Origin of the sequence: Hydrogenophaga sp. 2FB (assembly GCF_005503365.1) — a bacterium.
GTDB lineage: Bacteria > Pseudomonadota > Gammaproteobacteria > Burkholderiales > Burkholderiaceae_C > Hydrogenophaga.
The window spans coordinates 1-54664 of the sequence record NZ_SCML01000025.1; the positions used below are offsets into that span (position 1 = coordinate 1).

At 66.8% G+C, this 54664-nt stretch carries 54 protein-coding genes (1 of these 54 cut by a window edge); 26 read left to right on the forward strand and 28 right to left on the reverse strand.

Features of this window, described 5'->3' with window-relative positions; genetic code table 11:
- Positions 1 to 32 precede the first annotated feature (32 nt).
- The 4 genes from boxA (at position 33) to FFS09_RS15745 (ending at position 5468) form a co-directional block, all read left to right on the forward strand.
- Positions 33 to 1334 (forward strand): benzoyl-CoA 2,3-epoxidase subunit BoxA, encoded by a 1302-nt coding sequence (boxA, locus tag FFS09_RS15730; protein WP_137919841.1) that lies wholly within the window; start codon positions 33 to 35, stop codon positions 1332 to 1334.
- Between the two features lie 288 nt (positions 1335 to 1622).
- Entirely contained in the window at positions 1623 to 2255 is a 633-nt protein-coding gene (gene upp / locus FFS09_RS15735) for a uracil phosphoribosyltransferase (protein WP_137919842.1), read from the forward strand.
- A 211-nt stretch (positions 2256 to 2466) separates the two neighbouring features.
- Entirely contained in the window at positions 2467 to 5034 is a 2568-nt protein-coding gene (locus FFS09_RS15740; RefSeq protein WP_137919843.1) for an ABC transporter permease, read from the forward strand.
- A 14-nt stretch (positions 5035 to 5048) separates the two neighbouring features.
- Positions 5049 to 5468, forward strand: a complete 420-nt coding sequence (locus tag FFS09_RS15745) for a group II truncated hemoglobin (RefSeq protein WP_137919844.1) — start codon at positions 5049 to 5051, stop codon at positions 5466 to 5468.
- Positions 5469 to 5557: 89 nt separating this feature from the next.
- Here the strand turns inward: FFS09_RS15745 and FFS09_RS15750 are convergent, their stop codons facing one another.
- On the reverse strand, positions 5558 to 6301 hold the full coding sequence (locus FFS09_RS15750) for an SDR family oxidoreductase (RefSeq protein ID WP_137919845.1): 744 nt from the start codon (positions 6299 to 6301) through the stop codon (positions 5558 to 5560).
- 101 nt (positions 6302 to 6402) lie between these two features.
- Between FFS09_RS15750 and FFS09_RS15755 the strand changes: the two genes are divergently transcribed.
- Positions 6403 to 7302 carry an AraC family transcriptional regulator gene (locus FFS09_RS15755; protein WP_137919846.1) on the forward strand — a complete coding sequence of 300 codons (900 nt, stop codon included), beginning with the start codon at positions 6403 to 6405 and terminating at the stop codon, positions 7300 to 7302.
- 20 nt (positions 7303 to 7322) lie between these two features.
- Here FFS09_RS15755 and FFS09_RS15760 read toward each other — a convergent pair whose 3' ends face one another.
- Positions 7323 to 7961 carry a Smr/MutS family protein gene (locus tag FFS09_RS15760; protein WP_137919847.1) on the reverse strand — a complete coding sequence of 213 codons (639 nt, stop codon included), beginning with the start codon at positions 7959 to 7961 and terminating at the stop codon, positions 7323 to 7325.
- A 47-nt stretch (positions 7962 to 8008) separates the two neighbouring features.
- The gene (gene radC / locus FFS09_RS15765; protein ID WP_137919848.1) at positions 8009 to 8701 is read right to left on the reverse strand and encodes a RadC family protein; all 693 of its coding nucleotides are present in this window, start codon (positions 8699 to 8701) and stop codon (positions 8009 to 8011) included.
- Between the two features lie 112 nt (positions 8702 to 8813).
- On the opposite strand from radC, the gene FFS09_RS15770 reads away from it, so the two are divergent.
- The 4 genes from FFS09_RS15770 to FFS09_RS15785 all read left to right on the forward strand — a co-directional run bounded on the left by FFS09_RS15770 (position 8814) and on the right by FFS09_RS15785 (position 12201).
- A complete protein-coding gene (locus FFS09_RS15770; RefSeq protein ID WP_137919849.1) occupies positions 8814 to 9260 on the forward strand; it encodes an FKBP-type peptidyl-prolyl cis-trans isomerase in 447 nt (148 codons plus the stop codon).
- Positions 9260 to 10234 (forward strand): 4-hydroxy-3-methylbut-2-enyl diphosphate reductase, encoded by a 975-nt coding sequence (ispH, locus tag FFS09_RS15775; RefSeq protein WP_137919850.1) that lies wholly within the window; start codon positions 9260 to 9262, stop codon positions 10232 to 10234. Before FFS09_RS15770 ends, ispH begins: the two co-directional genes overlap by 1 nt.
- A 46-nt stretch (positions 10235 to 10280) precedes the next feature.
- The gene (gene serS / locus FFS09_RS15780; RefSeq protein WP_137919851.1) at positions 10281 to 11597 is read left to right on the forward strand and encodes a serine--tRNA ligase; all 1317 of its coding nucleotides are present in this window, start codon (positions 10281 to 10283) and stop codon (positions 11595 to 11597) included.
- Between the two features lie 166 nt (positions 11598 to 11763).
- Positions 11764 to 12201 carry a YciI family protein gene (locus tag FFS09_RS15785; protein ID WP_137919852.1) on the forward strand — a complete coding sequence of 146 codons (438 nt, stop codon included), beginning with the start codon at positions 11764 to 11766 and terminating at the stop codon, positions 12199 to 12201.
- 41 nt (positions 12202 to 12242) lie between these two features.
- Here FFS09_RS15785 and FFS09_RS15790 read toward each other — a convergent pair whose 3' ends face one another.
- Positions 12243 to 13565 carry a serine hydrolase domain-containing protein gene (locus FFS09_RS15790; RefSeq protein WP_137919853.1) on the reverse strand — a complete coding sequence of 441 codons (1323 nt, stop codon included), beginning with the start codon at positions 13563 to 13565 and terminating at the stop codon, positions 12243 to 12245.
- A 252-nt stretch (positions 13566 to 13817) separates the two neighbouring features.
- Here FFS09_RS15790 and FFS09_RS31150 point away from each other — a divergent pair, with 252 nt between their 5' ends.
- Positions 13818 to 15764 (forward strand): methyl-accepting chemotaxis protein, encoded by a 1947-nt coding sequence (locus FFS09_RS31150; RefSeq protein WP_137919854.1) that lies wholly within the window; start codon positions 13818 to 13820, stop codon positions 15762 to 15764.
- Positions 15765 to 15766: 2 nt separating this feature from the next.
- Here FFS09_RS31150 and FFS09_RS15800 read toward each other — a convergent pair whose 3' ends face one another.
- Genes FFS09_RS15800 through FFS09_RS15820 form a run of 5 tightly spaced genes read right to left on the reverse strand, consistent with a single transcriptional unit; the run spans position 15767 to position 19580 of the window.
- Complete coding sequence (locus FFS09_RS15800; protein WP_137919855.1) at positions 15767 to 16096, reverse strand: type II toxin-antitoxin system RelE/ParE family toxin; 330 nt, start codon at positions 16094 to 16096, stop codon at positions 15767 to 15769.
- Positions 16093 to 16344: a ribbon-helix-helix domain-containing protein gene (locus tag FFS09_RS15805; protein ID WP_137919856.1), complete on the reverse strand. Its 252-nt coding sequence runs from the start codon at positions 16342 to 16344 to the stop codon at positions 16093 to 16095. Before FFS09_RS15805 ends, FFS09_RS15800 begins: the two co-directional genes overlap by 4 nt.
- A gap of 54 nt (positions 16345 to 16398) precedes the next feature.
- Positions 16399 to 17385 (reverse strand): ABC transporter substrate-binding protein, encoded by a 987-nt coding sequence (locus tag FFS09_RS15810; RefSeq protein WP_171020051.1) that lies wholly within the window; start codon positions 17383 to 17385, stop codon positions 16399 to 16401.
- 50 nt (positions 17386 to 17435) lie between these two features.
- Positions 17436 to 18401, reverse strand: a complete 966-nt coding sequence (locus FFS09_RS15815; RefSeq protein WP_137919858.1) for a Bug family tripartite tricarboxylate transporter substrate binding protein — start codon at positions 18399 to 18401, stop codon at positions 17436 to 17438.
- A 33-nt stretch (positions 18402 to 18434) separates the two neighbouring features.
- A complete protein-coding gene (locus tag FFS09_RS15820) occupies positions 18435 to 19580 on the reverse strand; it encodes an FAD-dependent monooxygenase (protein ID WP_137919859.1) in 1146 nt (381 codons plus the stop codon).
- 184 nt (positions 19581 to 19764) lie between these two features.
- Between FFS09_RS15820 and FFS09_RS15825 the strand changes: the two genes are divergently transcribed.
- Positions 19765 to 20610 carry an IclR family transcriptional regulator gene (locus FFS09_RS15825; protein WP_137919860.1) on the forward strand — a complete coding sequence of 282 codons (846 nt, stop codon included), beginning with the start codon at positions 19765 to 19767 and terminating at the stop codon, positions 20608 to 20610.
- Here FFS09_RS15825 and FFS09_RS15830 read toward each other — a convergent pair.
- The 11 genes from FFS09_RS15830 to FFS09_RS15880 form a co-directional block, all read right to left on the reverse strand.
- Positions 20607 to 21329, reverse strand: coding sequence for a GntR family transcriptional regulator (locus tag FFS09_RS15830; protein WP_137919861.1), 723 nt, complete (start codon positions 21327 to 21329; stop codon positions 20607 to 20609). The two genes, FFS09_RS15825 and FFS09_RS15830, sit on opposite strands and share 4 nt — an antisense overlap.
- On the reverse strand, positions 21308 to 22276 hold the full coding sequence (locus tag FFS09_RS15835) for an isopenicillin N synthase family dioxygenase (protein WP_137919862.1): 969 nt from the start codon (positions 22274 to 22276) through the stop codon (positions 21308 to 21310). The genes FFS09_RS15830 and FFS09_RS15835 overlap by 22 nt, the downstream gene beginning before the upstream one ends.
- Before the next feature lie 18 nt (positions 22277 to 22294).
- Positions 22295 to 23329, reverse strand: a complete 1035-nt coding sequence (locus FFS09_RS15840; protein ID WP_137919863.1) for an ABC transporter substrate-binding protein — start codon at positions 23327 to 23329, stop codon at positions 22295 to 22297.
- 62 nt (positions 23330 to 23391) lie between these two features.
- The gene (locus tag FFS09_RS15845; RefSeq protein ID WP_137919864.1) at positions 23392 to 24219 is read right to left on the reverse strand and encodes an ABC transporter permease; all 828 of its coding nucleotides are present in this window, start codon (positions 24217 to 24219) and stop codon (positions 23392 to 23394) included.
- Between the two features lie 58 nt (positions 24220 to 24277).
- Entirely contained in the window at positions 24278 to 25033 is a 756-nt protein-coding gene (locus FFS09_RS15850) for an ABC transporter ATP-binding protein (protein WP_137919865.1), read from the reverse strand.
- Between the two features lie 141 nt (positions 25034 to 25174).
- Positions 25175 to 25972 (reverse strand): MHYT domain-containing protein, encoded by a 798-nt coding sequence (locus FFS09_RS15855; protein ID WP_137919866.1) that lies wholly within the window; start codon positions 25970 to 25972, stop codon positions 25175 to 25177.
- Between the two features lie 221 nt (positions 25973 to 26193).
- On the reverse strand, positions 26194 to 27015 hold the full coding sequence (locus FFS09_RS15860; protein WP_171020052.1) for a DUF4377 domain-containing protein: 822 nt from the start codon (positions 27013 to 27015) through the stop codon (positions 26194 to 26196).
- Between the two features lie 109 nt (positions 27016 to 27124).
- Entirely contained in the window at positions 27125 to 28006 is an 882-nt protein-coding gene (locus tag FFS09_RS15865; protein WP_137919868.1) for a DUF342 domain-containing protein, read from the reverse strand.
- Between the two features lie 568 nt (positions 28007 to 28574).
- Positions 28575 to 28931, reverse strand: a complete 357-nt coding sequence (locus tag FFS09_RS15870; protein WP_137919869.1) for a RidA family protein — start codon at positions 28929 to 28931, stop codon at positions 28575 to 28577.
- Positions 28932 to 28974: 43 nt separating this feature from the next.
- A complete protein-coding gene (locus tag FFS09_RS15875) occupies positions 28975 to 29985 on the reverse strand; it encodes a Bug family tripartite tricarboxylate transporter substrate binding protein (protein ID WP_171020053.1) in 1011 nt (336 codons plus the stop codon).
- A gap of 28 nt (positions 29986 to 30013) precedes the next feature.
- Positions 30014 to 30649: a helix-turn-helix domain-containing protein gene (locus FFS09_RS15880; RefSeq protein ID WP_137919871.1), complete on the reverse strand. Its 636-nt coding sequence runs from the start codon at positions 30647 to 30649 to the stop codon at positions 30014 to 30016.
- Positions 30650 to 30770: 121 nt separating this feature from the next.
- On the opposite strand from FFS09_RS15880, the gene FFS09_RS15885 reads away from it, so the two are divergent.
- Positions 30771 to 31100, forward strand: a complete 330-nt coding sequence (locus FFS09_RS15885; RefSeq protein WP_137919872.1) for a putative quinol monooxygenase — start codon at positions 30771 to 30773, stop codon at positions 31098 to 31100.
- 119 nt (positions 31101 to 31219) lie between these two features.
- On the opposite strand, the gene FFS09_RS15890 is transcribed toward FFS09_RS15885, so the two are convergent.
- Positions 31220 to 34342: an Rne/Rng family ribonuclease gene (locus FFS09_RS15890; RefSeq protein WP_137919873.1), complete on the reverse strand. Its 3123-nt coding sequence runs from the start codon at positions 34340 to 34342 to the stop codon at positions 31220 to 31222.
- A gap of 593 nt (positions 34343 to 34935) precedes the next feature.
- Here FFS09_RS15890 and FFS09_RS15895 point away from each other — a divergent pair.
- The 3 genes from FFS09_RS15895 (at position 34936) to FFS09_RS15905 (ending at position 36843) form a co-directional block, all read left to right on the forward strand.
- Complete coding sequence (locus tag FFS09_RS15895; RefSeq protein WP_137919874.1) at positions 34936 to 35919, forward strand: RluA family pseudouridine synthase; 984 nt, start codon at positions 34936 to 34938, stop codon at positions 35917 to 35919.
- A gap of 72 nt (positions 35920 to 35991) precedes the next feature.
- A complete protein-coding gene (locus FFS09_RS15900) occupies positions 35992 to 36297 on the forward strand; it encodes an H-NS histone family protein (RefSeq protein WP_137919875.1) in 306 nt (101 codons plus the stop codon).
- Positions 36298 to 36366: 69 nt separating this feature from the next.
- Positions 36367 to 36843 (forward strand): low molecular weight protein-tyrosine-phosphatase, encoded by a 477-nt coding sequence (locus FFS09_RS15905; protein ID WP_137919876.1) that lies wholly within the window; start codon positions 36367 to 36369, stop codon positions 36841 to 36843.
- Between the two features lie 21 nt (positions 36844 to 36864).
- Here FFS09_RS15905 and FFS09_RS15910 read toward each other — a convergent pair whose 3' ends face one another.
- The 3 genes from FFS09_RS15910 to FFS09_RS15920 form a co-directional block, all read right to left on the reverse strand.
- Positions 36865 to 37842 (reverse strand): NAD-dependent epimerase, encoded by a 978-nt coding sequence (locus FFS09_RS15910; protein ID WP_137919877.1) that lies wholly within the window; start codon positions 37840 to 37842, stop codon positions 36865 to 36867.
- A 156-nt stretch (positions 37843 to 37998) separates the two neighbouring features.
- Positions 37999 to 39690, reverse strand: a complete 1692-nt coding sequence (locus tag FFS09_RS15915; RefSeq protein WP_137919878.1) for an AMP-binding protein — start codon at positions 39688 to 39690, stop codon at positions 37999 to 38001.
- Between the two features lie 101 nt (positions 39691 to 39791).
- The gene (locus tag FFS09_RS15920) at positions 39792 to 40592 is read right to left on the reverse strand and encodes a 2-keto-4-pentenoate hydratase (RefSeq protein ID WP_137919879.1); all 801 of its coding nucleotides are present in this window, start codon (positions 40590 to 40592) and stop codon (positions 39792 to 39794) included.
- A gap of 46 nt (positions 40593 to 40638) precedes the next feature.
- Between FFS09_RS15920 and FFS09_RS15925 the strand changes: the two genes are divergently transcribed.
- From FFS09_RS15925 to FFS09_RS15940, 4 genes are all read left to right on the forward strand, one after another.
- Positions 40639 to 41346, forward strand: a complete 708-nt coding sequence (locus FFS09_RS15925) for an alpha/beta hydrolase (RefSeq protein ID WP_137919880.1) — start codon at positions 40639 to 40641, stop codon at positions 41344 to 41346.
- A gap of 137 nt (positions 41347 to 41483) precedes the next feature.
- Complete coding sequence (locus tag FFS09_RS15930; RefSeq protein ID WP_137919881.1) at positions 41484 to 42464, forward strand: Bug family tripartite tricarboxylate transporter substrate binding protein; 981 nt, start codon at positions 41484 to 41486, stop codon at positions 42462 to 42464.
- 30 nt (positions 42465 to 42494) lie between these two features.
- Entirely contained in the window at positions 42495 to 43418 is a 924-nt protein-coding gene (locus FFS09_RS15935) for a LysR family transcriptional regulator (RefSeq protein ID WP_137919882.1), read from the forward strand.
- Between the two features lie 20 nt (positions 43419 to 43438).
- A complete protein-coding gene (locus FFS09_RS15940) occupies positions 43439 to 44377 on the forward strand; it encodes a cucumopine synthase-related protein (protein ID WP_137919883.1) in 939 nt (312 codons plus the stop codon).
- A 33-nt stretch (positions 44378 to 44410) separates the two neighbouring features.
- Here FFS09_RS15940 and FFS09_RS15945 read toward each other — a convergent pair whose 3' ends face one another.
- Positions 44411 to 45370 carry an EamA family transporter gene (locus tag FFS09_RS15945; RefSeq protein WP_137919884.1) on the reverse strand — a complete coding sequence of 320 codons (960 nt, stop codon included), beginning with the start codon at positions 45368 to 45370 and terminating at the stop codon, positions 44411 to 44413.
- Between the two features lie 70 nt (positions 45371 to 45440).
- Between FFS09_RS15945 and FFS09_RS15950 the strand changes: the two genes are divergently transcribed.
- Positions 45441 to 45911, forward strand: a complete 471-nt coding sequence (locus FFS09_RS15950) for an Lrp/AsnC family transcriptional regulator (RefSeq protein WP_171020054.1) — start codon at positions 45441 to 45443, stop codon at positions 45909 to 45911.
- Position 45912: 1 nt separating this feature from the next.
- Here FFS09_RS15950 and FFS09_RS15955 read toward each other — a convergent pair whose 3' ends face one another.
- Together FFS09_RS15955 and FFS09_RS15960 are read right to left on the reverse strand one after the other, a co-directional pair.
- Positions 45913 to 47364, reverse strand: coding sequence for an 8-oxoguanine deaminase (locus FFS09_RS15955; protein WP_137919885.1), 1452 nt, complete (start codon positions 47362 to 47364; stop codon positions 45913 to 45915).
- Entirely contained in the window at positions 47361 to 48275 is a 915-nt protein-coding gene (locus FFS09_RS15960) for a LysR family transcriptional regulator (protein ID WP_137919886.1), read from the reverse strand. Before FFS09_RS15960 ends, FFS09_RS15955 begins: the two co-directional genes overlap by 4 nt.
- Positions 48276 to 48412: 137 nt before the next feature.
- On the opposite strand from FFS09_RS15960, the gene gcl reads away from it, so the two are divergent.
- The 5 genes from gcl to FFS09_RS15985 all read left to right on the forward strand — a co-directional run bounded on the left by gcl (position 48413) and on the right by FFS09_RS15985 (position 54206).
- Complete coding sequence (gene gcl / locus FFS09_RS15965; protein ID WP_137919887.1) at positions 48413 to 50200, forward strand: glyoxylate carboligase; 1788 nt, start codon at positions 48413 to 48415, stop codon at positions 50198 to 50200.
- 28 nt (positions 50201 to 50228) lie between these two features.
- Positions 50229 to 51047: a hydroxypyruvate isomerase gene (hyi, locus tag FFS09_RS15970; RefSeq protein WP_137919888.1), complete on the forward strand. Its 819-nt coding sequence runs from the start codon at positions 50229 to 50231 to the stop codon at positions 51045 to 51047.
- Positions 51044 to 51952 carry a 2-hydroxy-3-oxopropionate reductase gene (locus FFS09_RS15975; RefSeq protein WP_137919889.1) on the forward strand — a complete coding sequence of 303 codons (909 nt, stop codon included), beginning with the start codon at positions 51044 to 51046 and terminating at the stop codon, positions 51950 to 51952. Before hyi ends, FFS09_RS15975 begins: the two co-directional genes overlap by 4 nt.
- An 82-nt stretch (positions 51953 to 52034) precedes the next feature.
- Positions 52035 to 53618, forward strand: a complete 1584-nt coding sequence (locus FFS09_RS15980; protein ID WP_137919890.1) for an MFS transporter — start codon at positions 52035 to 52037, stop codon at positions 53616 to 53618.
- Positions 53619 to 53645: 27 nt separating this feature from the next.
- A complete protein-coding gene (locus FFS09_RS15985; RefSeq protein ID WP_137919891.1) occupies positions 53646 to 54206 on the forward strand; it encodes a dihydrofolate reductase family protein in 561 nt (186 codons plus the stop codon).
- A gap of 23 nt (positions 54207 to 54229) precedes the next feature.
- On the opposite strand, the gene FFS09_RS15990 is transcribed toward FFS09_RS15985, so the two are convergent.
- Complete coding sequence (locus FFS09_RS15990) at positions 54230 to 54472, reverse strand: glutaredoxin family protein (protein ID WP_137919892.1); 243 nt, start codon at positions 54470 to 54472, stop codon at positions 54230 to 54232.
- A 95-nt stretch (positions 54473 to 54567) separates the two neighbouring features.
- On the opposite strand from FFS09_RS15990, the gene FFS09_RS15995 reads away from it, so the two are divergent.
- Positions 54568 to 54664, forward strand: the beginning of a protein-coding gene (locus FFS09_RS15995) for a sulfite exporter TauE/SafE family protein (RefSeq protein WP_137919893.1). It continues 650 nt past the right edge of the window; only the first 97 of its 747 coding nucleotides appear in the window; its start codon is at positions 54568 to 54570; its stop codon lies beyond the right edge, outside the window.

Genomic DNA, 54664 nt, shown 5'->3' on the forward strand with positions numbered 1-54664 from the left:
CCCCTAGAGGGGGAGGGCTTCAGGAGACACCCATGAACGCCACTGCCGAAGCCGCTGTCATCAAGCAGCACCTGATCGATCCCGAGATCTGCATCCGCTGCAACACCTGCGAGGCCATCTGCCCGGTGCAGGCGATCACGCACGACAACCTCAACTACGTGGTCGATGCCTCGAAGTGCAACCTGTGCATGGACTGCATCTCGCCATGCCCGACGGGTTCGATCGACAACTGGCGCACCATGCCGCTCGTGCGCGCCTACACGACCGCCGAGCAACTGACCTGGGAATCGCTGCCGGCCGAGCTGCCGCCGGAAGAACTCGAAGGCCTGGCCGAAGCCGGTGCCGACGCGGCGGTGGCACCACCCGCCGCGGCACCACCCGCCGTGGCGAAGGACGCCAGCGGTGCGGAAACGTTCAACTCCTCGGCCTATGGCGCCACGCTGCCGCCCTGGTCGGCCGCGCACGCCTACAGCAACATCTACAGCCCCAAGGCCGCACAGAAGACCGTGACCGCCACGGTGGTGGGCAACGTGCGCGTGACCGAAGTCGGCAAGACCGCCGGCAGCGACTACGACACGCACCACATCGTGCTCGACTTTGGCGCCATGCCATTCCCCGTGCTCGAAGGCCAGAGCATCGGCGTCGTGCCGCCCGGCACCGATGCGATCGGCCGCACGCACCACGCGCGCCAGTACTCCATCGCCAGCCCGCGCAACGGCGAACGTCCGGGCTACAACAACCTGTCGCTCACCATCAAGCGCGTGCTGCAGGACTATGACGGCGACCCGGTGCGCGGCGTGGCGAGCAACTACATGTGCGACCTCAAGGTGGGCGACAAGGTGGAGGTGATCGGGCCGTTCGGCACCAGCTTCCTCATGCCGAACCACCCGCGCTCGAACATCGTGATGATCTGCACCGGCACCGGCAGCGCGCCCATGCGCGCCATGACGGAGTGGCGTCGGCGCCTGCGCGCCTCGGGCAAGTTCGAAGGCGGCAAGCTCATGCTGTTTTTCGGTGCGCGCACGCAGGAAGAGCTGCCGTACTTCGGCCCGCTGCAAAGCCTGCCCAAGGATTTCATCGACATCAACTTCGCATTCAGCCGCACGCCCGGGAATCCGAAGCGCTATGTGCAGGACGCGATGCGCGACCGAGCGGCCGATCTTGCGGTGTTGCTGCAGGACCCGAACACCTACTTCTATGTCTGTGGTCTGAAGAGCATGGAAGAGGGCGTGGTGCTCGCGCTGCGCGATGTGGCGCAAGGCGCCGGCTTGAACTGGGAAGCCATTGGTGGTGCGCTCAAGCGCGAAGGCCGTTTGCACCTCGAGACGTACTGATCTTTCGTTCGTCCCGTTTCGCGCGGACTGGGTGGGCAAGGTCGGATGGTCCGGGACGCCGGGCGACGGCCGCTCTCGGGCGTCTGCCCGGGTAGGCGAGCGCTGCTTCGTCAACACCGGGTGGGCGCGCGGCCTCTGTGGCAACCGCGAATAGGGCCGCCGTCCTGGCGCGAGGTAGCCGCCTGAAACGCAGCACTCCGCAACACCCAACACACAGGCCAAGACACCAGCGGAGCCACCTTCGCGCATAAACTCGGCGCACTCCCTGTACACCCCGGAACCCGCCCCATGAGCCGAGACGTCCACCTCATTGACCACCCCCTGGTGCAGCACAAGCTCACCCTGATGCGCCGCAAGGACACCAGCACCAAGAGCTTTCGCGAGCTGGTGCACGAGCTGAGCGCGCTGCTGGCCTACGAGATCACGCGCGAGATGCCGATGCAGGAGATCGACATCGAAACGCCGCTGGAAACCATGAAGTCGCGCGTGATCGACGGCAAGAAGGTCGTGCTCGCCTCCATCCTGCGCGCGGGCAACGGTTTTCTGGACGGCATGCTGCAGGTGATCCCGGGTGCGCGCGTCGGCCACATCGGCCTGTACCGCGACCCCGCCACGCTCAAGGCGGTGGAGTACTACTTCAAGATGCCGCAAGGCATGGAAGAGCGCGACGTGATCGTGCTCGACCCCATGCTCGCCACCGGCAACTCGGCCGTGATGGCGGTCGACCGCCTCAAGAAAACCAACCCGCGCTCGATCCGCTTTGTCTGCCTGGTGACCTGCCCCGAAGGCCTCAAGACCTTCCACGATGCGCACCCGGACGTGCCGGTCTACACCCCCGCGGTGGACCGTGGGTTGAACGAGCACGGTTACATCGTGCCGGGCCTCGGCGATGCGGGCGACCGCATCTTCGGCACCAAGTAGAGGTACCCTCCGCGCCGCGCCTTCGGCGCGTCACCCCCCTCAGGGGCAATGCCTGCGGCCTGGCAAAGCCCGTTCCGCGGCATTTCTGGAAGGCTCCCCCTCGGGTGTGGCGCTGTTGGTTTCCCGTGTTCAGGAACCCATTCACCGTCCTTCAGGACAAACCGGTCTTTGACATCCAGGGCTATCGCTCTTGCGGTAACGTGTGCAACGCATGACCAACTCTTCCTCCCCCGCCCCTCTGCCCATCCGTTTCTGGACCCTGGGTTGGTCTTCCCTGGTGCGCGACTGGCGCGCGGGTGAGTTGCGCTTGCTCATGCTCGCCGTCACGCTCGCGGTGGCGGCGCTCACAGCCGTCGGCTTCTTCGCCGACCGCCTGCAGGGCGGTTTGCAGCGCGACGCCCGCGCCTTGATCGGCGGCGACGCGGTGGTGCGCAGCGACAACGCACCGCCTGTGGCCATCGAGGCCAAAGCGCGTGAACTGGGTCTGTCGGTCGTGCAGACACTCACTTTCCCCACCATGGGCCGCGCGCGCGACGAAGACGGCGGCGCGGCGCGCCTCGTGGCGCTCAAGGCCGTGGGCGAGGGCTACCCCTTGCGCGGCAGCCTGCGCGTGGCCGAAGCACTGGGCGCCATCGATGCCACCACGCGCGAGATCCCCGCGCCCGGCACCGCCTGGGTCGACGGCGCGCTGCTCGCGGCGCTGGACCTCAAGGTCGGTCAAGCCCTGCTGCTGGGCGACAGCTCGTTCACCATCGCGCGCCTCATCGTCGCCGAGCCCGACCGGGGCGGTGGCTTCATGAGCTTCGCGCCGCGCGTCATGCTCAACAACGCCGACCTGCCGGCCACCGGCCTGGTGCAGCCCGCCAGCCGCCTCAGCTACCGCCTGGCCGTGGCGGGCGACGATGGACGTGTGGGCCAGTTCACCCGCTGGGCCAAACAAGCCATCGAACAGCGCGACGTGCGCGGCCTGCGGCTCGAAGCGCTGGAAAGCGGTCAGCCCGAAATGCAGCGCACGCTCGGCCGCGCCGAACAGTTCCTCAACCTCGTGGCCCTGCTGGCCGCGCTGTTGTGCGCCGTGGCCGTGGCGATCGCCGCGCGTGGCTTCGCACAGCGCCACCTCGACGACTGCGCCATGCTGCGCGTGCTCGGCCTCTCACAAGGCACGATGGCGCGCGCCTACACCTTCGAGTTCGCGCTCACCGGCCTCATCGCCAGTGCGCTCGGTGTCGCGATTGGCTACGCGGTGCACCACGTGTTCGTGGTCCTGCTCGCCGGCCTGGTCGAAGCGAGCCTGCCCGCGCCGGGCCTCACGCCGGTGCTGCTCGGCCTGGGCATGGGATTGACGCTCATGATGGCCTTCGGCCTGCCGCCCGTGCTGCAACTGGCGCAGGTGCCGCCGCTGCGCGTGATCCGCCGCGACGTCGGCCAGCTCAAGCCCGCCACGCTGGTGGTGCTCGGCGTGGGCCTGGTCGGCTTCGCCGTGCTGCTCATGGCCGCCAGCCGCGACCTGCTGCTCGGCGGCATCGCCGTGGGTGGCTTCGCGGGCGCGGTGCTGCTCTTTGCGCTGGCCAGCCTCGCGGCCGTGCGCGTGCTGCGCGCCAGCGTGAACGAAAACACCGCGCCGCGCGCGCTCGTCATGGCCACGCGCCAGTTCACCGCCCGACCGGCCTATGCCGTGGTGCAGATCAGCGCGCTGGCCGTGGGTCTGCTTGCGCTCGTGTTGCTGGTGTTGCTGCGCACCGACCTCATCTCCAGCTGGCGCAACGCCACCCCGCCCGACGTGCCCAACCGCTTCGTCATCAACGTGCAACCCGAGCAGAGCGACGCCTTCCAGACCGCCTTGCGCACCGCGGGCGTGCAGCGCTACGACTGGTTCCCCATGATCCGTGGCCGACTGGTCAGCATCAACGGCAAGACCGTCAACCCCGAGGACTTCGAGGGCGACCGCGCGCAACGGCTGGTGGACCGCGAGTTCAACCTGTCCAACATGGCGAGCGCGCCCGAGCACAACCCCATCGTCGCGGGCCAATGGACCGAGAACGAAGCCGACGCGCTCAGTGTGGAGGAGGGACTGGCGGAAGAACTGGGCTTGAAGCTCGGCGACCGGCTCGCGTTCGACATTGCGGGCCAGGTCACCGAAGGGCGCATCACCAGCCTGCGCAAGGTCGACTGGGGCTCCATGCGCGTGAACTTCTTCGTGGTGTTCCCTTTGGCCGAAGTGCCCAACGTGCCGGTGAGCTACATCAGTGCGTTTCGCGCGCCCGACACCGCGAACGGTCACGGGGGCGCCAACGGATTCGACAACGCGCTGGTGCGCGAATTTCCCAACATCACCAACGTCGACATGACCCAGACCATCGCGCAGGTGCAGCGCGTGCTCGGTCAGGTGATCGGCGCGGTGGAATTCCTGTTTGCCTTCACGCTGGCCGCGGGCCTGGTGGTGCTGCTGACCGCCATCACCGCCACGCGCGGCGAGCGCGAACGCGAGTTCGCCATCCTGCGAGCGGTCGGTGCGGGCTCGGGGTTGCTGCGCAACGTGCAGCGCATCGAGTTGCTCGGTGTCGGCTTGCTGGCCGGCTTCCTCGCGTCGGTCGTGGCCGTGGCGGTGGGTTGGGCGCTGGCGCGCTACGTGTTCCAGTTCGCCTGGACCGCATCGCCCTGGGTGCCCTTGGCCGGCGCGCTCGCGGGCGCGCTGCTCGCGCTGATGGCCGGCTGGTGGGGCTTGCGCAGTGTGTTGCGCACGCCGGTGGTGGAGACGCTGCGCAAGGCCGCAGAGTGAACGACTGATTGACCATGAACATCCCTCTGTACAAACCCCAGGAACCCACGCGCCACGCCACGCCGTTCGAATGGATCGGCGGCGAAGAGAAAGTGCGCGAACTCGTCGAACGCTTCTACGACCTGATGGACATCGAGCCGCAATACGCCGCGCTGCGCGCCTCGCACGGCAGCACGCTGGACAACGCACGGCAGCGGCTGTTCTGGTTCCTCTGCGGCTGGCTCGGCGGCCCGCAGCACTACACCGACAAGTTCGGCCACCCCATGCTGCGCGCGCGGCACATGCCGTTCGCCATCGGCATTCAGGAACGCGACCAATGGCTCGCCTGCATGGACCAGGCGATGGGTGAAACCGGTGTGGATCCCGCGCTGAGAGAACGGCTCAAGACGAGCTTTTTTCAGACCGCGGACTGGATGCGGAATTCGCCGGCGTGAGTGAGGGCTGGGGCCCAGCCGACCAGGGTGGCCGCGAGGCACGCGGCGGCGAGCAGGGCCATGCGCGGCGTGTTCATGTACTTGATGCCTTATCTCGCCCGGGCGAGCGCCACCGCGTCCGCGCCCGCTGGGAAACGAAGCTGCGGGTCGCTGGTGGTGGCGGCGTGCCACACCGCCGCTGCCACGTCGGCCTCGGTGGTGACCGCATCGGTCTGCGCGAACGAGGTGAAGACGCGCTGCGCGTAGGGTGCATAGGCCTGCGGGATCAGGCCCTGCATGCGCTGACTGCCATTGCTCGTGAAGCGCGTGGACGGCGCATAGCCGGGCTCGATCAGCTTCACGCGCACGCCGAAGTCTTGCAGCTCGAAGGCGAGCGAGGCGGTAAAGCCCTCCACGGCCATCTTGCTCGCGGTGTACACCGCCACCAGCGGCATCGGGGCCAGCGTCGCACTGGAGGTGACGTTCACCACCACACCCGTGCGGCGCTCCCGAAACTGGGGCAGCACCGCCTGCGTCATCGCCATGACGCCGAATGTGTTGGTCTCGAAGACCGCTCTTGTGGTGGACATGGGCGTGGCCTCGAAGGCACCGAAGAGGCCGATGCCCGCGTTGTTGACCAGAACGTCGATGGGCCCGCTGTGTGCCAGCACGGCGGCAATGCTCGTCGGGTCCGTCACGTCGAGCGGCAGCACACGCAGGCGCGCCGAGCGCGGCAACAGGTCTTCGCGCGGGTTGCGCATGGTGGCGATGACGTTCCAGCCTTGCGCGTGGAAGTGGCGTGCGGTTTCGAGGCCATAGCCCGAGGAGCAGCCGGTGATCAGTGCGGTTTTCATGGTGGTTTCCGTAGAGGGGGTTGACAAGCCCTGAACGATATCGATCAATAGCAGGACGATCTACATTTGAATATCCAGTTTTTATTTGCAATCGTCCTTTCATGACCGATCCACTCGCCGACGTCATCGCCTTGTTGCAGCCCCGCGCCGTGTTCTCCAAAGGCATCAGCGGCGCCGGATCCTGGGCGGTCCGCTACACGGCCTTCGGGCATCCGAGCTTCTGCGTGGTGCTCGAAGGCGAATGCTGCCTCGCCGTCGACGGTCAAGCCCCCATCACGCTGCAGGCCGGTGACTTCGTGCTGCTGCCCGCGACGCCCGCGTTCGTCATGTCCGGCGTCGATCCGGTGGCCATGCCCGTTCCCGTCGACCCGACGGCGTTGCCCGAGCCCACCGGCGAGGTGCGGCACGGCAACCCCGACGGGCCGCCCGATGTGCGCCTGCTCGGCGGCTATTTCGTCTTCGATTCACCCGACGCGGCCTTGCTCGTGTCACTGCTGCCGGCGCTGCTGCACGTGCGAGGGATCGAGCGCCTGTCTGTGTTGGTGCAACTGGTGAATGGGGAATCCCGCGCACAACGGGCGGCGGGGGATCTGGTGCTCTCGCGGCTGGTGGAGATCCTGTTGATCGAAGCGCTGCGGTCGACGTCGGGGCACGACTCGCCGCCCGGCCTCTTGCGCGGCCTGGCCGATCCGCGCATGGCGCAGGCCATGCGGCACATGCACGGCGAGCCCGAGCGTGACTGGACTGTGGCGCAACTGGCGAAAGCGGCGGCACTGTCGCGCTCCGCGTTCTACGAACGCTTCATGCGCACCGTGGGCGTGCCGCCGATGGAGTACCTGCTGGCCTGGCGCATGGCACTGGCCAAGACCTTGCTGCGCCAGCGCGAACTGGCGATGGCCGAGGTCGCCGCGCGCGTCGGTTATGGCTCGGCCAGCACCTTCAGCACCGCTTTCAGCCGCCACGTGGGCCAGTCACCGGGCCGGTACGCGAGGGCGAACTGAGGTCCACTTGTGCCCGGTCCTTACCCCGGGCGCAACAACACCACCACTGCCCCAGCCCCACCCTCGGCCGGGCGCGCCTGCACAAAGGCCATCACCTCGTTCTTCTGCACCAGCCAGCGCAGCACGCGGTTCTTGAGCACCGGCGTGCGCCCGGGTGAGCCCAGCCCCTTGCCGTGCACCACACGCACGCAGCGCAGACCGGCCTGGTGCGCCTCGCGGATGAAGCGGCCCAGGGCCTCGCGGGCTTCGTCGGTGCGCAGGCCGTGCAGGTCGATCTGGCGCTGGATGCTCCAGCTGCCTTCGCGCAGCTTGCGCACCACGGTAGGGCCGAGGCCAGGGCGGCGAAAGCTCAGCTGTTCGTCGGTGTGCAGCAGGGTCTCGATGTCGAACTCATCGGACAAGGCCTCGCGCATCACCGCGGCTTCGTCGCGCTGGCGTTGCACCGGCACCGGCGCGACCGGTGTGCGATGCGGCTCGATGCGGGCGCCCGCGCGCGGCAGCGGTTGCACCGGTCCCACCGCCAGTTCGAACAGCTTGTGCTCGCGCTCGCGCCGCAGCGCAGCCAGACGCTCAAGCTCGCGTTGAGCGGCCTCGCGCGCGGCCTGTTCGGCCATTGCGCGTTTGAGCACTTTCAACTCGGCCAGCGTGTTCACTTTCATGGTGAAGCATTGTGGCCCAGCGCCCGTGGCCGCACGGCCGATGCGGGCTACACCAGCCCTTGTTCGGCCATGGAAATGGCCCCATGGCGGGTGACGATGAAGTGGTCGAGCACGCGCACGTCCACCAGCGCCAGCGCGCTTTTGAGCGTGCGCGTCAGGGCGACGTCGGCGTGCGAGGCCTCCGCCACGCCGCTGGGGTGGTTGTGCGCCAGCACCACGGCAGCGGCGTGCTGGTGAAGGGCGCGCAGCACGATTTCTCGGGGGTAGACGCTGGCTTGCGACAAGGTGCCGCGAAACAGCTCTTCTAGCGCGATCAGGCGGTTCTGGCTGTCGAGAAACAGCACGGCGAACACCTCGTGCTCCTTGTTGCCGAGTTGCAGCTGCAGGTAGTCGCGCACGGCCTGCGGGCTGTCGAAAAGGGTCTTCTGCTCCAACTTCTGCGCCAGCGCGCGTCGCGCCAGCTCCAGCACGGCGAGCACTTTGCCTCGCTTGGCGGGCCCGAGGCCCTTGATTTGCCGCAGCGCATCGGCGCCGGTGTGCAAGAGGCCGTTGATGCCGCCAAAACGGTCCAGCAATTCCTGTGCGAGCTGCAGCACGTTTTTGCCGGGTATGCCGGTGTTCAGCAACAGCGCCAGCAATTCGCCGTCGCTGAGCGCGCCTGGGCCGCGCGACAGCAATTTTTCGCGTGGGCGTGAGTCCGCTGGCAGGCCCTTGAGCCCGAGCGTGATAAGGCCATCCATATGCGTTTTCTCCCTGATTGAAGCCACCTTTTTACAATAGGGCCTCTCGCGGTCGTCCCGGCCGTTTGCGCGCCTGTCGGGCGGCGCCTTTTATTTACGTACTTCCCCCACCATGCCCCACGTCCAAGAAGGTTCTTTCCTCACGCTGCACTACCGCATGACCGGCCCGCAGGGCCAGGTCATCATCGACACGTTCGAGGGCAAACCGGCCACGCTCAGCCTTGGGGCCGGCGAACTGTCCCCCGCGATCGAACAGCGCCTGCTGGGGCTGGAGGAAGGCACGCAAACGGTGATCGAGCTGGCCGAAGGCGAGGCCTTTGGCGAACGCCAGCCCGACATGGTGCAGTGGGTGGCGCGCAAGCTGCTCAACGAGCTGGGCGACCCGCACGAGCAGTACGCCGAAGGCGATGTGGTGCAGTTCCCCACGCCCGACGGCCTGGGCAGCTACGCGGGAGCGGCGGTGGAGGTGCGGGAAGACGGCGCGGTGCTGTTCGACTTCAACCACCCGCTGGCTGGCCGCGCGGTGCGTTTTGAAGTGCAGTTGATTGGAGTGCTTTGATGGCGGTTGAATCGCAAGAGATCGTTCTCGCCGAACCGCGCGGCTTCTGCGCCGGCGTGGACCGCGCGATCGAGATCGTCGAGCGCGCGCTGGTCAAGTTCGGCCGGCCGATCTACGTGCGCCACGAAATCGTGCACAACACCTATGTGGTGAACGACCTCAAGGCCAAGGGCGCGATCTTCATCGAAGAGCTGTCCGACGTGCCGCCCGGCGCCACGCTGGTGTTTTCCGCGCACGGCGTGAGCAAGGCGATCCAGGACGAAGCCAAGCAGCGCGGCTTCCACGTGTTCGACGCCACCTGCCCCCTGGTGACCAAGGTGCACGTGGAGGTGGCCAAGCTGCACCGCGAGGGCTACGAATTCATCATGATCGGCCACAAGGGCCATCCCGAGGTGGAAGGCACCATGGGCCAGCTCGACAGCGGCATCCACCTGGTGGAAGACGTGGCCGACGTGGCCCATGTGCAGCCGGCGCAGAGCGACAAGCTCGCCGTGGTCACGCAGACCACGCTGTCGGTGGACGACGCGGCCGAGATCCTGAACGCGGTCAAGGCGCGCTTCCCGAGCGTGCGCGAACCCAAGCAACAGGACATCTGCTACGCCACGCAGAACCGGCAGGACGCGGTGAAGTTGCTCAGCCCGCAGGTGGACATCGTGATCGTGGTCGGCAGCCCGACCAGCTCCAACAGCAACCGCCTGCGCGAGCTCGCGGTGAAGCTCGGCACCGAAAGCTACATGGTGGACAACGCCGACGAGCTGCAGGCGGCGTGGTTCGAAGGCAAGAGCCGCGTGGGCCTGACCGCCGGGGCTTCGGCGCCCGAAATCCTGGTGCGCCAGGTGATCGATCGCATCAAGGCGCTGGGCGCGATTTCCGTGCGCACCCTGGACGGCCTGACCGAAACCACCAAGTTCCCGCTGCCCAAGGGCCTGAAGATCGAGGGCGAGGACGCCAACACGCTGCAGCACCTGCGCTGACGGCGTGCTTGCGGGTCCGGCCAGGCCGCAAAACTACAATCGCCGCATGCTAGACATCGTTCAACTGAGAAAAGACCTTGACGGGGTCGTGGCGCGCCTGCAAACCCGCAAGCAACCGCAACCCTACCTGGATGTGCCTGCCTACCAGGCGCTGGAGTCCGAGCGCAAGGCGCTGCAGACCCGAACCGAGGAACTGCAGAGCCAGCGCAACACGCTGTCCAAGCAGATCGGCATGCTCAAGGGCAAGGGCCAGCACGCCGAAGCCGATGCGGCCATGGCCCAGGTGGCTGCCTTCAAGGCCGAACTCGACAGCTCGGGCGCGCGGCTCGAGGTCATTCAAACCGAATTGCAAACCCTGTTGTTGGCCGTGCCCAACCTGCCGCACGCCAGCGTGCCGGTGGGCGCGGACGAAAGCGCCAACGTGGAACTGCGCCGCTGGGGCACGCCGCGCACGTTTGACTTCGAGGTGCGCGACCACGTCGACGTGGGCGCGAAGCTGGGCCTCGATTTCGACACCGGCACCAAGCTGGCTGGCTCGCGCTTCACCTTCATGCGCGGCCCCATCGCCCGCCTGCACCGCGCACTCGCCCAGTTCATGCTCGACCTGCAGACGCAGGAGCACGGCTACACCGAGTGCTACACGCCCTACATCGTGAACGCCGAATCGCTGCACGGCACCGGCCAGTTGCCCAAGTTCGAGGGCGACATGTTCGCCTTGAAGAAGGGCGGCCAGGAGGGCGAGGAAGTGCCCGACACGCAGGCGCTCTACCTCATTTCCACCAGCGAAATCACGCTGACGAACACCGTGCGCGACACCGTGGTGGCCGAGGCCGAACTGCCCATCAAACTCACCGCGCACACGCCGTGCTTCCGCTCCGAAGCCGGCAGCGCGGGGCGCGACACGCGCGGCATGATCCGCCAGCACCAGTTCGACAAGGTGGAAATGGTGCAGATCGTGCACCCCGAGAAGAGCTACGAGGCGATGGAAGACATGACGCGCCACGCCGAAGCCGTGCTGCAGAAGCTCGGCCTGCCGTACCGCGTGATCGTGCTGTGCACCGGCGACATGGGTTTTGGTTCCAGCAAGACGCACGACCTCGAAGTGTGGGTGCCCGCGCAAGGCACGTACCGCGAGATCAGCTCGGTGTCCAACTGCGAAGCGTTCCAGGCGCGCCGCTTGCAGGCGCGCTTCAAGAACGCGCAGGGCAAGAACGAGCTGGTGCACACGCTCAATGGTTCTGGCCTGGCCGTGGGCCGTGCGCTGGTGGCGGTGCTGGAGAACTACCAGAACGCCGACGGCAGCGTGACCGTGCCCGAGGTGCTGCGGCCCTACATGGGTGGGTTGGAGCGGCTCGCGCCCTGAGGCGCGTCCCCACCGGCGTGACCGGGCACGACGGGCTCGCTCAGGCAAGAGAAACCGGCTTCGGCCGGTTTTTTTGCGGCCGTTTGTCGAGAATGCGTTCGCTGGCCCGTCGTCGGTTCAGGATCTCGACAGAGCATCCCCCATCCGTAACCCACAGGAGAACGACATGCGATTCATGATCATGGTCAAAGCCACCAAGGACAGCGAAGCGGGCGTGATGCCCACCGAGGCCGAGTTCACCGAGATGGGCCGGTTCAACGAGGAGCTGGTGAAAGCGGGTGTCATGGAGGCCGGTGAAGGCCTGCACCCCAGTTCGAAAGGCGCTCGCGTGCGCTTCTCGGGGCGCGACCGTCAGGTCGTTGACGGCCCCTTCTCCGAAACCAAGGAGTTGGTCGCCGGCTTCTGGATCTGGAACTGCGCCTCGCGGCAGGAAGCGATCGACTGGGTCAAGCGCTGCCCGAACCCGATGCGCACCGACTCCGAGATCGAGATCCGCCAGATCTTCAGCGCCGAGGATTTTGGCGACGCACTCACGCCCGAACTGCGCGAGCAGGAAGAGCGCTTGCGCGCGCAGGTGGCCGAGCAGGGCAAGCCCGCGCGCTGAGCGCGAAGCGAACCCACCCCTCGAGCTTGGGTCGCGCCGCCTCAGCGCGGCTTGCGCATCAGGTGCTGCGCCACGGCGTCGAAGGCGGGCAGCGTGGTCGGGTCGTTGGCGCTGTTGCTGGCCACGGGGTGCGAGGCGTAGCGCACGATCACCACGGCGGCCTGCGGGTTCACGTAGATGCGCTGGCCGTGCACGCCGCGCGCCATGAAGGCGCGGTCGGGCTGGTGGGTCACCCACCACATGTTGCGGTAGCTCCAGCCTTGCAGCAGGCTGTAGCCTGCCTTGGCGAAGGCGTCGCGGTCACCGCCGCGCCGGATGTCGTCCACCACGGCCTTGGGAACGATCTGCTGGCCGTTGAAGCGGCCGTTGTTGCGCAGCATGTCGCCGAAGCGGGCGAGGTCGCGCAGGCCGGTGTTCAAGCCACCGCCCGCGAACGGCGTGCCGGTGGAATCCACCGTCATGTACGCGTCCTGCTCCGCGCCCAGCCGGCTCCAGATGCGCTCGGACAAGAGGCTCGCCACGTCGCGCCCGGTGGCGCGCGCGATGATCCAGCCCAGCGTGTCGGAGTTGACGGTCTTGTAGGCAAAGGCCGCGCCGTGCTGGCCCTCGGGCTTCACGGTCTGCAGGTACTCGTAGTAGCTGCGCGGGCCGGTGTAGTCCTTGGGCTTGGGCAGCGGGCTGCCGGCTTGCGCGTGGGCCCAGACTTCGGCGTTGGGGTCGGCGTAGTCCTCGCTGTACTTCAGGCCCGTGGTCATGTCGAGCACCTGCCGCACGGTGGCGTTGCCGAAGGCCGAGCGGGCCAGCTCGGGCACGTAGTCCACCACCTTCTTGTTCGGATCCAGCTTGCCTTCGGCCACCAGCATCGCGCCCAGGGTGCCGGTGACGGACTTGGTGACCGACATGGCGCCATGCTGCCCCTGCGCGGTCAGCACACCAAAGTAACGCTCGTAGACGATGCGGCCCTGGTGCAGCACCAGGATGCCGTCGGTGTAGTTGGCGGCGAGCGATTCGGCCCAGGTCATGGACGACGAGGCGCCCAGCGGTGTGAAGCGCACGGTGTCGATGTCCGCCCGCAGCGCGCGCGGCAAGGGTGTGGGCGCGCCCACGCCGCGGGACACGTTCACCGTGGGCATCAACTGGCGAAAATGCGAGACGCTCCAGCGCAGGGCCGGAAACTGGAAGGTGCTGCCGTCGTCGAAGCGCAGTTGCTTGTCGGGTGGTGGTGGAGCGCCCACCATCCAGCCGAGTTTGGCGGGGTCGCTGGCCTCGGCGTCCAGCGGCTGGGCCTGGGCACCGGCGGCCCACAGCGTGGGGGCGGTGGCCACGCCCAGCGCCAGTGCGAACAGAAGGGTGACAGGGTTCATGGCGGCTCCTATGCGCAAGAGGGACCGTGAAGGGTAATCGCTCCGCGCGAATTGCCCCGCCTTTCCCCTGCTGTTCGCCGTCTTGCGAATTTGCCGGCGTGGGAAATTCGCCGTGTAGACAAATTGCCAGACCCACGGCCCCTCGGGCTTCGTCAGGCACTCACTCCTCACTCCCATCCCACTGGACGAAGAAAGAAGCGCTGCGTGTTGTCCCCTCTCCAATCCCTCTCCAAAAAACCGTCTCTGGCCCGCATGAGCCTGCGCACCCAATTGCTGCTGCTGGTCGTCGGCGTGGTGCTGCTCGGCTTTGCCGTCACCGTGGTGTCGCTGACGCGCCAGGCCGGCCAGTTGCAGGAAAACACGGCCCTCATGTACGCCGAGGAACTGGCGACCCGCAATGCGGCGCAAGTGGGCGCAGAACTCAACGCCACCATGACGGCCGCGCGCACGCTGGCGCAGGCGCTGGCGGGCTTGAAATCCACCGGACAGGCCGACCGCATCGAAGCCGATGCCTTGATCCGCAACGTGCTCGAAGGCTCGCCGCAGTTCCTCGGCGTCTGGGTGGCGTGGGAGCCCAATGCGTTCGACGGGCGCGACGCCGAGTACGTGGGCATGCCGGGCCACGATGCCACGGGGCGCTACATCCCTTACTGGAACCGGGGCGCGGGCTCGGTGGTGGTGGAACCGCTGGTGGACTACGACAAGCCGGGTCCGGGCGATTACTACCAGTTGCCCAAGCGCACCGGCAAGGAGGCGCTCATCGAGCCCTACAAGTACATGCTGGCGGGCAAGGAAGTCTTGCTCACGACCACCTCGGTGCCGATCGTGGTCAACGGCCAGTTCGTGGGCGTGGCGGGGATCGACCTGCCGCTGTCCAGCCTGCAGGAAAAGGTGCAGGCGATCCGCATCTACGACACCGGTTACGCGAGCCTGCTCTCGCACGGCGCTGTGTATGTGGGGGATCGCGACGCCGCGCTCGTGGGGCAGGCTTTGACGAAGCCGGGCGAGCTGGAAGCCATGCGCACCGCGCTGAGCGAGAACCAGCCGCAGCGCGTGCGTTACCAGCACGAAGGATTGAACACCGAAGTGACCAGCATCTATGTGCCGATCCGCGTGGGCAAGGACAACTCTTCATGGGCCTTCGCGGCCACCGTGCCGCAGGACCGCATCCTCGCCGAGGTGCGCCAGCTCAACCTCACCGCCGCGTTGCTGGGCGCGGTGTCGATCATCGTGGTGTCGCTCGGTTTGCTCTGGGCCTTGCAGCGCCTCGTGCTGCGCCCGCTGGGCGGCGAACCCGCCGAAGCCGTGGCCGTGAGCGCCCGCGTGGCCCGGGGCGACCTCGGCCAGCCGGTGCCCGTGAAGGCCGGTGACACCCACAGCCTGATGGCCCAACTGGCGGTGATGCAGAAGGACCTGGCCGGCGTGGTCGGCCGCGTGCGGCGCGGCGCCGAGGCGGTGGCCACGGCCAGCGCGGAGATTTCGCAGGGCAACCAGGACCTCTCCAGCCGCACCGAAAACCAGGCCAGCGCGCTGGAAGAAACGGCCGCCTCCATGGAACAGCTGGGCACGGCCGTGGGCCAGAACTCCGGGCATGCGCGCGAGGCCGATCAACTGGCGCGCTCGGCGACGACGCTGGCCGAGCAGGGCGGCGCGGCGGTGCAGCGCGTGGTGGACACCATGCAGGACATCGACGCTGGCTCGCGCAAGATCGCCGACATCATCGGCGTCATCGACGGCATCGCGTTCCAGACCAACATCCTCGCGCTCAACGCGGCCGTCGAGGCGGCGCGCGCGGGTGAACAAGGCCGTGGCTTCGCCGTGGTGGCCGGCGAGGTGCGCAGCCTGGCCACGCGGTCGGCGCAGGCCGCGCGCGAGATCAAGGACCTGATCGGCAGCAGTGTGCAGAGCGTGGGCAACGGCACGGTGCTGGTGAACGAAGCCGGCCATACGATGCAGGAACTGATCGCCTCCATTCAGAAGGTGTCGCGCCTCATGTCCGACATCAGCACCGCCAGCGGCGAACAGAGCGCGGGCGTGAGCCAGGTGGGCGAGGCGGTGGTGCAGCTGGACCAGACCACGCAGCAGAACGCCGCGCTCGTGGAAGAAATGTCCGCTGCGGCCCACAGCCTGCGTCAGCAGGCGGATGAGCTGGTGAAGACGGTGTCGGTGTTCCAGTTGGGGGCGACCGCGTCTTCGTGATGTCACACGCCGTCGGGCTCCTGCATCCACGCGGGAATGTCCCGCTGGCCGTGCAGCACGCGCCACACGTCGACGTGGTCCGGGTGCTCGACGTAGAACACCCGTTGCGGGTATCGCGTCAGCGGCCAGGTGCGAAGGCCGGGCAGATTGAGTTCGTGGGCATAACGCGGCGAGCCGGTGGCCGGATGGCGGCCGATGTGCGCGAAGGCTTTCTCCAGCGCGTCGATGAAGCCCGATGCGGCCTGCTCGGCGTGTTCATCCAGGTAGTAGGCAATGGCTTCGTCAACATCCCGCAGCGCTTGCTCGCGCGGGACGACGGGCTTGGCCTTCACCGCCGAGCGCGGGCTTTGGCACCCCTGTGCATCCGGTTCCGCAGGCCTTCGAAATAGCCCGCATCAGCCGGCGCTGTCGGGTTGGACGCCGCACCTGCCAGCAGCAAGCCGCGCAGTTGCAGGCGATCCTGATCCTTGCGAATCAACTCGCGCACATACTCGCTGCTGGTGCCGTAGCCGCGCTCGCTGACCTGCTCGTCCACAAAGGACTTCAGGGTGTCGGGGAGAGAGATGTTCATCGTGCTCATGGCACGAGCGTAGGCAATTTGGCAAAATTTGGCAAGATCTGGGGCTTCCCATTTTTACCGAACCACCGATTCGTCGTAGATCCGGCCCAACGGGATCGCATCGCTTTTGACGATCCCTTGTTCGATGTAGTGGCGGCGCATCTTCTCGATGGTGGGCACGCGGATGCGCCCCGAAGGGTTTTCGAACGACACGGTGGCCAGCAGCCGCTGCGCCGTCGGCGCATCAACATTGAAGCGTTGCATCAGCCGCTGGCTGTTCTGGTCCGGGCGGGCCTGTGCGGCATCGCGCGCCCCTTCCAGCAGCGCGGCCACCGCGCGCTGGACCAGCGCGGGATCGCGTTGCAGCGTGGCGCGCTTGGCCAGGATCACGTACGGGTCCCAGTCACGCCCCAGAAAGTTCGACAGCTTCACCACGCTGGAGAGCCGTCCCTCCTTTTCGAGCAGGGCGGCCGCGTGTTCGGTCGTCACCCAGATGTCGGCTTGCCGGTTGTTGAGCGCCTGGTAGTTTTGCGGCAACCCGCCGGTCGGCACAAATTCGACCTCGTTCGGGGCCACGCCCAGGGACTTGAGAAAGAGGTCGGCGTAGAGCTTGTCCGTGCCCGATATCTGGGTGACCGCGATGCGCTTGCCACGGATGTCCGCGGCTTTGAGGGGCCGATCGGACAAGGACCACATGTGCCACTCGGCGTGCAAGCCCAGGTCGGCCACGACCACGAAGTCCACGCCCTTGCTCATGTAGTTGATGGCCGCGCCCAGGCCATACAAGCGCACGTCGGAGTGGTTTTCTTCTTCGGCGTTCCAGGAGCGGCGGTCCCCACCACCCAGGGGCGGCGGCGTGGTGGGTTGCAGTCCTTGCTTTTGCCACAGCCCCTGTTCCCGGGTGACCAGTTCCACCAGTGCCGTCGATGGCACGGTGCCGACACCGGCGGTGAAGGTCAGGGGCTGAAGGGCTTGGGCCGTCGCTTGCTGCGCGAGCGTCATACACAGCGCGGCCGACAGGGCCTGGAGCACGCGCAGCGCGTGCCGACGAAATGCAATCATGAGGTCACCTCGTGTTGTGATGGATGAAGGCGATTCGCCGCGCGAGGCCATCAGGGCCGCTGCAGGCCGATGCGATCGATGATGGGCCGTTCCGACTGCGTGATGTCGTGCGCGAACGCGGTGAACTGCTTGCTGCTCATGTATTGGGGATCGATGTCGAACTTGCGCAGCGCGTCGCGGAAGCTCTCCTGGTCCATGGCCTGCTTGAAGGCGTTGTGCAGACGCTCGACCACGGCCGGGTCCGTGCCGCCCGGCGCGACCAGGCCGAACGGCGCGTTCTGCACGATGGGGTAGCCCAGCTCCTTCAAGGTGGGCACGTTGGGAAAGCGTGGGCTGCGCGTCTCGCCCGCCATCGCCAGCAGGCGCAAGGAACCCGATTCGACCAGGCTGGCCCAGCTGGGCCCGTCGGCGAGCGACTTCACATGCCCGCCCCGCACGGCCGTCATGGCCTGGGCGCCGCCGGGAAACGGAACGTGGGTGAGCTTGACGCCCGCGCGCTGGGCCAGGTCTTCCATCGTGAGATGGGGCGACGACAGCGTGCCCGGCGTGCCGTAGGTCATCTCACCCGGGTGCGCCTTGGCATAGGCGATGTAGTCCGCCAGCGTCTTGATGTCGGATGTGGCCGGCACCGCCAGGCCAAAGGGATAGGAGGCGAGGCCGATGATGTATTTCAGGTCCTTGACCGGGTCGTAGTTGGTCTTCGTCAGGTAGTGCTGGCGGAACACCGAAACCGCCACCTGCGCGATGGTGTAGCCGTCGGCCGGCACGGTCTGCATGAGCTGGGCGGGGATGACCATGCCCGCGCCCGGCTTGTTGTCCACCACGACGGGTTGTCCCAGGATGGCGCTGGCGTTGGTGGCCAGCACGCGGAACGCGGCGTCGGTGGCGCCGCCTGGCGCGAACCCGACGAGCAGCCGGATCGGCCTGGATGGGAAAGTGTTTTGCGCGCGCGCAACCGGCGCGATGGCCAGCGTGGCCGCGGCCACGGAACCGCTCAGGAGTTGACGTCGTTGCATGTGAACCTCTCTCTCTTTCAGGATGTGCGGGCTTCAGACCGCACAGGATTGATCGGCGGGGTTGAGCGATGTGCTCCAGGCGTCGTAGCCGTACACGCTGTCGGCGTTGTTGTCGTTGCGCAGCCAGTCGTTCTTGCCCGAGGCCACCTGGATCTGGCTCGCGCGGGGCTTGCGCAGCGCTTCGTACCTCTGCAGTGCGGACGCGCAGTCCGGTCCGTCGGCCAGGCAACGCGCCAGCACCACGGCGTCCTCGATGCCCATGGCCGCGCCCTGCGCCATGAACGGCAACATCGGGTGGCAGGCGTCGCCCAGCAACGAGACGCGGCCCTGCGTCCACTGCGCCATGGGCTCGCGCACATACAGCGCGGTCTTGAGCACCACCTCGCAACCGCGCAGGATGTCCTGCACCTCCGGGTGGAACTGCGCGTAGGCCGCGAGCAGTTCTTCCTGCGTGCCCTTGACCGACCACGACTCGTGGCGCCAGCTGTCTTCCCGTGCGGTGGCGAACACGAACAGCTCGCGCCCACCGTGGATCAGGAAGGTGAAGATCTGGCTCGCGGTGTTCGGCCCCCACCACTTGGTGGTCGGCGTCAGGTCCAGGTGGCCAAGCCGCTGCGTGTCGACGATGGAACGGAACGCCACCTGGCCGGTGAAGATGGGCTGGTCGGCGCCAAACAGGTTGTCGCGCACGGCGGAATGGATGCCGTCGGCGCCCACGATGGCGTCGAACCGGTGGGTTTGCCCGTTGTCGAGCACCAGCTCGGCGTGCTCGTCGGTCTGCGAAATGTGCTGGACCCGGCTGCCGAGGTGGACCTCGACGTCCGAGGCCGCCGCTTCCAGCGCCGACAGCAGGTCCGCGCGGTGCACCGTGAGTTGCGGCGCGCCATACCGGCGCTCGCCGGCGTCGCCCATTTCGAGGTGGGAGGTCACCTCCCCGCTGTCCCAGGTGCGGCTGACACGCCGGGTGGGGCGAAAGGCCGTGGCGCGCAAGGCCTGGCCAACGCCCAGGCCATCGAGCGCGCGCACGGCATTGGGCGTGAGGTTGATGCCCGCGCCCACGCGCCCGAACCGGGTCGCCTGCTCGAAAACCACGGGCGTGATGTGCAGGCGTTTCAGGGCCAGAGCGGCCGACAGGCCGCCGATGCCGGCGCCAATGATGGCAATGCGAGGAGAGGTCATGTTGTTGAAAATGTTTTGAATACGAAATCTAGTTTTGAATGCTAAATTTTTTAGACGGCAACAGAGATCGGTAAAAACCCTGATCTGGCGCGCATGAAAGCGCCTTTGGCCTGCTTCAGCGTCGATTTCATAGAATCGCTGCGCAACCGAGGCACCCCGCCTTTTGTGGCGTTGCGCCCCGCCCATGAATCCCACGCCCGAGACCCCTTTGCCCCCGACGCCGCCCGCGACCGACGGGCCGGACAGTGCCGAAGCCGACAAAAGCCCTTATTGGGTGGAGGCGCTGGCCCAGGGGCTGGCCGTGTTGCGGGTGTTCGAGTCCGAGCACGGCAGCCTCACCTTGACCGACATCGCCCAGCGCCTGGGCTGGAACCGCGCCAAGCCTTTCCGGTATGTGCAGACGCTGGAGCGTCTGGGGTACCTGAGCCGCGAGGAGCCGGGGCGGCGCTACCGGCCCACGTCGTTGACCATGTCGCTGGGGTACGCCTACCTGAGCCGGCTTTCCATGATCGAACTCGCGCAGCCCGTGCTGAACCAGTTGCGCACGACCGTCAACGCGTCGGTGCACATGGGGCTGCTGGACGGCAAGGAACTGGTCTACGTGGCCAACGCCCGCATTCCCTTGCCCACCGCGATCAACATCCACGTGGGTTCGCGCACGCCCGCATACGCCACCTCCATCGGGCGCATCCTGCTGGCCTATCTCGCACCCGAAGCGGTGGACGCCATCCTGGGCACCGGGCCCATTCCCGCAATGACGGCCAACTCGACCAGCGACCCGGTGGCCTTTCGGCAGATGCTGGCGCGCGCGCGGGCCGATGGCGTCGTGTTCAACGACCAGGAGTTCCACCTGGGCGTGCGCTCCATCGCGGCGCCCGTGTTCGACGCGACGGGCCACGTGGTCGCCGGCATCAACGCCACGGCCATGACACATGCCTTCACCGACGAGGTGGTGCGCGACGCGGTGCTGCCCGCGGTGTGCGCGGCGGCCAGCGAGATCTCCCGGGGGCTGGGGTACGTGAAGGCTTAGCGCGAACTGCTCGTGTAGATCCGGTTGCGCCCTTCGACGCAGTAGGTCTGCGCGTGGAAGACTGGCCGGTCTTGCGCGTAGTGCACGCGGTCGAGCAACACGTAGAGCTGCGGCGCGCGGTTGCTGCGGCCCCAGCCGATGGTGCTGGAGAGCACCGCGTGGTACTCCACCTCGGTGCGGTCGGTGCGCACGCCCAGGCGTTCGAAGATGTCCACGAAGGACATCGAGAACAGCAACTCGTCGATCACCTCGGGGAACAGGCTGTCCACGTAGCGGTCGTAGCCATAGCTCAGCAAATCGTCGTCGCTGTAGATCGCACGCTCGGTGTAGAGCACGCGCGCGCCGTCGGGCAAGGCCAGCTTCTGCGCTTCTTCGGCCGTGGCCTCGCGGCGCTCCAGTTTGTGGAGTTCGATGCGCGGTGTGCGGCCCTGCTCCTTGATCGACTCGGTGAGCGAGTCGAAGTGGCCCATGCCCATCGGTGCCTGCGGTGCCGCCGGCGGGCGCACGATGGTGCCGATGCCGCGCTGGATGCGCAACTGGCCTTCGGTCACCAGGCGGCTGATGGCTTCGCGGATGGTGTTGCGCGACACCGCATAGGCGCTGGCCAACGCGGTCTCTGCCGGGATCGCCTGGCCCGTGGTCCATTCGCCTTCTGACAAGCGACGCCGAAGGTCTTGCGCCAGCCGGTCGGGCAGGGTCAGGACGTCAGTTCGGCCCACGACTTGCGCTCCCCGGAAAAGTTTTTGTAGACCTGCTCGCCGGCCACGATGGGTTCGAAGCGCGGTGCCTCACCTGTGGGCGCGAAGTCGCGCGGGTCGATCACCTGGTGGTAGTTCGGGTGGATGAACAGCGGGATCGAATAGCGCTCGCGGCCCGAGCGGTTGATCACGCGGTGCATGGCGGACTTCAAGCGGCCGTTGCTCCAGCGCGTGAGCAGCTTGGCGACGTTGAGCACGATGGCCTGTTCGTCGGGCACCACGGGCAGCCAGTCCTGGTCGGGCCCGAGCACTTCGAGGCCGCCGTTCATATCCTGGATCAGCAGCGTGATCAGGCCCTGGTCTTCGTGCGCGCGCACGCCGACATCGGCGATGTGCTGCACGGCTTCCTGCGGCGGGTAGTGCACCACGCGCATGTTGGAGTAGGTGTTGCGCGACACGTTCGCGAAGAAGTCGGCCGGCGCACCGAGGTGCAGCGCGAACGCCTGCAGCACCGATTCCCCAACCTGGAACATGGCGTGGTAACAGGTCTCCAGGCGCGCGCGGAACTGCGGCACGTCGGGCCACGGTGTGGCCGCGTAGAACGGCAGGTCGAGCAGGGCCGGGTCCACCGGTGGAATCGGGTGGCCCATGCTGAACGCCTCCTGCCCGCTGGGCTTCTGGCCCGGCTTGGCGTTGTCGAACATGGGCTGGAAGCCGCGGTTGGTCTTGCGTTCCTGGTAGGGCGCCTTGGCTTCTTCGCGCTGGCCGAAGAAGGCTTCGGCGGCGGCGAAGGTGTCGGCAATGACCGCGGGCGGCACGCCGTGGCCGACCAGCTTCATGAAGCCGTAGGTTTCGGCGGCGCGGCCCATGGCATGGGCGATGGTCTGGCGCGCGTCCAGGTCGTCGCCGAAGAGGGGCGAGATGTCGATGGTCGGGATCGCGTGCGCGGCGGTGGGTGTGGTGCTCATGCGGGGTGTCTCGCTCGCTCAGTTGGCCTTGATGCCCGGGTTGAAGGCGTTGGTCATCATCTCGGCGGCGGGTGCCACCGACTTGATCTGGTCGTATTCCTTGTAGAAGGCCATGGTCTCGTCCCACACCTTGGGGTCCATCCACAGCAGGCCGCGCGCCTTGGTGTCGGCGCTCTGGTTCAAGGGGTTCTGCACCTTCATGCGCCACGCGAGCTTGTCGGCGCGCTCGATCTGCTGCGGGTAGGCGTCGACCAGCTTCACCGCTTCGGCCGGGTTGTCGATGGTGAACTTCAAACCCTTGGCCACGGCGCGCACCACCTTGCGCACGGTCTCGGGTTTTTCCTTGATCATCTTGCCGCTCGTGAAGAGCGTGTCGCCGTACGAGGCCACGCCGTATTTCGAGAAACGCAGCACCTTCCATGTTTTGCCCTTCAGGTGCGCGGGTGCATCGGCCTTGGCGGCCTCCAGCTCGACCTGGTAGGTCTGGTTGTGCAGGTGGCCGGTGAAGTAGTCGACCTTGCCGACCAGCAACGGCTCGGCGTTGGCCAGCACGGTCTCGACCTTGATCTTCGACAGGTCGAGGTGGTTGCGCTTGGCCAGTGCTTTGATGAACATCTCGCCGTCGGCCTGGATGCCCACGCGCTTGCCTTCGAGATCCTTGGGCGTGGGATCCGGGTCACCGGGGTTGCCGAGGCCGATGTACACGTAAGGCAGTTCCTGGATCAGCGCGCCGATGGCCACCACGTCCACTGGCGAGGGTGCCAGCCGTGCCGACATGATGAACGACTGCGCCATCACGCCGAACTGCGCCTGGCCCACGCCCACGGTAGGGATCGGGTTCTTGCCCGGGCCACCGTCGATGAAGCTGACCTTGATGCCTTCTTCGGCGAAGTAGCCCTTGGCGTCGGCCACCATGAGCGCCGCGTACTGGCCGTTGCGCAGCCATGAGAGCGCGATGCGGATGTCCTCCATCGGGGCCTGCGCGGCAGCGCTGCTCCAGGCGGTAACGCCGATGGCGAGAGTGAGAACGAGTCGAGTGAACGGCGCACGCATGGTGTTGGTCCTTGAGAAAGGGAAGTGGGAATGCGGAGATGGAATGAGAAAGAGGGCGCGCCTCACGGACCGCCGTTGCGCGCGCGTTCGCTCCAGTTGATGCGCGCGCCGATCACCTGCACCAGCACGTAGATCGCATACGACAGCACCGCGGCCAAAAGCGCCACCGCGTACACCTGGTCGCCGCGGTACTGGGCCATGGCACGGTTGATCACGTAGCCCAGGCCCTCGGAAGAAATCATCCACTCCGCCGCCACCGCCACGATGATGCTGGCGCTGCCCGTGATCTCCTGCGCGGCCAGGATGTAGGGCACCGAGTACGGCAGGCGCACCTTGAGGAACACCTTCCAGGGACTCACGTCAAGAATGCGCATGCGGTCCAGCACCACCGGGTCCACGGCCCTGAGGCCGCGCAGGGTGTTGACCAGCACCGGGAAGAAACCGGCGATGGTGACGATGGTTACCTTGGTCCACAGCCCGTCGCCCACCGCCAGCACGAGCACCGAGGCCAGCGCCACGTAGGGCACGTTGCGCAGGGTGATGGCTGCGGGCATCAGGAGGCGGTTGAACACCGGCATCGAAGTGAACAGCACCGCCAGGCCAACGCCGACGATGTTGGCGAACACGAAGCCGATGGCCGCCGCGCGCAGCGTGACCACCAGATGCTGCGTGACGAAGTCGGTCTCGTTCGTCAGCACCGCGAGCACCTGCGTGGGGCGCGGGATCACGAATTCGGGCAGGCCCGAAAAGGCGATGGCGAGGTACCACAGGCCGAGGATGGAGACGATCGGAAATCCGATGCGCGAGGCGACCCTCAACACGCGCATCAGCAACGCACGCGCGGCGGGTGCCGGCGCGACGGCGGGTGTGTTCACGGTGGTCGTGTTCATTCGGAATCCTTCGTGCTTTGCACTGCGGTGCGAACGTCTTCGGGCGGCCGTGCGGCGTTCATGCGGCAGCCCTCCATTGGCCAAACAGCAGGCCGCGAATGCGGTCGGTGAGTTCCACGAATTGCGGGTCGGTGCGAAACGCGGCCGTGCGCGGGCGCGGCGAGGGCACGGCGATGTCGGCCAGGATGCGGCCCGGTGCGGGCGAGAACACGATCACGCGATCGGCCAGCAGCACGGCTTCATCGACGTGGTGCGTCACGAACAGTACGGTCTTGGGGCGCGTGGCGAGCTCGCTGCCGAGCCACAGGCCGAGCTCTTCGCGCTTCATTTCGTCGAGCGCGGAGAAGGGCTCGTCCATCAGCAGCACCTCGGGGTCGTGCGCGATGGCCGACGCGAAATTCACGCGTTGCAGCATGCCGCCCGAGAGGTGGTGCGGCATCTTCTCTTCATGCCCCGCGAGACCAAAGTCGCGCAGCAATCCGCGCGCGGGCAGCCCGGCGCGGCCGGTCACCTGCTGGGTGAATTCGACGTCATCGATGGCGCGCTTCCACGGCAGCACGGCCGGGCGTTGTGACACCAGACCGAGCTTGCGCGCGCGCCGCACCGTGGCGGGCGGCAGGCTGCCGATGAGCACCGAGCCACCGGTGGGCTGGTCCAGGTCGGCGACCATGCGCAGCAGCGTGGTCTTGCCGCAGCCCGAAGGCCCGACCAGTGCGATGAACTGGCCGGCGGCGATGTCGAGGTTCACCGCCTCGAGCGCCACCGTGGCGCCGAAGCGGCGTGAAACATTTCTGAGCTGGATGTCGGCGGACATGATGTCTGGACGTCCCCAAAAAAGGGCGGGTTGTTGGACGTCCAATGTCCAGAGCGAGATCCATGCCACGTTCGCGGCGTGGCATCGCCGTGCGGGCGGCGCTGACGCGGGAACGTCAGCGCGCTGCCTCAGTCGGTGTGTTTATTTCTGCAGGGAGGGACGCGCACGGTTCGCGGCGCTGGCGCCCTTCTTTCCTGAGGCGCTGATGTCCCGAGGGGCGAGCACGTTCCACATCAGGTACACCAGCACCAGGCCCACCACCGAGAAGACCATTTGCGAAAGATAGAAGCCGCCGATGCCCCACACCGGCGGGGACTTGCTTTCAACGCAGATGAATTCCGCCGCCCGCATGCCGGTGTAGTGCATGGCGCAAACGGCCAGGCCCATGATCAGCGAGGCCAGCACGCGATGCCAGACCTTGCGCACATGGAACGCCAGCCAAAGGGCCGCGGCGGACGCCGTGACCGCGATCGCAAAGGAGATCATCACCACCTGCAGGTCCAGCGACATGTCGGCACGCAGGTTCATCGCGTACATGCCCATGTAGTGCATCACGCACACCCCGACGCCGGCAAGCAGGCTGCCCGCCAGCCAGCCCGGCTTGCTGAACCTGCCGCCGCCGCCGGCGAGGATCAGCGCGATGCCGGCGATGACGATGGCGGCCAACAGCGACAGCAGCGTCCAGAAACCGTCGTACACCACCGGCAGCGGAAGCCGGTAGCCCATCATGCCGACGAAGTGCATGGACCAGATGCCCACACCACCCAACGCAACCGCCGCGCCCGCGGCCATGGACCGGTTGACGGTGCCGTCGGCACGGTACAGATACTTCGTGTGGGCCAACGCCGCAAAGGAGCCGAGCACCGAAATAACGTAAGAAGCCACCACGAGCACCATGTCGTACCGCGGCGAAAGAACGTCGCCCACATTGAAGTTCATTGCGTTTCCCTTATCCCCCTTGTTGGATGCGCCCGGGCGGGTTGGGGGCATCGCCCCGCAAGGACGACCTTGGTCTGGATACAGTTGTATCCAAACGTTGGGCGAACCAATTTAGGGCGGGGCGGTGAATGCTGTCAACGGCCCAAAGTCTGAAAGAGCGGTGTGCTCCCACAAGCGGTACGGGTGGGGCGGTGCCGATCGCTCGGCCCGTCAGGGCTGGTTCATCGGGGCGTGACCCGCTCGGTTTCCACGCGCATGTCCAGCTGGTAGACGTAGCGCGAGGCATCGGCCGGCGGGTTCTGGCGGGTGTAGCGTTTGACGCGCAGCACGTTGCGCATGCCGGGTTCGTGCGCAAAGCCTTCGATCATTCCGTAGAAGTGGCTCCACTCGCCGGTGCTGGTCTTGATGCCCGCGCTGTTGTATTGCACCTCGCGCACCTGCATGCATTGCGCGCCGCGCATCACGCCATGGCTGCAAGGCTTCAGCTCGGGCCCCACTTCCAGGAACAAGGTTTCGCCCGCGCTGCCGTACTGGGTGGCGGCCGTGGCCTTGCCCACCATGTGCCAGCGGCTGCCGTCATCGAACTGCAGCATCAGGCGCGGAGGGTTGGCGTCCTGGGCCAGGTGCACGCGGGTGGCGCGGCCGAGTTGCGCGCCCACGGTTTGCTCCAGCTGCATCAGCCGGGTGTCGGCACAGGCCATCATCGTGCTCACCGGGCGCGAGATCGTGATGTCCATGCCCTTGAGCTGGTAGCCCGCGCCCATGGCGTTGCAGAGTTTGTCCACGACCACACGCTGCTCCGAAGGCTTCTCACCGCCGACAAAGCTCAGGCGCACCACGCGTTGCGGCGCGAGCGCGGTGAACGCCGGCAGTGCGCGGCCGCTGGCGTCGTCCGCCTTTTCCAGATCCCAGTGAAAGGCCTGCAAGGTTTTGTTGAGCGACGAGTCGGTCATGGCGCTGGCAGAGGGGTTGGTGGTGGTACTGCAGGCCGTCAGGCCCAGCAAGGCGGCTGCGGTGAGGGCGATGAATGTCGAGCGTTTCATGGGAGGTGTTCCTTTCGCATTGCTTTCGGTGAGCAAGCATATGGGCATGGTGTCTGGCATAGGTTACAGGGCGTTGTGTCTTCGCGATGGGTTCGGGTCTTGCCCGTGCTCATGCGAAGGCCTCCAGAGAGCCCGCCGGCCCGACCCAGTGCCCGCTCAGCAGCTGCGCCGGCGCCGCACTGGCGCTCACGCGCGCGGACGTGGCCCATTCCTCGCGCTGCACGCACAGACCCGCGAAGACGCCATAGCCTTCGCCGGCCGTGATCTCGCCATCCGCCGTGATGCTCTCGCCCGCGCGGATCGCGCCACCGGTGGCCAGCGAGCCGCCGACCTTGATGCCCCAACCGGCGTCGAGATGCGAGCCGCAGACCACCGATTCACCGGCGAGCAAACCATCGCCCACGCGAATGGTGCTGCCCGCACGCAGTTCGCCCCGCGCGTGCAGGCTGCGGCCGACCTGCACCGCACCGCCCACGACGAGCACACCGCCGACCGTGGCCTGGTGACCCACCTCCAGGTCGGCTCCACAGACCAGATCGCGTGTGCAACGCAACTGGCCCGCCACGCGCATGGCGCCCGGGATCGCGATGGCCTTGGCCCACGCGTCCTCACCCACTTGCAGGGTGGCGGTTTCCAGCGTGCCACCCGCGGCGACGGAGTTGCCGGCGTTCACGGAACTGCCTGCGCGAATCGAGCCGCCCGCGCGGATGTCGCGGCCCGCACGCAACACGGTGCCGACGTCGATGTCGTGCGCGACCTCGATCGCGCCCGCGAACACGATCGCTTCCGCACTCAAACGTTCAAGCCGCAGCGTGGCCTGGGTGGGGCCAAACTGGGCGAGCAGCCAGCAGGCATCGTCGATGCGGCCCTCGGCCACGAGCGCATCGAGCAGGGGTTGGTAGTCGTTGCCTTGGGGGTGGTGGCGCAGGAACCAGCGCAGGCCGGCGGCACAGGGATTCTTTGCTTTCACAAAGGACTTGGAGAGTTCCATGGGGCTACTCCTGCGGTGGCGGCCACACCGACACCATCCGCGCGGAATGGACCGCGCCGGTGCGCCGCAGCCGCGCGGCATCGGGCATGGCGAGCAGGTGCTCGCACAGATCAAGGTTCGACATCAATGCATGTTCCTGTTGGGGCTGCCGCAACGCCAAGGCGACGTCGCACGGCACGTCAACGCACGTTCGCGCGGCAGGGCGTACCGTGTCCTCGCGTTGGCGGTGTGGTGGATCGAGAGCGGATGGCCACGGCGCTCGGTGGCGCCGTGTGCTTCCATGGCGCGCGCCGCTGCCCTAGGGCAACGAACGGCGCAAGCAATGGCACCTGAAAGGGGCCCGGCGAGGAAGGTGCGTGGAAGTGGGGGTGTCGCCGGGCTCAGGATTCTGCGGCCAGTGTCAGGTGGCGGCAGCGTGCCCATGTGCGGGCCTGCGGCGGACGAACAAGCACCGCCCGAGGCGCACAGGCGCTCGCAAACAGGGCGGTGGTCGTTGAAGGAAGCATGGCTCGAGTCTAACCCCCTCGCTTCGGTGCCGAGGGATGCCGAGCGGCGCGCAGCGCTCGTGTCAGGTGTTCTTCGCCGCCACCAGCATGATCTCGACCAGCATGCGCGGATGGCCCAGCTTGGCCTCGACCGTGGCGCGCGCCGGCAGGTGGGCCGGGTCGGCCCAGGCCTTCCAGACTTCGTTCATCTCTTCGCGCTGGCGGATATCGGCCAGCCAGATGTTCACCGACAGGATGCGCGACTTGTGGCTGCCCGCTTTCTCGAGCAGGGCATCGATGGCGGACAGCACTTCGCGGGTCTGGCCGCGAATGTCCTGGCTCAGGTCTTCGGGCACCTGGCCGGCCAGGTAGACCAGCCCGCCGTGCTCGACGGCGTCGCTCAGGATGGGGCTGCTTTCATGACGCTTGATGGCACTCATGGGTGTCTCTTCTTTCTTTCTGTTGCTGCGAAGGGGTCGGTGATCAGTCGGTGGCGCGTGCGCCGGTGACCTTGACGATGTTGGCCCATTGGGCCGACTCGTCGCGGATGCGTGCGGCGAACTCTTCCGGCGTCTGTGCCATGGGTTCGGCGGCCTGGCTGCTCACCAGCTGCTGCATCTCGGGCGTGGCCATGATCTTGGCGATCTCGCGGTAGAGGCGGTCGACGATCGGGCGGGGCGTCTTGGCCGGCGCCAGCAGGCCCACCCACGAATTGATGTTCTCCATGCCGCTCAAGCCCTGCTCGGCCAGGGTCGGGATATCTGGCAGCACATGGCTGCGCTTGGCCGAGGTGAGGCCCAGGGCGCGCAGCTTGCCTTCCTTCAAGTAGCCGACGGTGCTGGGACCGCCGGCACAGTAGAGCTGCACGCGGCCGGCCAGCAGATCGCTCACCGCCACCGCGCCGCCCTTGTACGGCACGTGCGCCATGTCGAGTCCGGCCTGGCGCTTGAACCACTCGCCGCACAGGTGCGGCGTGGTGCCGTTCCCGGACGACATGAAGTTGAGCACGCCCGGTTCGGCCTTGGCCAGCTTGATGAATTCGGGCAACGTCTTCGCCGGCACCGACATCGGCGCCACCAGCATGTAGGGCACCAGCGCGAACATGGAGATCGGCTGCAGGTCGGTCTGCGGATTGAACGGCATCTTCGCGCCATACACGCTGGGCGCGATGGTGATGGTGCCGTTGGCGGCCAGCAGCAGCGTGTAGCCGTCGGGCGCGGCCTTGACCACCTGGTCGGCGCCCAATGTGCCGCCGGCGCCGGGGCGGTTTTCCACCACCACCGGTTGGCCCAGTGCGCGGCTGAGCTTGTCGGCCATGGCGCGGCCAAACACGTCGCTGCTGGTCTGGCCAGACGGAAACGGGATGATCATCCGGATCGGTTTGGTGGGCCATTCCTGCGCTTGCGCAGACGTGAACGGCCCGGCGAAGGCCGCCAGTGTGGCGAAGCCGGCAGCGGCCAGGCGCGATGAGAGGAGACGGTGAAACTGCAACACGGTGAATCCTTCCAGACGGTGTGAAGACTCAGCCCGGCTCATCCGACTTGATGATCCAGACCACCCGCGCCACCTTGTCGGACACGTTGCGGAACGTGTGCGGTTGGCGGCTGTCGAACTGAAAACTGTCTCCCTGCTCCAGCACCTGCGTGTCATCGCCGATGCTCAATTCGAACCGGCCCTCGAGGACCAGCCCGGCCTTCTCGCCGCTGCGCGTCCAGGGCTCGGCGCCCGAACCGCCGCCGGGCTCCATCACCAGCATCAGCACCTCAAGGTCGGAGCCGCCGGCGGGCGAGAGCAGTTCCTTCACCAGGCCCAGCTTGTCGAGCGCCAGCGCGCTGCGTTGCGGCGCGCGCACCAGCCAGGCGGGCTGGTGCGCGCCGCGGGCCCCCGGGCGCTCGAAAAAGCTGGCCAGCGGCACGTCCAGCGCCAGGCGGATGCGTTCGAGCGTTTTCAATGAGGGTGAACTCTGCCCGCGCTCGATGTGGCTCAACATGCCCACCGAAACCCGGCTCTTGAGCGACAGTTCGGCGAGCGTCATCTTCTTGATGCCGCGCAGCTCCCGAATACGCAAACCCAATGCCAGCAACGCTTGCGACTCGTCCTGGTCGCCGATGTCGGCGTCAACGGCAGGGGCGGATTGCGGGTGGGTGGCGACAGGCATCAAACGCGGCTTTCAGGGGTCGGTGCGACGCAGTGTAGCCACGTGATTTCAATAAAACAATAATTTATTGAAAAAATTTTCAATTTGGTTATATTGCGATCAGGCCCAACCGAGGACTGCCATGACCCCACCGACCCCGCCCGACGCCGACACGCGCGCGATCGCGATCTACATCGAGTACGAGCCCCTGCCGGGCTGCCTGGACGCGTTGCAGGCGCGCATGCAGAACGAATGCGACGAATGCATCCGCGAGGACGAGGGGTGCCTGCGCATGGAACTGTCCTTGCCCGATCCACCGGACGGGCGCCTGTTGCTGGCCGAGCTCTGGCGCGACCAGGCCGCGCTGGATGCGCACAAGAACAAGCCCGGCCATTCGCACGAGTGGCAGAAGACCCTCGTCGCGGCGAAGCGCGTGTCGCGCTGCCGCGTGGTCTTGTCGCCGCAGAAGTAGGGCGGCGCGGCGCGGCGCGCCCAGGCGCGAAAAAAAGCCGATCGGACTTGGGGTCCGACCGGCTTTTTTGTGGGCGCTCGATGAGCACCTGATCACCGGCCCGCAGGCCGGTGGGTGTGTCAGGTGTTCTCGAAAGGCAGCTTCATGTCGCGCAGATCCTTGCGCGTCTCCACCAGTACCAGGGGGCCGTCGTCCAGCACCACGGCGGGCTTGGGCTCGCGTGGCACGTGCACCGGCTTGGGTTCGGCGGCGATGGCGGCCTGCGCCTGGGCGACCTTCTCGGCATTGGAGTTCACCCACTCGAGCCCGCTGGCCTGCGCGACCTGGTTCATGTCGTTGATGGACAGGGCATACGGCTGCACCTTGGGCAGGCCGCGGACGGGCGCAGCGGCAGCGACGGGCGCTGCTGCCACTGGCGCGGCAGGAGCGCGCTCCTGTGCGCGCGGTGCCACCGGAGCGGCCACGGGCGCAGCTGGGGCCGCCACGGGCGCTGCGACAGCGATCACCGGTGCAACCGGTGCCGGCTCGGCAGCGGCCACAGGCGCTGCAGGTTCGGGCGTCGCGGTCGCGGGCGCTTCGTTCACCGCCGGCTCCGTGGGCATGCTGAAGTAGCTGCGCACCGGGGCTTCGTAGGCCGACACGTCGGCAGGCTCGGACGCAGGCGCGGCGGTTTCGGTGGCTGCCGTTGCGGCCATGCCATCGGCTTGGGGTGCTGCGGCTTCCTCGCCTTCGGCCACGCCTTCGCGCGGGCCGCGTTCGCGGCGGTCACGGCCGTAGCGGTCGCGGCTGCGGCGTTCGCGGTTGCCACGCGGCGCGCCGTTCTCGGGCGCATCACCTTCGCGCGGCGCTTCGGTAGCGGTGTTCGCACCACCCTCGTTGCTCAGGTTGGGCGCCGCGGCCTCGGCGTTGTCGGCGCGTGGGGCGTCGGTGCCCTCAGCGTCCGCCGGGCGGCGGCGGTTCTCGCCACGGTCACCACGGGGGCGGCGGTCGCGCTCGCGTTCACGGCGTTGGCCTTCCGCGGTCTCGGGCGTGTCGCCCAGCGCAGCGACACCCTGGGGCAGGGCGTTGGCGGCGCTGTCGACGGGCGCGGCATCGCGGCGACCACCTTCGCGGCGGTTGTCGTTGCGCTGGCGGCCTTCGCCGCGCGGCTCATTGCGACCCTCGCCGCGCGGTTCGTTGCGGCCTTCACCCCGGTTTTCACCGCGACCTTCACCGCCTCGGCGGCCTTCACCGCGTGGCTCGTTGCGGCCTTCGCCACGGCCTTCCACGCGGGTGCCTTCGGCGCGGGCTTCGGTCGAGCGGCCTTCGCCACCGCGGCCACCGTTGCGGCCACCACCTTCACGGCCTTCGCGCGAACCCCGTGCGTCGCGGTCACGACCGCCACGGCCACGGCCACCATCGCGACGGCCACCGTCGGCGCGTTCCTCGCGGGCACCGGCGGGCTTGCTCTGCACAGGCGTTTCCGCCGCGGGCTTGGCGGGTGCGGGCTCCGAGACGAAGAGGCTCTTGAGCCAACCGAAGAAGCCTTTTTCTGCCGGGGCGGGCGCCGCCGGTGCGCGCTTGGCCGCGGGCGCAGCGGTTGCGGCGGACGCTGCAACGGGAGCGGGCGTTTCGGCGCGCGGTGCGGCGACGGGAGCCGGGCCATCGGGCAGCACGCCCTTGATCACCGGCTCCTGCTTGTTGGTGCGCTCCTGGCTGCGGCGCGTGAAGCTGGCCACGTCGTCCACCTCGTCGGCCAGCTTGTAGCTCGCGTCGAGGTTGTCCAGGCGCGGGTCGTCGTGCTTGAGGCGCTCGAGCTTGTAGTTGGGCGTGTCGAGCGACTTGTTGGGCACGAGCAGCACGTTGATGCGCTGCTTGAGTTCGATCTTGGTGATCTCGGTGCGCTTTTCGTTCAGCAGGAAGCTGGCCACTTCAACCGGCACCTGCACCAGCACGGCGGCCGTGCTGTCCTTGAGCGACTCTTCCTGGATGATGCGCAGGATCTGCAGCGCCGAGCTTTCGGTGTCGCGGATGTGGCCCGAGCCACCGCAGCGCGGGCAGGGAATGGACGCGCCTTCGTTGAGCGCGGGCTTCAGGCGTTGGCGGCTCATTTCGAGCAGGCCGAACTTGCTGATGGCGCCGAACTGCACGCGCGCGCGGTCCTGGCGCAGCGCGTCGCGCAGGCGGTTTTCCACTTCGCGGCGGTTCTTCGACTCTTCCATGTCGATGAAGTCGATCACCACCAGGCCGCCCAGATCGCGCAGGCGCGCCTGGCGCGCCACTTCGTCGGCGGCTTCCAGGTTGGTGCGGGTCGCGGTTTCTTCGATGTCGCCGCCCTTGATGGCGCGCGCGGAGTTCACGTCCACCGCCACCAGCGCTTCGGTTTGGTCGATCACGATGGCACCGCCCGAGGGCAGGTTCACCGTGCGGCTGTAGGCGGTTTCGATCTGGTGTTCGATCTGGAAGCGCGAGAACAGCGGCGCGTCGTCGCGGTAGCGCTTCACGCGGTGCCCGTGCTCGGGCATCACGTGGCTCATGAACTGGTGCGCCTGTTCAAAGATGTCGTCGGTGTCGATCAGGATCTCGCCGATGTCGCTGTTGAAGTAGTCGCGGATCGCGCGGATCACCAGGCTCGACTCCTGGTAGATCAGGTACGCGCCCTTGCCACCCTTGGCCGCGCCGTCGATGGCGTTCCACAGCTTGAGCAGGTAGTTCAGGTCCCACTGCAGCTCGGGCGCGTCGCGGCCGATGCCGGCGGTGCGCGCGATGATGCTCATGCCGTTGGGGTATTCGAGCTGGTCAAGCGCCTGCTTGAGTTCCTGGCGGTCTTCGCCTTCGATGCGCCGGCTCACGCCGCCGCCGCGCGGGTTGTTGGGCATCAGCACCACGTAGCGGCCGGCCAGGCTCACGAAGGTGGTGAGGGCCGCGCCCTTGTTGCCGCGTTCTTCTTTCTCGACCTGGACCAGCAGTTCCTGGCCTTCCTTGATCACGTCGTTGATGCGCGCCTGGTTGACCGGCACGCCGGCCGCGAAATACTGGCGCGAGATTTCCTTGAACGGCAGGAAGCCGTGGCGGTCTTCGCCATAGTCGACGAAGCAGGCCTCCAGCGAAGGCTCCACGCGGGTGACCACCGCTTTGTAGATGTTGCCTTTGCGCTGTTCGCGCCCTTCGATTTCGATTTCGTAGTCGAGCAGTTTTTGCCCGTCAACGATGGCCAGGCGGCGCTCTTCGGCCTGCGTGGCATTGATCAGCATGCGTTTCATGATGCGTTTCCTTCGTTCAAACACAAGGACGCCCGAGCCAATGGCCCGGACGCCGACCTGCCGTGAACCAGCGGAAAGCGCGAACGGGTGGGAGGAATTGCCGGAGAGCCGTTGACCCGCGGTTCGGGGGAGGCGTTCAACACAGAGGCGGACACCGAGGTGCCGCGTCGAACCGCCAGGTCAGGGCGTAGGCGCGTGGAGGTGGGTGAACAGGAAGGGCCAGACGGCTGTCATCGACATGGTTCTGGGTTGTCTCGCTCTGGTTTCACTTTGTCCTCGTCCAGCCACATTGCGCGGGCTGGACGATTGGGGTATTCCGTATTCGGGTTCGTAGGCTTCTGCGGATTCGCCCACAGTGTCCACCGGTCTGCTGCCACGCCCGGATTCGCGGTGGAATGTTCCGGGCCTTCGGCACCAGCCCCGGGTACTGCGGGTTGGCAACCAACCCGCGGTGGACGCCTTGCCTCGCAAGCTGCGGTCCCTGCCTTGGGTGACTACCTTAAACTCAAGGCAAATCAATCACTTACGGCACACCACGGGTGTGGCGCATTATAGTCAGCTCCCCGCCCCCCGTGGCGGCCCAATTCTCAGCCATGCCCAGCAGCCCGAATCCCGGGGAAGTCCGACACATCACGGTTGACGAAGAGTCGGCGGGGCAGCGGTTGGACAACTTCCTCATCCGCACGCTCAAGGGCGTGCCCAAATCCCACATCTACCGCATCATTCGTTCGGGCGAAGTGCGCCGCAACAAAGGCCGGGTGGGCGCCGATGACCGCGTGGCGCCGGGCGACGTGTTGCGCATTCCGCCGATCCGGTTGTCCGAGCGGATCGAGGAGAAAGCCGCCAATCCGGCGCCGGCGCGCGAATTTCCGATCGTGTTCGAAGACGATGCCTTCCTGGCGATTGATAAACCCGCGGGCGTGGCCGTGCACGGCGGCAGTGGTGTGAGCTTTGGCGTGATTGAGCAAATGCGCCAGGCCCGCCCGCAGGCGCGATTGCTCGAATTGGTGCACCGCCTCGATCGTGAAACCAGCGGCTTGTTGCTGATTGCCAAAAAAAAGAGCGCATTGAAGGCATTGCAGGACCAATTCCGCGAACGCGAAACCGGCAAAACCTATCTGGCATTGGTCAAAGGCGCATGGCCAACGCGTTTGAAGGTTCTGGATCAACCCCTGCACAAATACCTATTACCTGATGGTGAGCGACGGGTAAAGGTGACCTCCGCCGACGATCCGGACGGCATGCGATCGGTCACGTTGGTGAAGGTCGCGCGGCGCGTGGTTGCGCCGTCCGGCATGGCGGCCAGCGCACCCGAGGGGTTCAGCTTGCTGGAGGTCACCATCAAGACCGGCCGTACCCACCAGATTCGCGTTCATCTGGCCAGCGCCGGTTATCCGATTGCCGGCGACGACAAATACGGTGATTTCGAACTCAACCGGCAATTGGGCAAGGCTGGTTTGAAGCGCATGTTTCTGCACGCCTGGCGCTTGAAATTGACACATCCTGTCACCAAATCGCCACTCGAGCTTCAGACCGAATTGCCAACGGAGCTCCAGCGATGGGCGTCTGGTGAATAGAATAGGGCGCCTGGTTCGTTGGCTGGGCCCGATTGACCGCATAGATCCAATACATAAAAGGACGAGTTGAAAATGGCAAGTTATTCCGAACTCATGGCGCAAGCTCAGAAACTGATGGCGCAGGCCGAACAGGCCCGCAAGGACGAACTGTCTTCCGTTATTGCCGACATCAAAGCCAAAATGAAGCAATTCGGCATCACCGCCGCCGATCTGGGCGGCGCGGCGGGCGGCAAGAAGGTCGGCAAATCCAAATCCGGTGCCGCCGCCAAGTACCGCGGTCCGAATGGCGAACTCTGGGCCGGTGGCCCCGGCCGCAAGCCCGAGTGGGTGCGCGAGGTGCTGGCGTCGGGCAAGAGCCTGGACAGCTACCTGATCTGACCCGAGCGCCGCTCGGTGTCTCCCGCAAGGCCCGCCTCTGGCGGGCTTTGTCTTTGTTAGGCTCGCACCATGTTCCGCATCCTTCTTGTCTGCATGGGCAACATCTGTCGCTCGCCCACGGCCTGTGGCGTGATGCACGCCCACATCGCGCGCCGCCAGCTGGCCCGCCTGATCGAGGTCGACTCGGCCGGCACCTACGCCGGTCACAAGGGTGAGAAGGCCGATCGCCGCGCCGTCACGCTCGCGCTGGCGCGTGGCTATCCGCACATCGAGCGGGTGCGCGCCCGCCGCGTGCTGGACCAGGACTTCGAGCGCTTCGACCTCATCCTCGCGATGGACCGCGACAACCTCGCGCGCTTGCAGCAGCAGTGCCCACCGGCGCACCAGCACAAGCTGCACCTCTTTCTGGCCTACGCCGGCCAGGGCGGCTCGGACGAGGTGCCCGACCCGTACTACGGCAATGCCGCGGGCTTCGAGGTGGTGCTGCGCCTGTGCGAGCAGGGCAGCGAAGGTGTGCTCGATCGCGTGGTCGCGACGATGGCGTGATGCGCCGCCGACCGGGCGCGTTCAGGCCCGGTGGTAGTCGCGGTACCAGCGCACGAAGCGCTCGATGCCGTCTTTCAGTGGCGTGGACGGCGCGAAGCCGACCCAGCGGTGCAGGGCGTCGGTGCTCGCATAGGTGGCGGGCACATCGCCGTCCTGCATGGGCAGGAATTCCTTGACCGCTTCCTTGCCCAGCGCGTTTTCGATGCAGCCGATGAAGTCCATCAAGGGCACCGGATCGTTGTTGCCGATGTTGAAGATGCGGTACGGCGCACCGCCGGCCGTTTCCGGCGTGGCGGGCTTGTCCAGCACGCGCAGCACGCCTTCGACGATGTCGTCGATGTAGGTGAAGTCGCGCTTCATCTGGCCGTGGTTGAACACCTGGATCGGCCGGCCTTCGAGCACCGCGCGGGTGAAGCTGAAGTAGGCCATGTCGGGCCGGCCCCAGGGGCCGTACACGGTGAAGAAGCGCAGGCCGGTGGTGGGCAGGCCGTAGAGGTGGCTGTAGGTGTGGGCCATCAGCTCGTTGGCCTTCTTGGTGGCGGCGTACAGGCTCACCGGGTGGTCCACCGCATCGGTTTCCTCGAACGGCATCTTGGTGTTGCCGCCGTACACGCTGGAGCTGGACGCGTAAACCAGGTGCCTGGGCTTCTGTGCGCGACAGCCTTCAAGGATGTGGCCGAAGCCGGCGAGGTTGCTGTCGAGATACGCCATCGGGTGCGTGATCGAGTAACGCACGCCGGCCTGCGCCGCGAGGTGGATCACCGCATCGAAGCGGTGCGTGGCGAAGAGCTTCGCCATGCCTTCCCGGTCGGCCACGTCCACCTGTTCGAACGCAAAACCCGGCTGCTGCAACAGCGGTGCCAGACGCGCCCGCTTGAGGGCGACGTCGTAGTAGTCGTTGAGGCTGTCGATGCCGAGCACCGTGTCGCCCCGCGCGAGCAGGCGCTGGGCGGTGTGCGCGCCGATGAAGCCGGCCGCGCCGGTGAGGAGGATGTGCATGGCCGCTATGTTAGCGACCCGCTAATGAGAGTGGCGGCGTGATGACATGCGTGCTCAGCACGCGAGGTCAATATCCAGGGCTCGCGAGGATCCGGCTTCGCCGGTCCCAGCGTGCGCCCCCTTGAGGGGGACGCGCGCAGCGCGGCGGGGGTGGGCCTATGCGGCCCAGATGATTTTTTTGCCCGACGCTTCCCAGGTTTCGTAGTGCCGCGCGTACAGGTCTTCGATGCGGTTGCGCTTGACCTTGAAGGTCGGCGTGATGATGTCGTTGTCCACCGTCCAGGCGCTGGTGACGACCACGATGCACTGCAGCTGTTCGTGCGGATCGAGCGTGGCATTGATCGACTTGAGGTGCGCGGCCAGTGAGGCTTCGAGCTCGCCGCGCGCGCTGGCGCTGGACGCGATGCGCGCGACCGCGTCGGGGTTGAGCATCACGATGCCCAGCGGTTGGCCGAGGTTGGCGCCGGTCACCACGCAGGCTTCCACCGCCTCGTGCATGACGAGCCGGTCTTCGATCGGCGCGGGCGCGACGTACTTGCCCTTGCCGGTCTTGAACAGGTCCTTCACGCGCCCGGTGATGCGCAGCAGGCCCTGCTTGTCGATCGTGCCCTTGTCGCCGGTCTTGAGCCAGCCGTCCTCGGTGAAGGCCTCGCGGCTTTTCTCGGGCTCCTTGTAGTAGCCCTGCATCAGCGCCTGGCTGTGCATCTGCACCTCACCGGTCTCCGGGTCCAGGCGCTGCTGCACGCCGGCATACACCGGTCCCACGGTGCCTTGCTGGTTCTTGCCGGGTTCGGTGATGTGCGAGAGCGCGAGGTTCTCGGTCATGCCGTAGCCTTCGTTGATGTGCAGGCCGAGTTGGCTGTACCACTGCAGCAGGGCCAGCGGCATGGGCGCGGCGCCGCCCGCGGCGAACTTGCATTGGTCCAGGCCGAGCGCCTTCATCACCTTCTTGCGCACGATGCCGCCCAGGATGGGGATGCGCAGCAGGCGGTTGAGTTTGGCCGGCGGCATCTTGTGGTGAATGCCCTGCTGGAACTTGACCCACAGGCGCGGCACCGAGAAGAAGATGGTCGGGCGCGCGCGCTGCAGGTCGGCGGCAAAGGTGTCGAGCGACTCGGCGAAGTACACGTGCATGCCGGTGCGCAGCCAGCCGTGCTCGACCAGCATGCGCTCGACCACGTGGGCCAGTGGCAGGTAGGAGAGCATGCGGTCTTCGCCCGACATGGGGATGCGCTTGAGGCCCGAGTCCAGCGCCCATGCGAAATTGCCGAAGCTGTGCATCACGCCCTTGGGCATGCCGGTGGTGCCCGAGGTGTAGATCAGCGTGGCGAGTTCGTCGGCGGCGCGCGGTGGTTCGCCTTGCAGGGGTTCGTGGTGGCCGCAGATCGTGTCCCAGCCTTCGTACGCGTGCAGCGCGTCCAGCGGCGACAACGCGTAGCTGATGCAGGGCATGCCGGCGGGCACGCCGGGTTTCATTCCTTCCCAGCCGTCGAGCTTGCCGACGAAACAGGCCCTGGCTTCGCTGTGCGTGAGGATCTGGCGCACGGTTTCGGCCGCGAGCGTGGGGTACAGCGGCACGGAGACGTGGCCAGCCATCCAGATGGCCAGGTCGCTCATCATCCACCAGGCGCAGTTTTTCGAAAGGATCGCGACCTTGGAGCCCGGTGGCCAACCCTGCGATTGCAAATAGGACGCCATGCGCCGAACCTGGTCACCGATCTGGCCCCAGGTGAAGTCCTGCACGGCGCCACCGCCCATGGGCTGCGTGAGGGCCACACGGTTCGGTGCGGTCTTTTCCCAGTGGTACAGGCGTTGCAGGGCCAGCAGTTCGGGCGCGACTTGGGTCATTGGCGGTGTCTCCGTTGTTGTTGCGTCTACGAGGGGGAATCTACCAAGCCCCTGGAGCCCTGTTTAGAGGGTTTCACCTGTTGGGTGTCGCGGCCGGTGGTTCACACGTCGAAGGTCACGGTGAGGCTGGGCAAGGGATCGGAGAAATCCGCCGACCAGCGTTCGCCCGGCAGAACGGCCCAGGCGTCGGTCCAGGTGCCGGTGGTGACCACGTCACCTTCGCGCAGGTCGGGCGCGCCTGGGCAGGCGCGCAGCGTCTGCGCGAAATGCAGCAAGGCGCGCAGCGGGCTGTCGAGCACGTTGCGGCCCTGGCCTTGTTCGAGGGCATCGCCGTTCCTGGACAGCGTCACGCTGGCGTTGGCCAGCAGCGCATCGAGTGCGCCGCTGTCGCTTGCAAGATCGCGCACGGGTACGCGGCGCCCGATCAGCAAGCGGGCGTGCAGCGCGCCATCGGCCACCGTGTCGGCGGGCAGAAACTTCCAGTCGGGCAAGTGCGACTGCACGATTTCGAAAGCCGGTGCGACCCAGTCGATGGCGTTGAACAGATCGTCGAGCGTGGGGTCGGCCACGGGCGTGGTCTTCAGGCCGAACGCCACTTCCGGTTCCAGCCGCGGTTGGCAAGTACGCCCCAGCGAGAGCGTGCCATCGCCATCGCACAGCGTGAGCGTGGTGTCCCACACCGTGCCCCAGATCGGCGCGTACACGTTGTAGCGTGGCCAGATCGTGCGGTTGGTGAAGCCGACCTTGAAGCCGCGGGCTTGCTCGCCGCGCGCGATGCGCAGTTGCCGCACGGCCAGCGCCTGTGCATACGCCGTCTCCATGTCGAAGCCGGCTTGCGCGGTGAGGGGTGCGGGCCAGAGCCGGCCTTGATCGGTGTGGTCGAGCAGGGTTTGCGGATTCATGCGGGTCATCATAGAGGCGCAGTGCGCTCGCGCTATGCTGGCGCCCATGAACAAGCCCTTTCTCGAAACCCAAGAACTCGTGAGCGAAGGCAACCCCGCCGCCACGCCCACCGCGTCCATCATCGTGCTGCACGGCCTGGGGGCCGACGGCAACGACTTCGTGCCCATCGCGCACGAGATGGATCTGAGTGCGATCGGTCCGGTGCGCTTCGTGTTTCCCAGCGCACCGGTGCGTCCGGTCACGATCAATGGCGGCTATGCGATGCGCGCCTGGTACGACATCCATCCCCCGAGCAACAACCCCGCGGTGCCGCGCCTCGAAGACGCGGCCGGCCTGCGTGCCTCGCAGGACCTGGTGCAAGGCCTGATTGACCGCGAGATCACACGCGGTGTGCCGGCGCACCGCATCGTGCTCATGGGGTTCTCGCAAGGCTGCGCCATGACGCTCATGACGGGCCTGCGCGCACCGCAGCGCCTGGCGGGCCTGGTGGGGCTCTCGGGCTACCTGCCCATCGCCGAGACCACTGCCGCCGAGCGCGGTGAGGCCAACCGCGATACGCCGATTTTTCTCGCGCACGGCGAAGACGATCCCATGGTCACCATCGACCGCGCCACGGCCTCGCGCGATGCGTTGGCGGCCATGGGCTATGCGGTGGAATGGCATGCGTACCCGATGGAGCACACCGTGTGCGGCGAAGAGGTGGAAGACCTCAACGCGTGGCTGTTGAAGGTGCTGGGCGCAAGCGCGGCCTGAGATGGGTATCAGTTTCCCGCATTCGCCAATGTGAACATCTGATTTGACGGTGTTGTGAGCGCGCCGATAAGCTGCCGGAACGGTTGGGCAAGGACATTGCGAACCGATTTCAGCCACACATCAGCACGAGGCCGTTCATGCATCTCAAACTCATCCGCCTGATGGTCCTGGGGGCCATCGGTGTCTTCGGTTTTTTTACCGCGGTCCAGGCCGCGGAATTCCCCGATCGACCCATCACGATCATCGTGCCTTATGCGAATGGCGGGCAGGGCGACATCATCGCCCGCGCCATTGCAGACAACCTCCCGGCCCGCATCGGGCAGCCCGTGATTGTGGTGAACCGGCCCGGTGCCAATGGTGTGATCGGCACCCAGGCGGTCGCGCAAGCCAGGCCAGACGGGTACACCATCGGCGTGGTGGTGGCATCGCATGCGGTGTCGCCTGCCTTCAATGCCACGCTGCCGTTTGATTCGGTCCATGATTTCGTGCCGATCACGACCGCCGCGCTGACGGAGATGGTGGTGGTGGGATCACCGACCATGGAACCTCGGAATCTGAAGGAATTCATTGCGCTGGCGAAGAGCAAGCCAGGCGAGCTGGTCTACAAGTCGGCCGGCCCGGGCAGCAATTCGCACCTGTTCAGCGAGTGGCTGCAGGATGCCACCGGGATCCGCCTCATTCACGCGCCCTACAAAGGCAGTGGCGACTCTTCGCGCGATCTCGTGGCGGGCGTGATCCACTTGGGCTTTGACACGTTGCCGGGCGTCAAAGGCTATATCGTCAACAAGCAGATGAAGCTCCTGGCGGTCGGCGGACCCAAGCGGTCTCCCACGTTCCCCGATGTGCCCACCGTGGCCGAATACGCGGGGATCCCGGATTTCCAGGCGAACACCTGGAGCATGGTGCTGGCGCCGAAGGGCACGCCCGACGAGGTGGTGAACCGGTTGAACCGCGACATCATCGCGGTGTTCCAGATGCCTGCGGTGCGCCAACGGCTGGAAAACACCGGCGCGCAGATCGTGGGCAACACACCCGCGCAGGCCCGGGAGATGCTGGCAGCGCAAGTGAAGTTCTACGGCGACCTTGTGAAGAGGTTGGGCCTCAAAGTCACCAACTGACCACCATCCGTTGTTCGGATCGCATTCGGCATGATCAAAACGACCCGCCCGCTCAATGCCAAGCAGCTCGAGGCATTTCGTGCCGTCATGCTCACCGGGAGCATGACGGGCGCCGGGCGGTTCCTGTCGGTGTCGCAGCCCGCGATCACGCGGTTGATCCGCGATCTGGAAGAGGACTTGAAGCTCCAGCTCTTCGTTCGCGACAGCGGGCATATTGCGCCGACGCAGGAAGCGCGTGCGCTTTACAAGGAGGTCGAGCGCCACTACGCGGGCACGGAGCGCATCCGCGAAGCGGCCTTTGCGATCCGCGAGTTCAAGAGCGCCCGACTGAAGATCGCGGCGAACCTCTCGCTCACCCTGGCGTGTTTGCCCAGGGCCATCGCACGGTTCGAGAAGAGTTTTCCGACGTCGATGGTGAGCGTTCAAAGCGGCGTCTCCGCCGAAATCATCGACCTGGTGTCCAGCGGCAGCGTGGACATCGGTTTTGCGGCCATCCACCCCGGCCGCCGCGACGTGGGCTCGGCGCCGCTGGCCGCCTCGCAATGGCTGTGCATGCTGCCCAAAGGCCACGCCCTGGAAGCGCGCGCGGAGATCACGCCGTCGGATCTGGACGGCGTCGATTTCATTGCGGTGGGTCCCAGCTCGATGTCCCGCTACGAGATGGTGGGTATGAAAGGTTCGCCCAACATCACACCGCGCATTCGGCTGGAAACGCAGTACTCGGTGTCGGCCGCCACCTTTGTTCGGCAAGGGCTGGGCATTGCGATGGTGGACCCCCTGGCCGCTTCATTGAGCGACAAGGACAGCGTGTCGCTCAGACGCTTTTCGCCCACGGTGCCTTATGTGCTCTCGGTGGTGTACCCCGCATCCGCACGACCGAACAAGTTGCTTGACGAGCTCATCGATTCGGTCCGAACGGTCTACGAGGAAACCATCCAGGGGCTTCCGGTTTAAACACAAGAAAGATTGAAAAATTGAGTTATCCGAATCTGCTTGAAGAACTTCAGCACGAAACCCGACGCATTGCGCGCGAGGAACCCGAGGGCTACCGAAAGCTGCGAACCGGCCAACTGGACAATCGCCCCGGTTGCGAAGGCGTCTACTACGGCGCACTCGATATTGCGCACGGCATGCTGCGCGACTTCGCGATGTACACCGTCTACCCCACGTTGGCGCTGCACCGGGAGCAGAACAACGTCGCGATGTCGCGCGCGGTGGCGAACCAGATGTTCCCGACCGTCCTGAATTACCTGGGCTACAGCGGATTTCCGGAACTCAAACGCCTGGGGCACCGGTTTCTTGAAACGTCCGGAGACTGTGATCTGGAGCAGTTCGATCACATCCTGGTGGCCTTTCTCCGGTACGTGAACACCCTTTACGCCTGGGCCTACCACTGGTTTCCCTGGAATGTGGGCGATGCCATGCGCTACCCGGGCGGCGACGGGCACAAGGAGCCGCTGGCCGCCGAGATCATCGACACGCTCGAACCCACCGACACCCTGATTCGACTTCGGTGGGAGCCGCTGGGCATCGAGGTGCGTGCATTCCTGTGTGTCGATCGCAACCCCGAACTCTGCCGCGACTTGCTGGACGCCTTGCCCTTCACCTGTCTCCAGTCGCACCCGATGGTGTCGGGTGAATCCATCTTTGCCTGGACGCCACTGACGTCGACGGCCGCCACGCCCTTCAAGGAAGAAATTCGCACCGCCCCTGTCGGTCGCTTGCGGTTCAGCCAGCGAACCGGTCAGAAGCTCACGGTGCAATACGGCGTGACGAGTGAGGACATCATGGCGCCGGTGTTGGGATCGGTGCTCCAGAGCGACCGGCATCTGCTGCGCGCCGTGGGGTCTGCCGTCTGGACGTCGACCTATGAAACCAAAGAGGCCATCTGGTTGACCGTGGAACGCTGTTAGGGCGCGAACCTGTGGTGGTGACCCTCCGGCGCGTCAAGGCGCACCGGTGGGGAACCGGCCCTGTGGCAGCCAGGCGCGCACCAGCGCCACCGCTTCACGGCCATACAGGATCAAGGCCAGCGCGAGCAGGATCAGCGGCATGGCCACGAACACCCAGCCGGTGAGGGTTTCGCCGGCAAGCCACACGCCGACGCACAGCGCCACCAACGGGTTCACGAACGAATAGCTGCCCGCCAGCGCTGCCGAGGTGTTCTTCAACAGCCACAGGTAGGCATTGAGCGTGACCATGGTGCCCATGACCACCAGATAGAGCCAGGCCAGCCACGATGCGGCCGTGACCTCGCGCCACGCCACCGTGCGCGCACTGGGTTCCCACAGCCCGGCCACGACCAACCCGAGCAATCCGCCCAACAACCACTGCGCGCCCGAGGCCATGGCCGGCGCGGGCAGGGCGAGGCGGCGCGAGGCGTACGAGCCCAGGCTCCACGCCAGCGGTGCGCCGAACGCGCACAGGGTGCCCAGCAGCGTGGTCGAAAAATCCCCTTCCAGTGCCAGCACCAGCGCACCCGCCGCGCCCAGCGCCAGACCGATCCAGCTCGTCACCGGCACGCGCTCGCCGCCCCAGCGCGTCCACAGCGCGAGCCACATCGGCATGGTGGTGACCACCGTCGCCATCAGGCCCGAACCGATGCCGGCCTTCTGCGCCAGCACGATCAGCGCCATGGCCGCGAAGGCCATCAGGCCGCCGATGAGCGCGCTCGCACGCCCCTGCGCCGCCGTGGGCCAGGCCTGGCCTTGCCAGCGTGCGATGGCCAGCATGAGCACGCCCGCGAACACGAAACGCGCGCCGTTCATGAGCACGGGCGGCAGCGACTGCATGGCCACGTCCAGCGCGAAATAGGTCGTGCCCCAGACCAGGTACACGATCAACAGCGCCGCGCCCAAGCGCAAGCTATGGCGGTCGATCGACTTCGGGTTGAAAATGGACGGCATATTCAGTCCTTCGTCGGAAATTTTCCGGAAATGGGAAGGGGATCTGAATTTTGATCAAAATCGAGGCTGTATGCAAGCAAATATCCAGCTAGACGACGTGGACGCCGGAATTCTTACGGCATTGAGCGGCGACAGCCGGCGTTCGTACGCCGACGTGGCCGCCGAGGTGGGGCTGTCCACGGCAGCCGTGCACGAGCGGGTGAAGAAGATGGTCGAGCGCGGGGTGATCGAGCGTTTCTCCTTGCGCGTCGACCCGGACCGTGTGGGCCTGCGCTTCACGGCCTTCGTGGCGATCCGCAACGACGGCGGCGCGCACTGCCGCGACGTGGCGCCGCGCCTGAGCGAGCTGCCCGAGGTGCTCGAGCTGCACAGCGTGGCGGGCGAATACGACTTCCTCGCCAAGGTGCGCACCACGCATGCGCGCGCGCTTGAAGAGGTGCTCTACAAGATCAAGGCCATTCCCGGCGTGGCGCGCACCACCAGCACGGTGGTGCTCAACACCGAGTTCGAAGACCGGCCGCTGCAGTTGCCGAAGGAGTGACTTAGCGCGGGGTGGTGGCGAGCTGCACCGCCAGGCGGTTGTGCCGCTCCACGATCGGTCCCAGGTCCACGCTGGTGAGCTGGCCTTCGCGCACCACCACCTGGCCATTGACCACCGTGTAGGCCGCTTGCGGGCTTGCACACAGCAACAGGCTGCCCACCGGGTCGTGCACCGCGCCACCCGCAAAGCCCAGGGTGCGCAGATCGAACAGCGCGAAGTCGGCGCACATGCCGACGGCGAGATGGCCGATGTCCTTGCGCCCCAATACCTCGGCGCCGCCGCGCGTGGCCATGTGCAGCGCGTCGCGCGCGGTCATTTCGGCCGGACCGAGGTCGCAACCGAAGAAGGTCTTGCCGCCACGCTCTTCGGGCGCTTGCAGGGCCCGGCCCACGCGTGCGAGCAAGAGCGCCTGTCGCGCTTCGTTGACCATGTGCGCGCCGTCGTTGCTGGCGCTGCCGTCCACGCCCAGGCCCACGGGCACACCGGCGTCGAGCATGCGGCGCACCGGTGCGATGCCCGAGGCCAGGCGCATGTTGCTGCAGGGGCAATGGGCCACGCCGGTGCGGCTGGCGGCGAAGAGGGAGATGCCTTCGTCGTCGAGCTTCACGCAGTGCGCGTGCCACACGTCGTCACCGAGCCAGCCGAGTTCCTGCGCGTACTGCGCGGGCGTCTTGTTGAACTTCTCGCGGCTGTAGGCGATGTCGTGGTCGTTCTCCGCCAGGTGGGTGTGCAGGCGCACGCCTTGCCCCTTGAACGAGCGGGCGAGCGCCGCGCTTTCCTTCATGAGCGCGGGGCTGACCGAGAACGGCGAACAGGGTGCGAGCGCCACCTGCAGCATCGCGCCGTGTTGGGCGCCGTGCCAGGTCTCGATCAGGCGCTGGCTGTCTTTGAGGATCGCCTCCTCGCGCTCCACCACCGCATCGGGCGGCAGGCCACCGGCGCTCGCGCCCACGCTCATGCTGCCGCGCGTGGCCATGAAGCGCATGCCGATCTGCTGCGCGGCTTCGATGCTGTCTTCCAGGCGCACGCCGTTGGGGTAGATGTAGAGATGGTCGCTGGTGGTGGTGCAGCCACTGAGCAGCAATTCGGCCATGGCGACCTGCGTGGACACACGCACCATCTCGGGCGTGAGGCCGGACCAGATCGGGTACAGGCCGCGCAGCCACGAGAACAGCTCGGCGTTCTGCACGCTCGGGATCGCGCGCGTGAGGCTCTGGTACATGTGGTGGTGCGTGTTCACCAGGCCTGGCGTGACGAGATGGCCGCTGGCTTCGATCACCTCGCTGGCCTCATCGTGCAGCGCCGGTGGCAGCTCGGCGGCGGGACCGATCCACTCGATGACGTTGCCGCGCACGAAGAGGCTCGCATCGGCCAGCTCGGTGCCACTGGCCAGATCGGCATCGTTGAAGGTCGCGATGCAGGTGGCGTTCTGGATGAGCAGGGAGCGTGTCATGGCGTTTCCTTCAGCCAGTAGCCCGGCCTTGCGTAGATCTTTTTCAAATGGTCGATGAAGAAGCGCACCTTCGCGGGCAGATGCCGCTGCTGCGGGTACACCGCCAGGATGTCGTAGGCGGGCAGGGCGAAGTCGTCGAGCACGGTCACCAGTTCACCGCGCAGCAACTGCGCCTGGATCTCCCAGGTGGATCGCCAGCCCAGGCCCAGGCCTTCGCTGGCCCAGCGCTGCAGCAGTTCGCCGTCGTTGCAGTCCAGGTTGCCGTCCACCCGCACCGTCACGGTCTTGCCGTCCTGCAGGAAGTACCAGCCGCGCTGTTGCCCGCCTTGCAGGTTGAATGCCAGGCAGTTGTGGTCCTTGAGGTCGTCGAGCGTTTTCGGCGTGCCATGTTTGCGGAAGTAGGCCGGCGTGCCGCAGACCACGCGCTGGTTGGTGGCGAGCTTGATGGCGACGAAGTTGGGGTCGATCGCGCCGCCGATGCGCAGGCCGACGTCGTAGCCCTCGCGCACCAGGTCGACCACGCGGTCGGTGAGGTTGAACGAAATCTTCACCTCGGGGTTGGCCTTGAGAAACGCGCTGGCGTGCGGCGCCACGTGCAAGCGCCCGAAGGCCGCCGGCGCCGACACCACCAGGTGGCCGCTGGCGCGGTGCTTCTGCGACGACACCGCCGCCTCGGCCTGCGACCACTGCGCCAGCAGCACGCGGCACTCGTCGAGAAAGCCCGCGCCTTGCTCGGTGAGCGCGAGCCGGCGCGTGGAGCGGTGGATGAGCTGCGTGCCGAGGCGACGTTCCAGCGCGTCGATGCGCCGACCCATCATCACCGGGGTGATGCCCTCGTGCAGCGCGGCCGCGGCCAGGCTGCCGTGCTCCATCACCATCACGAAGGCCTCGATTTCCTTGAAGCGGTCCATGGGTGCATGTTAACGCTGGAGCGCCGCCGATTCCATACCCAAAGTATCGAATCAACGTACCGCCATGGGCATTCTCAAGAGCATGGGTTCTCCCTAGCATGGGAGCCAGTCCATCAACCTCGGTAAGGAATCGCATCATGGCCCGTATGACCGCAGCGCAAGCCGCTATCTGTGTGCTGGAGAAGGAAGGCATTTCGCAGGCATTCGGCGTGCCCGGCGCCGCCATCAACCCGTTCTACGCAGCGATGCGCCAGCGCGGCAGCATCTCGCACATCCTCGCGCGGCACGTGGAAGCCGCCTCGCACATGGCCGAGGGCTACACCCGCGCGCGTGCCGGCAACATCGGCCTGTGCATCGGCACCAGTGGCCCGGCGGGCACCGACATGATCACCGGCCTGTATTCCGCGCAGGCCGATTCGATCCCCATCCTCTGCGTCACCGGCCAGGCGCCGCGCGCGCGGCTCTACAAGGAAGACTTCCAGGCCGTCGACATCGAAAGCATCGCCAAGCCGGTCACCAAGTGGGCGGTGACGGTGCGCGAGCCCGCGCTGGTGCCACGCGTGTTCCAGCAGGCCTTTCACCTCATGCGCTCGGGCCGCCCGGGGCCGGTGCTGATCGACTTGCCGTTCGACGTGCAGATGGCCGAGATCGAGTTCGACCCGGACACCTACGAACCGCTGCCGGTCTACAAGCCGAGCGCGAGCCGCAAGCAGATCGAGAAGGCGCTGGACATGCTCGCCGCGTCCACCAAGCCGCTGATCGTGGCCGGTGGCGGCATCATCAACGCCGACGCGTCCGACCTGCTGGTGGAATTCGCCGAACTCACCGGCGTGCCGGTGATCCCCACGCTCATGGGCTGGGGCACGATTCCGGATGACCACGCGCTCATGGCCGGCATGGTGGGCCTGCAGACCAGCCACCGCTATGGCAACGCGACCCTGCTCGCGAGCGACTTCGTGCTGGGCATCGGCAACCGCTGGGCCAACCGCCACACCGGCTCGGTCGAGACCTACACCCAGGGTCGCAAGTTTGTTCACGTGGACATCGAGCCCACGCAGATCGGGCGTGTGTTCGACCCGGACTTCGGCATCGTCTCCGACGCGAAGGCCGCGCTCGAACTCTTCGTGCAGGTGGCGCGCGAGCGCAAGGCCGCGGGCCACTGGCCGAGCTATGCGAACTGGGTCGGTCGCTGCGCCGAGCGCAAGCGCCTCATGCTGCGCAAGACGCACTTCGAGCAGATCCCGATGAAGCCGCACCGCGTGTACGAAGAGATGAACCAGGTGTTCGGCCGCGACACGATTTACGTGAGCACCATCGGCCTGTCGCAGATCGCGGGCGCGCAGTTCCTGCACGTCTACGGTCCGCGCCAGTGGATCAACTGCGGCCAGGCCGGCCCGCTGGGCTGGACGCTGCCGGCCGCGCTCGGCGTGGTCGCGTCCGACCCGACCAAGCCCGTGGTGGCGCTCTCGGGCGACTACGACTTCCAGTTCCTGATCGAAGAACTCGCGGTCGGCGCGCAGTTCCGCCTGCCCTATGTGCACGTGCTGGTGAACAACTCGTACCTCGGCCTCATCCGCCAGAGCCAGCGCGGCTTCGACATGGACTACTGCGTGCAGCTCGCGTTCGAGAACCAGAACATGGACGAGGGCGCGGGCGAGCTGCGCGGCTATGGCGTGGACCACGTGGCCGTGGTCGAAGGCCTGGGCTGCAAGGCGCTGCGCGTGACCGACCCCGAGAAGCTGCAGGACGCCTTCCGCCAGGCACAACAACTCGCCGCGTTGCACCGCGTGCCGGTGGTGGTGGAATGCATACTGGAACGTGTGACCAACATCGCCATGGGCACGGAGATCGACAAGATCAATGAATTCGAAGCCATCGACTGCCGCGCCCCGCAGGGCCTGGAAACCGTTGGCCTGCTGGATTGATCGCCCACCACCACAAGGACACCACACCATGCCGCAATTCGCCGCCAACCTCTCCATGCTCTGGAACGAGCTGCCGTTCCTCGACCGTTTTGCCGCCGCCGAGCGCGCCGGCTTCAAGGCCGTGGAGTTCCTGTTTCCCTACGACTTCACGGCCGACGAGATCGCGCAGCGCCTGCGGCAACACCAGCTGAAACTGGTGTTGCACAACATGCCCGCCGGCGACTGGGCCGCGGGCGAGCGCGGCACGGCCTCGTGGCCCGGCCGCGAAGTCGAGTTCCACGCGGGCGTGGCGAAGGCCTTGCAATACGCCACCGCCCTCGGCACACCGAACCTGCACTGCATGGCCGGCATTCCACCGAAAGGCGTGAGCGAAGCGCAGGCACGCGCCACGCTGGTGAGCAACCTGCGCTTCGCGGCGGCGGAGGCACAACGCCATGGCATTCGCCTGCTGCTGGAACCCATCAACCATTTCGACATGCCCGGCTTCTTCATCAACCGTCCGCGCCAGGCGATTGCGCTGATGGACGAGGTGGGGTCTGACAACCTCTTCCTGCAGTACGACATCTACCACGCGCAGCGCATGGAAGGCGAACTGGCCAACACCATCAAGGACCTGCTGCCGCGCATCGCGCACATGCAACTGGCCGACACGCCCGGGCGCCACGAACCGGGCACCGGTGAAATCCACTACCGCTACCTGTTCGACACCATCGACGCGCTGGGCTACCGCGGCCACATCGGCCTCGAATACAAGCCGCGCGACGGCGGCCCCGGTGGCACCGACAAGGGTCTCGTCTGGCTGGCCGAGCATGGCCACGCGCTGGAACTGCAAGGAGAGCCGGCATGACGAAGAACGGACTCAAGGTCGGCTTCATTGGCCTGGGCATCATGGGCGCGCCCATGGCGCTGAACCTGCTCAAGGCGGGCAACGCCCTGTTCGTGGCGAGCCGCGGCAAAGTGCCCGAGGCCTTTGCGCAGGAGGGCGCGACGATCTGCACCAACGCCACCGAGGTGGCCAGGCGCGCCGACATCGTGGTCATCATGGTGCCCGACACACCGCATGTGGAAGACGTGCTGTTCGGCGAGACCGGTGTGGCCAAGGGGTTGAGCGCGGGCAAGCTGGTGATCGACATGAGTTCGATCAGCCCGATGGCGACCAAGACGTTTGCGCAGAAGATCAACGCGCTGGGTTGTGACTACCTCGACGCGCCGGTGAGTGGCGGCGAGGTGGGCGCGAAGGCCGCGAGCCTGACCATCATGGTGGGTGGGCCGCAGGCCGCGTTCGACCGGGCGCAACCCTTGTTCGCCGCCATGGGCAAGAACATCACGCTCGTGGGCGGTAATGGCGATGGGCAGACCACCAAGGTGGCGAACCAGATCATCGTGGCGCTCAACATCGAGGCGGTGGCCGAGGCGCTGCTGTTCGCCAGCAAGGCGGGTGCGGACCCGGCAAAGGTGCGGCAGGCACTCATGGGCGGCTTCGCGGCCAGCCGCATCCTGGAGGTGCACGGCGATCGCATGATCCAGCGCACGTTCAACCCGGGTTTTCGCATCGAGCTGCACCAGAAGGATTTGAACCTGGCGTTGCAAGGGGCGAAGGAGCTGGGGGTGAGCTTGCCGCATACCGCGAGTGCGGCGCAGCTGATGCAAAGCTGCGCGGCCAACGGCATGGCGGGGCTGGACCACTCCGCGCTGTGTCGCAGCCTGGAGCTGATGGCCGACCACCCCATCGCCGCGGACCCGGTGGCCTGAGGAGCCTGGCCCCTCGGCCAAAAAGCGGGGGGATCGGGAGCGGACGCCGCGTGTGGGCGGGCTTGTGCTGAATAATGCCCCGATGCCCGCGCCATCCACATCCATCTGGAGTCCCCTTCGCCAACCCGCCTTTCGGGGCCTGTGGATCTGCGGGGCGGTCTTCTTCATCGGCAACGGCATGCAGACCATGGCGGCGGCCTGGCTCATGGTCGAGCTCAGCGGGTCGTCGTTTCTCGCGGCATTGGTGCAGACGGCGGTGTTCCTCCCCATGTTCCTGCTGGCGCTGCCCGCCGGTGTGCTGGCCGACACCACCGACCGCCGCCGTCTGATTTCCGGCGCGCTGATCGCGCAGGCGGTCGCCAGCCTGCTCCTGGCCCTGCTGGTGCTCGCCGGCAAAGGCGGCCCGGCCTCGGTGCTGTTCCTGGTGTTCGCCTGCGGCTGCTGCACGGCGGTGCTCACGCCGGCGTGGAACTCCTCGGTGGTCGATCCGGTGCCGCGCGGCGAATGGCCGCAGGCCATCACCGCCATCGGCATCGCCTACAACGCCGCGCGTGCCATCGGACCCACCCTGGCCGGCCTGCTGTTCGCGCGGCTGGGCGCGGGCTGGGTGTTCGTCGTCGCCGTCGGGACCACGGCGGTGATGTGGACGGCCATCCGCCGCTGGCCGCCGCGCGCGCACCCGCCCTCGTCGCTGCCGCCCGAGCGCCTGTGGGGCGGCACGCTCAGCGGCCTGCGCTTTGCCTGGCACTCGCGCATCATCCTCGCGCAGCTGGTGCGGGTGATGGCCTTCAGCGCCGCCGGCGCCGCGCTGTGGGCGCTGCTGCCGGTGATCGCGCAGCGCCAGCTCGGCACGGGCGCCGAAGGCTTCGGCCTGCTCATGGGCTGCCTGGGCACCGGCGCCGTGGCCTCGGGCCTGGTCATTGGCCGCCTGCGCGCGCGCTTTGCGCTCGATCTCCTCGTGGCCATCAGCTGCGTGGTCTTTGCCGCCGTCATGCTGATCGCGGCCTGGGTGCGCGTGCCGGTGGTGGTCTACGTGGCCATGACCTTCGGTGGCGCGGCCTGGATGGCGACCATGTCCACCATCAACACCGCCACGCAAGCCAGCGCGCCGCCGTGGGTGCGCTCGCGCGCCGTGGCCATGCACATCCTCTCCGCCCTGGGCGCGTTTGCCATCGGCTCGGCCTTCTGGGGCGCGGTGTCCGACATCGTTGGCCTGAGCGCCGCGCTGGTGGCGGCGGCCGTGGTCATGGCCGCCGGCCTGCTGCTGGTGCGCCCGTTTCCCCTGCGCGTGGGAGGCGACCAGGAGGTGACCCAAGGCACGCCCTGGGACGAGCTGTTCATCGAAGACGAACCCAACCCCGAGGCCGGCCCGATCGCGGTGGAGGTGGGCTACCGCATCCGCCCGGGCGTGGACAGCGCGTTTCTCGACACCATCGCCCAGATGAAGGCCCCGCGACGGCGTGATGGCGCCACCTTCTGGCGTGTCTACAAGGACCTGGGCGAGCCCTCGCGGTATGTCGAGCGCTTCATCGTCACCTCATGGGCCGACTACCTGCACCAGCGCGCCCGCGCCACCGTGGCCGACCGCGCGATCGAGGCCGAGGTGCGCGCGTTTCTGCCCGAGGGCGAGAGTGCGCGCATGTCGCACTACATTGCGGAGCGATAGCATCGGCCGCCGCACCAGGAGCATGCCATGCGACCCCTTCGGTATTCCATCAACGTCACGCTGGACGGGTGCATCGACCACCACGCCATGGTCCCGGACGACGAATTGCACCGTCACGCGACCGAGACCCTCGCGCGTGCCGATGCGCTGCTCTTCGGCCGCGTGATGTACAAGATGATGGAGGGCGCGTGGCGGGTGCCGGCGCGGACCGGCGAGAAGCCCGACTGGATGGTGCCCTGGATGGAGCCTTTCGCCCGAACCATCGACGCGGCGAAGAAGTACGTCGTGTCCAGCACCCTGGACGAGGTCGACTGGAACGCGGAACTGTTGCGCGGGGATCTGGCGAATGCTGTGCAACGCCTCAAGCAGGCGCCGGGCCAGGGGCTGTACGTGGCCGGCGTGCAACTCCCGCTGGCGCTGACGGAGCTGGGGCTGATCGATGAATACGAGTTCGTGGTGCACCCACGGCTCGCGGGCCATGGGCCCACGTTGTTTGCGGGACTCTCGAAGCCCGTCGATTTGAAGCTGGTTGGCCGGCACGAATTCCGCTCGGGCGCGGTGGCGATGCGGTATGAGCCGAAACGCTAGCCGTGCCCCCGCGGGGCGTGGACTTACTGACCCAGTTGCACCAGTGCCGCCTGCAGCCCGCTCAGGCCGCCCACGCGTTGGTCGTTGATGAAGATCTGCGGCATCTGCCGCACCGACGGGCCGCACTTTTCGTAGAACGCCAGGCGTTCGGTCTCGTCGTCGATCTTGATTTCCTCGAACGGCAGCGAGCGGGACTTGAGCAGCATCTTGGCCGACTCGCATTGCGGGCAGGCGGACTTGGAATAGACGGTAATTTTGAGTGACATGGCGCCGAGTTTACGGCGTGCCGTTGCGCGCGCAGGTACAGTCCCCCGGATGATTCCACTTCCCTCGAAGGGGTGTCCGTTGACACCAAACACGCATGACACCTGAACTCGCCTTGCTCGTGGTGGGCGCGGCCGTGGCCGGTTTTGTGCAGGGGCTCTCCGGTTTCGCCTTCGGCATGGTGGCCATGTCGT

What these genes read in the sequence shown, in the direction of transcription:
- boxA (WP_137919841.1), top strand. Translation starts at nt 33, where the DNA reads ATGAACGCCACTGCCGAAGCCGCTGTCATCAAGCAGCACCTGATCGAT.
- upp (WP_137919842.1), top strand. Translation starts at nt 1,623, where the DNA reads ATGAGCCGAGACGTCCACCTCATTGACCACCCCCTGGTGCAGCACAAG.
- FFS09_RS15740 (WP_137919843.1), top strand. Translation starts at nt 2,467, where the DNA reads ATGACCAACTCTTCCTCCCCCGCCCCTCTGCCCATCCGTTTCTGGACC.
- FFS09_RS15745 (WP_137919844.1), top strand. Translation starts at nt 5,049, where the DNA reads ATGAACATCCCTCTGTACAAACCCCAGGAACCCACGCGCCACGCCACG.
- FFS09_RS15750 (WP_137919845.1), bottom strand. Translation starts at nt 6,301, where the DNA reads ATGAAAACCGCACTGATCACCGGCTGCTCCTCGGGCTATGGCCTCGAA.
- FFS09_RS15755 (WP_137919846.1), top strand. Translation starts at nt 6,403, where the DNA reads ATGACCGATCCACTCGCCGACGTCATCGCCTTGTTGCAGCCCCGCGCC.
- FFS09_RS15760 (WP_137919847.1), bottom strand. Translation starts at nt 7,961, where the DNA reads ATGAAAGTGAACACGCTGGCCGAGTTGAAAGTGCTCAAACGCGCAATG.
- radC (WP_137919848.1), bottom strand. Translation starts at nt 8,701, where the DNA reads ATGGATGGCCTTATCACGCTCGGGCTCAAGGGCCTGCCAGCGGACTCA.
- FFS09_RS15770 (WP_137919849.1), top strand. Translation starts at nt 8,814, where the DNA reads ATGCCCCACGTCCAAGAAGGTTCTTTCCTCACGCTGCACTACCGCATG.
- ispH (WP_137919850.1), top strand. Translation starts at nt 9,260, where the DNA reads ATGGCGGTTGAATCGCAAGAGATCGTTCTCGCCGAACCGCGCGGCTTC.
- serS (WP_137919851.1), top strand. Translation starts at nt 10,281, where the DNA reads ATGCTAGACATCGTTCAACTGAGAAAAGACCTTGACGGGGTCGTGGCG.
- FFS09_RS15785 (WP_137919852.1), top strand. Translation starts at nt 11,764, where the DNA reads ATGCGATTCATGATCATGGTCAAAGCCACCAAGGACAGCGAAGCGGGC.
- FFS09_RS15790 (WP_137919853.1), bottom strand. Translation starts at nt 13,565, where the DNA reads ATGAACCCTGTCACCCTTCTGTTCGCACTGGCGCTGGGCGTGGCCACC.
- FFS09_RS31150 (WP_137919854.1), top strand. Translation starts at nt 13,818, where the DNA reads ATGAGCCTGCGCACCCAATTGCTGCTGCTGGTCGTCGGCGTGGTGCTG.
- FFS09_RS15805 (WP_137919856.1), bottom strand. Translation starts at nt 16,344, where the DNA reads ATGAGCACGATGAACATCTCTCTCCCCGACACCCTGAAGTCCTTTGTG.
- FFS09_RS15810 (WP_171020051.1), bottom strand. Translation starts at nt 17,385, where the DNA reads ATGATTGCATTTCGTCGGCACGCGCTGCGCGTGCTCCAGGCCCTGTCG.
- FFS09_RS15815 (WP_137919858.1), bottom strand. Translation starts at nt 18,401, where the DNA reads ATGCAACGACGTCAACTCCTGAGCGGTTCCGTGGCCGCGGCCACGCTG.
- FFS09_RS15820 (WP_137919859.1), bottom strand. Translation starts at nt 19,580, where the DNA reads ATGACCTCTCCTCGCATTGCCATCATTGGCGCCGGCATCGGCGGCCTG.
- FFS09_RS15825 (WP_137919860.1), top strand. Translation starts at nt 19,765, where the DNA reads ATGAATCCCACGCCCGAGACCCCTTTGCCCCCGACGCCGCCCGCGACC.
- FFS09_RS15835 (WP_137919862.1), bottom strand. Translation starts at nt 22,276, where the DNA reads ATGAGCACCACACCCACCGCCGCGCACGCGATCCCGACCATCGACATC.
- FFS09_RS15840 (WP_137919863.1), bottom strand. Translation starts at nt 23,329, where the DNA reads ATGCGTGCGCCGTTCACTCGACTCGTTCTCACTCTCGCCATCGGCGTT.
- FFS09_RS15845 (WP_137919864.1), bottom strand. Translation starts at nt 24,219, where the DNA reads ATGAACACGACCACCGTGAACACACCCGCCGTCGCGCCGGCACCCGCC.
- FFS09_RS15850 (WP_137919865.1), bottom strand. Translation starts at nt 25,033, where the DNA reads ATGTCCGCCGACATCCAGCTCAGAAATGTTTCACGCCGCTTCGGCGCC.
- FFS09_RS15855 (WP_137919866.1), bottom strand. Translation starts at nt 25,972, where the DNA reads ATGAACTTCAATGTGGGCGACGTTCTTTCGCCGCGGTACGACATGGTG.
- FFS09_RS15860 (WP_171020052.1), bottom strand. Translation starts at nt 27,015, where the DNA reads ATGAAACGCTCGACATTCATCGCCCTCACCGCAGCCGCCTTGCTGGGC.
- FFS09_RS15865 (WP_137919868.1), bottom strand. Translation starts at nt 28,006, where the DNA reads ATGGAACTCTCCAAGTCCTTTGTGAAAGCAAAGAATCCCTGTGCCGCC.
- FFS09_RS15870 (WP_137919869.1), bottom strand. Translation starts at nt 28,931, where the DNA reads ATGAGTGCCATCAAGCGTCATGAAAGCAGCCCCATCCTGAGCGACGCC.
- FFS09_RS15880 (WP_137919871.1), bottom strand. Translation starts at nt 30,649, where the DNA reads ATGCCTGTCGCCACCCACCCGCAATCCGCCCCTGCCGTTGACGCCGAC.
- FFS09_RS15885 (WP_137919872.1), top strand. Translation starts at nt 30,771, where the DNA reads ATGACCCCACCGACCCCGCCCGACGCCGACACGCGCGCGATCGCGATC.
- FFS09_RS15890 (WP_137919873.1), bottom strand. Translation starts at nt 34,342, where the DNA reads ATGAAACGCATGCTGATCAATGCCACGCAGGCCGAAGAGCGCCGCCTG.
- FFS09_RS15895 (WP_137919874.1), top strand. Translation starts at nt 34,936, where the DNA reads ATGCCCAGCAGCCCGAATCCCGGGGAAGTCCGACACATCACGGTTGAC.
- FFS09_RS15900 (WP_137919875.1), top strand. Translation starts at nt 35,992, where the DNA reads ATGGCAAGTTATTCCGAACTCATGGCGCAAGCTCAGAAACTGATGGCG.
- FFS09_RS15905 (WP_137919876.1), top strand. Translation starts at nt 36,367, where the DNA reads ATGTTCCGCATCCTTCTTGTCTGCATGGGCAACATCTGTCGCTCGCCC.
- FFS09_RS15910 (WP_137919877.1), bottom strand. Translation starts at nt 37,842, where the DNA reads ATGCACATCCTCCTCACCGGCGCGGCCGGCTTCATCGGCGCGCACACC.
- FFS09_RS15915 (WP_137919878.1), bottom strand. Translation starts at nt 39,690, where the DNA reads ATGACCCAAGTCGCGCCCGAACTGCTGGCCCTGCAACGCCTGTACCAC.
- FFS09_RS15920 (WP_137919879.1), bottom strand. Translation starts at nt 40,592, where the DNA reads ATGAATCCGCAAACCCTGCTCGACCACACCGATCAAGGCCGGCTCTGG.
- FFS09_RS15925 (WP_137919880.1), top strand. Translation starts at nt 40,639, where the DNA reads ATGAACAAGCCCTTTCTCGAAACCCAAGAACTCGTGAGCGAAGGCAAC.
- FFS09_RS15930 (WP_137919881.1), top strand. Translation starts at nt 41,484, where the DNA reads ATGCATCTCAAACTCATCCGCCTGATGGTCCTGGGGGCCATCGGTGTC.
- FFS09_RS15935 (WP_137919882.1), top strand. Translation starts at nt 42,495, where the DNA reads ATGATCAAAACGACCCGCCCGCTCAATGCCAAGCAGCTCGAGGCATTT.
- FFS09_RS15945 (WP_137919884.1), bottom strand. Translation starts at nt 45,370, where the DNA reads ATGCCGTCCATTTTCAACCCGAAGTCGATCGACCGCCATAGCTTGCGC.
- FFS09_RS15950 (WP_171020054.1), top strand. Translation starts at nt 45,441, where the DNA reads ATGCAAGCAAATATCCAGCTAGACGACGTGGACGCCGGAATTCTTACG.
- FFS09_RS15955 (WP_137919885.1), bottom strand. Translation starts at nt 47,364, where the DNA reads ATGACACGCTCCCTGCTCATCCAGAACGCCACCTGCATCGCGACCTTC.
- FFS09_RS15960 (WP_137919886.1), bottom strand. Translation starts at nt 48,275, where the DNA reads ATGGACCGCTTCAAGGAAATCGAGGCCTTCGTGATGGTGATGGAGCAC.
- gcl (WP_137919887.1), top strand. Translation starts at nt 48,413, where the DNA reads ATGGCCCGTATGACCGCAGCGCAAGCCGCTATCTGTGTGCTGGAGAAG.
- hyi (WP_137919888.1), top strand. Translation starts at nt 50,229, where the DNA reads ATGCCGCAATTCGCCGCCAACCTCTCCATGCTCTGGAACGAGCTGCCG.
- FFS09_RS15975 (WP_137919889.1), top strand. Translation starts at nt 51,044, where the DNA reads ATGACGAAGAACGGACTCAAGGTCGGCTTCATTGGCCTGGGCATCATG.
- FFS09_RS15980 (WP_137919890.1), top strand. Translation starts at nt 52,035, where the DNA reads ATGCCCGCGCCATCCACATCCATCTGGAGTCCCCTTCGCCAACCCGCC.
- FFS09_RS15985 (WP_137919891.1), top strand. Translation starts at nt 53,646, where the DNA reads ATGCGACCCCTTCGGTATTCCATCAACGTCACGCTGGACGGGTGCATC.
- FFS09_RS15990 (WP_137919892.1), bottom strand. Translation starts at nt 54,472, where the DNA reads ATGTCACTCAAAATTACCGTCTATTCCAAGTCCGCCTGCCCGCAATGC.